This window comes from Bradyrhizobium sp. F1.4.3, assembly GCF_040548375.1.
GTDB lineage: Bacteria > Pseudomonadota > Alphaproteobacteria > Rhizobiales > Xanthobacteraceae > Bradyrhizobium.
The window spans coordinates 56,131-98,913 of record NZ_JBEPRN010000023.1; the positions used below are offsets into that span (position 1 = coordinate 56,131).

At 63.7% G+C, this 42,783-nt stretch carries 40 protein-coding genes and 1 pseudogene (1 of these 41 only partly in view); 14 read left to right on the forward strand and 27 right to left on the reverse strand.

Annotation, left to right across the window (positions count from 1 at the left end; all coding sequences use genetic code 11):
- The 3 genes from ABIB73_RS34435 to ABIB73_RS34445 all read right to left on the reverse strand — a co-directional run.
- Positions 1–744, reverse strand: partial view of an efflux RND transporter permease subunit gene (locus ABIB73_RS34435; protein WP_354231566.1) — the 5' end (the start) only. The gene continues 2,394 nt to the left of window position 1, outside the view; the window shows 744 of its 3,138 coding nt (coding positions 1–744); the start codon lies at positions 742–744; its stop codon lies beyond the left edge, outside the window.
- 180 nt (positions 745–924) lie between these two features.
- Positions 925–2,031, reverse strand: a complete 1,107-nt coding sequence (locus ABIB73_RS34440; protein ID WP_354231568.1) for an efflux RND transporter periplasmic adaptor subunit — start codon at positions 2,029–2,031, stop codon at positions 925–927.
- Positions 2,032–2,296: 265 nt separating this feature from the next.
- A complete protein-coding gene (locus ABIB73_RS34445; RefSeq protein WP_354231570.1) occupies positions 2,297–3,628 on the reverse strand; it encodes an MFS transporter in 1,332 nt (443 codons plus the stop codon).
- A gap of 78 nt (positions 3,629–3,706) precedes the next feature.
- On the opposite strand from ABIB73_RS34445, the pseudogene ABIB73_RS34450 reads away from it, so the two are divergent.
- Positions 3,707–4,191, forward strand: a pseudogene (locus ABIB73_RS34450) (ribosomal maturation YjgA family protein).
- Here the strand turns inward: ABIB73_RS34450 and ABIB73_RS34455 are convergent.
- The gene (locus ABIB73_RS34455; protein ID WP_354231572.1) at positions 4,157–5,146 is read right to left on the reverse strand and encodes a LacI family DNA-binding transcriptional regulator; all 990 of its coding nucleotides are present in this window, start codon (positions 5,144–5,146) and stop codon (positions 4,157–4,159) included. The pseudogene ABIB73_RS34450 and the gene ABIB73_RS34455 overlap by 35 nt on opposite strands.
- A gap of 257 nt (positions 5,147–5,403) precedes the next feature.
- Here ABIB73_RS34455 and ABIB73_RS34460 point away from each other — a divergent pair, with 257 nt between their 5' ends.
- Positions 5,404–6,345 (forward strand): NAD(P)-dependent oxidoreductase, encoded by a 942-nt coding sequence (locus ABIB73_RS34460; protein ID WP_354231574.1) that lies wholly within the window; start codon positions 5,404–5,406, stop codon positions 6,343–6,345.
- A gap of 16 nt (positions 6,346–6,361) precedes the next feature.
- Here the strand turns inward: ABIB73_RS34460 and ABIB73_RS34465 are convergent, their stop codons facing one another.
- The 4 genes from ABIB73_RS34465 to ABIB73_RS34480 all read right to left on the reverse strand — a co-directional run bounded on the left by ABIB73_RS34465 (position 6,362) and on the right by ABIB73_RS34480 (position 9,902).
- Complete coding sequence (locus ABIB73_RS34465) at positions 6,362–7,522, reverse strand: winged helix-turn-helix domain-containing protein (RefSeq protein ID WP_354231576.1); 1,161 nt, start codon at positions 7,520–7,522, stop codon at positions 6,362–6,364.
- Between the two features lie 117 nt (positions 7,523–7,639).
- Positions 7,640–7,888, reverse strand: a complete 249-nt coding sequence (locus tag ABIB73_RS34470; protein WP_354231578.1) for a hypothetical protein — start codon at positions 7,886–7,888, stop codon at positions 7,640–7,642.
- A gap of 120 nt (positions 7,889–8,008) precedes the next feature.
- Positions 8,009–8,254 carry a hypothetical protein gene (locus tag ABIB73_RS34475; protein WP_354231579.1) on the reverse strand — a complete coding sequence of 82 codons (246 nt, stop codon included), beginning with the start codon at positions 8,252–8,254 and terminating at the stop codon, positions 8,009–8,011.
- A 256-nt stretch (positions 8,255–8,510) separates the two neighbouring features.
- Entirely contained in the window at positions 8,511–9,902 is a 1,392-nt protein-coding gene (locus tag ABIB73_RS34480; RefSeq protein ID WP_354231581.1) for a caspase family protein, read from the reverse strand.
- 322 nt (positions 9,903–10,224) lie between these two features.
- Between ABIB73_RS34480 and ABIB73_RS34485 the strand changes: the two genes are divergently transcribed.
- A complete protein-coding gene (locus tag ABIB73_RS34485; RefSeq protein ID WP_354231583.1) occupies positions 10,225–10,866 on the forward strand; it encodes an OmpA family protein in 642 nt (213 codons plus the stop codon).
- Positions 10,867–10,931: 65 nt separating this feature from the next.
- On the opposite strand, the gene ABIB73_RS34490 is transcribed toward ABIB73_RS34485, so the two are convergent.
- The 5 genes from ABIB73_RS34490 to ABIB73_RS34510 all read right to left on the reverse strand — a co-directional run bounded on the left by ABIB73_RS34490 (position 10,932) and on the right by ABIB73_RS34510 (position 14,450).
- Positions 10,932–12,212 (reverse strand): phospholipid carrier-dependent glycosyltransferase, encoded by a 1,281-nt coding sequence (locus tag ABIB73_RS34490; RefSeq protein ID WP_354231585.1) that lies wholly within the window; start codon positions 12,210–12,212, stop codon positions 10,932–10,934.
- A 43-nt stretch (positions 12,213–12,255) separates the two neighbouring features.
- A complete protein-coding gene (locus ABIB73_RS34495) occupies positions 12,256–12,522 on the reverse strand; it encodes a hypothetical protein (protein ID WP_354231587.1) in 267 nt (88 codons plus the stop codon).
- Between the two features lie 322 nt (positions 12,523–12,844).
- Positions 12,845–13,333 carry a VOC family protein gene (locus tag ABIB73_RS34500; protein ID WP_354231588.1) on the reverse strand — a complete coding sequence of 163 codons (489 nt, stop codon included), beginning with the start codon at positions 13,331–13,333 and terminating at the stop codon, positions 12,845–12,847.
- Positions 13,334–13,376: 43 nt separating this feature from the next.
- Complete coding sequence (locus tag ABIB73_RS34505; protein WP_354231590.1) at positions 13,377–13,805, reverse strand: VOC family protein; 429 nt, start codon at positions 13,803–13,805, stop codon at positions 13,377–13,379.
- Between the two features lie 132 nt (positions 13,806–13,937).
- Entirely contained in the window at positions 13,938–14,450 is a 513-nt protein-coding gene (locus ABIB73_RS34510) for a cupin domain-containing protein (protein WP_354231592.1), read from the reverse strand.
- A gap of 128 nt (positions 14,451–14,578) precedes the next feature.
- Between ABIB73_RS34510 and ABIB73_RS34515 the strand changes: the two genes are divergently transcribed.
- Entirely contained in the window at positions 14,579–14,797 is a 219-nt protein-coding gene (locus ABIB73_RS34515; protein WP_354231594.1) for a CsbD family protein, read from the forward strand.
- A 75-nt stretch (positions 14,798–14,872) separates the two neighbouring features.
- Here ABIB73_RS34515 and ABIB73_RS34520 read toward each other — a convergent pair whose 3' ends face one another.
- Together ABIB73_RS34520 and ggt are read right to left on the reverse strand one after the other, a co-directional pair.
- Positions 14,873–15,337, reverse strand: coding sequence for an FKBP-type peptidyl-prolyl cis-trans isomerase (locus ABIB73_RS34520; RefSeq protein WP_354231596.1), 465 nt, complete (start codon positions 15,335–15,337; stop codon positions 14,873–14,875).
- A 71-nt stretch (positions 15,338–15,408) separates the two neighbouring features.
- Entirely contained in the window at positions 15,409–16,995 is a 1,587-nt protein-coding gene (gene ggt, locus ABIB73_RS34525; RefSeq protein WP_354231598.1) for a gamma-glutamyltransferase, read from the reverse strand.
- 227 nt (positions 16,996–17,222) lie between these two features.
- On the opposite strand from ggt, the gene trhO reads away from it, so the two are divergent.
- Both trhO and ABIB73_RS34535 read left to right on the forward strand, forming a co-directional pair.
- Positions 17,223–17,990 carry an oxygen-dependent tRNA uridine(34) hydroxylase TrhO gene (gene trhO / locus ABIB73_RS34530; protein WP_354231643.1) on the forward strand — a complete coding sequence of 256 codons (768 nt, stop codon included), beginning with the start codon at positions 17,223–17,225 and terminating at the stop codon, positions 17,988–17,990.
- A complete protein-coding gene (locus tag ABIB73_RS34535) occupies positions 17,980–18,198 on the forward strand; it encodes a SlyX family protein (RefSeq protein ID WP_354231600.1) in 219 nt (72 codons plus the stop codon). The genes trhO and ABIB73_RS34535 overlap by 11 nt, the downstream gene beginning before the upstream one ends.
- A 157-nt stretch (positions 18,199–18,355) precedes the next feature.
- Here ABIB73_RS34535 and ABIB73_RS34540 read toward each other — a convergent pair whose 3' ends face one another.
- Together ABIB73_RS34540 and ABIB73_RS34545 are read right to left on the reverse strand one after the other, a co-directional pair.
- Positions 18,356–20,260 carry a diguanylate cyclase gene (locus ABIB73_RS34540; protein WP_354231601.1) on the reverse strand — a complete coding sequence of 635 codons (1,905 nt, stop codon included), beginning with the start codon at positions 20,258–20,260 and terminating at the stop codon, positions 18,356–18,358.
- A 174-nt stretch (positions 20,261–20,434) separates the two neighbouring features.
- Complete coding sequence (locus ABIB73_RS34545) at positions 20,435–20,650, reverse strand: hypothetical protein (protein WP_354231603.1); 216 nt, start codon at positions 20,648–20,650, stop codon at positions 20,435–20,437.
- Positions 20,651–20,759: 109 nt separating this feature from the next.
- Between ABIB73_RS34545 and hemE the strand changes: the two genes are divergently transcribed.
- Entirely contained in the window at positions 20,760–21,794 is a 1,035-nt protein-coding gene (gene hemE / locus ABIB73_RS34550) for a uroporphyrinogen decarboxylase (protein ID WP_354231605.1), read from the forward strand.
- Between the two features lie 175 nt (positions 21,795–21,969).
- Here hemE and hemC read toward each other — a convergent pair whose 3' ends face one another.
- From hemC to ABIB73_RS34565, 3 genes are all read right to left on the reverse strand, one after another.
- The gene (gene hemC, locus ABIB73_RS34555) at positions 21,970–22,950 is read right to left on the reverse strand and encodes a hydroxymethylbilane synthase (protein ID WP_354231607.1); all 981 of its coding nucleotides are present in this window, start codon (positions 22,948–22,950) and stop codon (positions 21,970–21,972) included.
- A gap of 25 nt (positions 22,951–22,975) precedes the next feature.
- Positions 22,976–24,601, reverse strand: coding sequence for a GMC family oxidoreductase (locus ABIB73_RS34560; RefSeq protein ID WP_354231609.1), 1,626 nt, complete (start codon positions 24,599–24,601; stop codon positions 22,976–22,978).
- 152 nt (positions 24,602–24,753) lie between these two features.
- Positions 24,754–25,344 carry a TetR/AcrR family transcriptional regulator gene (locus tag ABIB73_RS34565; protein ID WP_354231611.1) on the reverse strand — a complete coding sequence of 197 codons (591 nt, stop codon included), beginning with the start codon at positions 25,342–25,344 and terminating at the stop codon, positions 24,754–24,756.
- A gap of 100 nt (positions 25,345–25,444) precedes the next feature.
- On the opposite strand from ABIB73_RS34565, the gene ABIB73_RS34570 reads away from it, so the two are divergent.
- Entirely contained in the window at positions 25,445–25,810 is a 366-nt protein-coding gene (locus tag ABIB73_RS34570; protein ID WP_354231612.1) for a nuclear transport factor 2 family protein, read from the forward strand.
- A gap of 68 nt (positions 25,811–25,878) precedes the next feature.
- Here the strand turns inward: ABIB73_RS34570 and ABIB73_RS34575 are convergent, their stop codons facing one another.
- Positions 25,879–26,580, reverse strand: coding sequence for a TetR/AcrR family transcriptional regulator (locus tag ABIB73_RS34575; protein WP_354231614.1), 702 nt, complete (start codon positions 26,578–26,580; stop codon positions 25,879–25,881).
- 91 nt (positions 26,581–26,671) lie between these two features.
- On the opposite strand from ABIB73_RS34575, the gene ABIB73_RS34580 reads away from it, so the two are divergent.
- The 4 genes from ABIB73_RS34580 (at position 26,672) to ABIB73_RS34595 (ending at position 32,870) form a co-directional block, all read left to right on the forward strand.
- Positions 26,672–27,772 (forward strand): FAD-dependent monooxygenase, encoded by a 1,101-nt coding sequence (locus ABIB73_RS34580; RefSeq protein WP_354231616.1) that lies wholly within the window; start codon positions 26,672–26,674, stop codon positions 27,770–27,772.
- 293 nt (positions 27,773–28,065) lie between these two features.
- Positions 28,066–30,027: a putative bifunctional diguanylate cyclase/phosphodiesterase gene (locus ABIB73_RS34585; protein WP_354231618.1), complete on the forward strand. Its 1,962-nt coding sequence runs from the start codon at positions 28,066–28,068 to the stop codon at positions 30,025–30,027.
- A gap of 326 nt (positions 30,028–30,353) precedes the next feature.
- Entirely contained in the window at positions 30,354–31,511 is a 1,158-nt protein-coding gene (locus ABIB73_RS34590; protein ID WP_354231620.1) for a helix-turn-helix transcriptional regulator, read from the forward strand.
- Between the two features lie 84 nt (positions 31,512–31,595).
- Entirely contained in the window at positions 31,596–32,870 is a 1,275-nt protein-coding gene (locus ABIB73_RS34595; protein ID WP_354231622.1) for a vanadium-dependent haloperoxidase, read from the forward strand.
- 223 nt (positions 32,871–33,093) lie between these two features.
- On the opposite strand, the gene ABIB73_RS34600 is transcribed toward ABIB73_RS34595, so the two are convergent.
- The 4 genes from ABIB73_RS34600 to pgm form a co-directional block, all read right to left on the reverse strand.
- Complete coding sequence (locus ABIB73_RS34600) at positions 33,094–34,074, reverse strand: PDR/VanB family oxidoreductase (protein ID WP_354231624.1); 981 nt, start codon at positions 34,072–34,074, stop codon at positions 33,094–33,096.
- An 11-nt stretch (positions 34,075–34,085) separates the two neighbouring features.
- Entirely contained in the window at positions 34,086–34,838 is a 753-nt protein-coding gene (locus ABIB73_RS34605; protein WP_354231626.1) for a GntR family transcriptional regulator, read from the reverse strand.
- 5 nt (positions 34,839–34,843) lie between these two features.
- A complete protein-coding gene (locus tag ABIB73_RS34610) occupies positions 34,844–35,893 on the reverse strand; it encodes an aromatic ring-hydroxylating dioxygenase subunit alpha (protein WP_354231628.1) in 1,050 nt (349 codons plus the stop codon).
- Between the two features lie 292 nt (positions 35,894–36,185).
- On the reverse strand, positions 36,186–37,832 hold the full coding sequence (gene pgm / locus ABIB73_RS34615) for a phosphoglucomutase (alpha-D-glucose-1,6-bisphosphate-dependent) (protein ID WP_354231630.1): 1,647 nt from the start codon (positions 37,830–37,832) through the stop codon (positions 36,186–36,188).
- A 320-nt stretch (positions 37,833–38,152) separates the two neighbouring features.
- Between pgm and ABIB73_RS34620 the strand changes: the two genes are divergently transcribed.
- A complete protein-coding gene (locus tag ABIB73_RS34620) occupies positions 38,153–39,292 on the forward strand; it encodes an alpha/beta hydrolase family protein (RefSeq protein WP_354231632.1) in 1,140 nt (379 codons plus the stop codon).
- Positions 39,293–39,338: 46 nt separating this feature from the next.
- On the opposite strand, the gene ABIB73_RS34625 is transcribed toward ABIB73_RS34620, so the two are convergent.
- The gene (locus ABIB73_RS34625; RefSeq protein ID WP_354231634.1) at positions 39,339–40,154 is read right to left on the reverse strand and encodes a response regulator; all 816 of its coding nucleotides are present in this window, start codon (positions 40,152–40,154) and stop codon (positions 39,339–39,341) included.
- Between the two features lie 291 nt (positions 40,155–40,445).
- Between ABIB73_RS34625 and ABIB73_RS34630 the strand changes: the two genes are divergently transcribed.
- A complete protein-coding gene (locus tag ABIB73_RS34630; RefSeq protein ID WP_354231636.1) occupies positions 40,446–41,624 on the forward strand; it encodes an acyltransferase family protein in 1,179 nt (392 codons plus the stop codon).
- 6 nt (positions 41,625–41,630) lie between these two features.
- Here the strand turns inward: ABIB73_RS34630 and ABIB73_RS34635 are convergent, their stop codons facing one another.
- Entirely contained in the window at positions 41,631–42,521 is an 891-nt protein-coding gene (locus ABIB73_RS34635; RefSeq protein ID WP_354231638.1) for an aldose 1-epimerase family protein, read from the reverse strand.
- Positions 42,522–42,783 lie beyond the last annotated feature (262 nt).

The following is a 42,783-nucleotide window of genomic DNA, read 5'->3' on the forward strand; positions in this document are numbered from 1 at the left end:
TGGCGTCTCGGCGACGGCCTTGGCACCATCAAGCGCACCGGTGACGCGCAGCGGCACGCGCTGCGACGAGGTCTCGACCGTGCCGGCCGGCGTCACGTTGTTCTGCTTGGCGAGCGAGTCGAACAGCGCCTGCGGCGTGATGCCGAGGGTGGCGAGCTTCGCATGCGAAAACTCGACGAAGATGCGCTCGTCCTGATTGCCATAGACGTCGACCTTGGTCACGCCGGGCACTTTCAGCAAGCGCTGGCGGAAGCCCTCGGAGACCTTCTTGAGCTGGGCATAGTCGGCGCCGTCGCCGGTCATCATGTAGAGGATCGAATCGACGTCGGAGAACTCGTCGTTGACGACCGGTCCCAGAATGCCCGCGGGCAACTGCCCCTGCACGTCGACCAGCTTCTTGCGCAGGAGATAGAAGAGATAGGGCACGTCCTTCGGCGGCGTGGAGTCGCGGAAGGTCACCTGGAGCGCGGTGAAGGCCGGCTTGGAGTAGGTCTGCACCTTCTCGAAATAGGGCAGCTCCTGGAGCTTCTTCTCGATGGGATCGGCGACCTGCGCCTGCATCTCCTGGGCGGTCGCGCCCGGCCAGATCACGGAGACGTTGACCACCTTCACCGTGAAGAACGGATCCTCGGCCCGCCCGAGCTTCTGATAGGAGAAGAAGCCGGCGACGCCGAGCACCAGCATCAGGAACAGCACCAGCGTCGGATGGCTGACGGCCCAGGCTGAAAGGTTGAAGCGCTTCATCGCTCTCTCCGAAAAGACGATCCAATTGCCAAAACGACAGCCGCTCTGTTCAACCCGTCGTCGCGAGGCAGCGAAGCAATCCAGGGGGCTGGGCAGGTTCTGGATCGCTTCGCCGCTTCAGCCTTCGCATTTGCGCTCAGGCCGAAACTCACCTCACACGACGGAACTCGAGAAAAAGTCTTAGAAGGACAGTGACGAGACGATCCGAACCTTCTGGCTCGGATCGAGCTTCTGCACGCCGAGCGCAACGATCTTGGCACCCTCTTCGACGCCGCTGGTGATGACGACGTCGTTGCTCTCGTAAGCCTTCACCGCGACCGGCTTCAGCGTGACCGCGCCGTTGTCGTCGACGACGTAGAAGGAGGGCTTGCCGCCCTCGTTGAACAGCGCCGACAGCGGCAGCCGCGCAACGCGCTCGGTGGCGGCATCCGACAGCGTCAGCGTCGCGGTCATGCCGAGCGAAACCTTGTCGTCGGCCTCGGGCAGCGAGAATTTTGCGAGATAGGTGCGCGTCGCGGAATCCGCGGTTGGCGCAATCTCGCGCAGCTTGGCCGTATATTTCTTGCCCGGCTCCGACCAAAGAGTGACGCTGGCGGCGCCCGACTTGGCACGTCCGACCAGCGTCTCAGGGATCGCGACGACCGCTTCCTTCTCGGCAAAGCGGGCGACGCGGATCGAAGTCTGGCCTGCGGCAACCACCTGGCCGGGCTCGATCAGCGTTGCGGTGACGACGCCACGGGCGTCGGCGTTGAGCGTCGCGTAGGAAAGGGAATTGTTGGTCAGCTCGACCGAGCGCTCGGCCCGGTTCAGGCGCGCACGGGCCTCGTCGGCGGCGGCGCGGCTCGAATCCATCGCCGCATCCGTGGTCCAGCCCTTGGCCTTCAGATCCTTGGCGCGCTGCTCGGCGGCGGCGGCCTGCGCCAGCACGCCGGTCGCAGCGGTCTGCTCGGCAACGGCCTGCTCGGCCTGAAGCTTCAGGTCGATCTCATCGAGGGTGGCGAGCGGCTGGCCGATTTCGACGGTCTGGCCGACCTCGACCAGGCGCTTGGCAACCTTGCCGGCGACGCGGAAGCCGAGATCGCTCTCGATCCGGGGGCGAACGGTGCCGACGAAGCTGCGCTCCGGGGTCTCGGCATCATAATGAGCAGTCGCGACCAGAACCGGCCGCGGTGGCTCGGCCTTCTGGGCGACGGTGTCATTGCATCCGGCCAGGGAGGCTGCCATCAGGGCCAGCGACACACCTGCCAAGAGTCTGGAATAGCTCGATAAAACTGACCGGACGAACATCGGAGGGCACTCCTGCGGCTGCAATGAGAGGAATGTCGACTAATCACTGATGAAAGTCAATAATCGTCAGTCATCAGGAAAGCGTGATCGTTAAGAGGCGGTAGGGATCAGGGATAGCCGCAGCTCGGAAGGTGCCATTATAGGGTGGGCAAAGCGAAACGTGCCCACCACCTCAGGCTCGGGGCGAGATGGTGGGCACGGCGCGCGAAGTACGCGCCTTTGCCCACCCTACGAAGTTGGCCTTCGCCAGGCCGACGTCTGGAGGCTACCGCCCCTGCTCGGCGAACTCGTGCTTGCTCTCGTGGCCGCCGATGAAGACGAGGATGCCGGCGATCAAAGGCAACACAGCGAGCACCAGCAGACCCGTCGATGTCTCGCCGGTTGCTTCCTTGACCCAGCCAATCAGATACGGCCCGCCGAAGCCGGCGAGATTGCCGATCGAGTTGATCAGCGCGATGGCGCCGGCGGCCGCCGTGCCGGACAGCCAGGCGGTCGGCAAGGTCCAGAACACGCCGAAGCAGCAGAACACGCCGATCGCGGCGACCGTCAGCACCACCATCGTCATGGTGGGATCGGTGAGGTAGCTGGAGACGGCGAGCGCGACGGCGGTGAGCAGCAAGGGCGCACCGACATGCATCACGCGCTCGCGATTCGCATCCGAATGCCGCGCCCACAGGATCATTGCAACGGTGCCGAACAAATACGGGATCGCGGTGACGAAACCGGTCTGCGCGTTGGTGAGGCCGAACGCCTTGATGATCTGCGGCAGCCAGAACTGCATGCCATAGAGCGCGCCGACGAAGCCGAAATAGACCAGGCTCAGCATGATCACCTTCGGCGAGGACAGGGCTTCACCGAGCGACAAATGCTTCACCGCCTGCTTGGCGGCGATCTCGGAATCGAGCCTCGCCTTCAGCCAGGCCTTCTGCTCGGCCGAGAGCCAGTCGGCCTTCTCCGGCCGGTCGGTAAGATAGAACCAGGTGACGATGCCGAGCAGCACCGAGGGGATGCCTTCGAGAACGAACAGCCACTGCCAGCCCTTCAGGCCCATCGCGCCGTCGAGCCCGAGCAACATGCCCGAGACCGGCGCGCCGATCACGGTGGAGACCGGGACGGCGATGGCGAAGGCCGCCAGGAAGCGCGCGCGATACTCGGCCGGATACCAATAGGTGAGATAGAGAATGATGCCGGGGAAGAACCCGGCCTCGGCCACGCCCAGCAGGAAGCGCAGGACGTAGAAGCTGGTCACGCCGTTCACCAGCGCCATCAGTGCCGAGATGATGCCCCAGGTGACCATGATGCGGGCGATCCAGCGGCTGGCGCCGAACTTTTCCAGCGCCAGATTGCTCGGCACCTCGAAGATGAAATAGCCGATGAAGAAGATGCCGGCGCCCCAGGAGAAGATCAGCGGCGTGAACTTCAGCTCGGCATTCATGGTCAGCGCGGCGAAGCCGAGATTGACGCGGTCGAGATAGGAGAAGAAGTAGGCCAGCACCAGGAACGGAATCAGGCGCCAGGAGATGGCGCGGATGGTCGAGGTCTCGATTTCCGTCTTGGCACCGCCGGCGGAACCGGCATAGGTCGTGGTCTGGCTCATGGCTTCCCCCGAATTGTTGCTTTTGTGAGCTGATCCGGGGTTTTCAGCATCGCGGACCAAGAGTCAATGGAGCAAGCAATACACGGGGCGCAGCCGGATAAACCCATTGCGTCGCGACAGAGGCCGCTGATCCGTGCCGCCCTGGCGCTGGTCGTGATCGTCTGCGGGCTGTCCTTGCGCTGGTACGGCTTTCCGCTCGGGCTTCCCGCTTTCGTGGTGAAGTATGGCGGCTCGCTGTTGTGGGCGACCATGATGTTCCTGCTGGTCGGGGCTTGCTGCCGCGGCTGACTCGGACGCAGATCGCGGCCATCGCGGCAGCGATTGCTGTCGTCGTCGAATTCTCCCGACTGGTGCATGCGCCGTGGCTCGACGCGTTCCGGCTGACGACCGCAGGCGCACTGCTGTTGGGCCGAATCTTTTCGCTGTGGAATTTGGTCGCCCACCTCATCGGTATCGTGGCCGGCGTCTGGCTCGACGGCCGTGTCGCGAGCTTCGCCCAGGACCGGATCCTGCCTCGACGCAGCAGGCTCAATTCGCAAGAGGCTGGCTCGACCCGCGAATGATCAACTGCGTCGGCACGGTGAGACCGCGGCCGCGCTCGATCTCGTCGCCGCGCATCCGCTCCAGCAGCATGGTCGCGGCGTGGCGGCCCATGGCCGCAAGATCCCACTCGATCGCCGTGATCGGCGGCGTGTGCAATTCGGCCAGGTCGGAGTCGCTGCCGGCCACCACCGAAATCCCGTCCCCGACGGCAATGTTCATCGTCCGCAGCGCTCTCAGGCAGCCGCCGAGCATGTCCATCGCCGCGACGAAGAGCGCCGTCGGGGGATTCGCGAGACTCATGAGCGACGCCGTCGCCCGATAGGCGTCTTCGCTCGAGAGCACATTCTCTCGCAACAATCTCGGATCCGGCGTGATGCCCGCCGCCGAACACGCCGCGCGAAATCCCTCCATGCGGCTTCGCGACGGAAAGGCCTTGATGTCGCCGACGAGCATGGCAATCCGCCGATGCCCAAGGCCGAGCAGATGGCTCGTCGCAAGCCGCGCGCCCTGGCGATGATCGGCCGTGACGCGATCGAGCGCCTCGATGCGATCGCGGTCGATGAGCAGGATCGGCATCGGCGCCTCCGACAGCGCTTCGCGCACGTCGCGGTGCTCCTCGTCGCTCAGCGTCATCATCACGCCATCCACCCGGCGCCTGCGGAAGGCGCCCAATAGAGAGATCTCAACGGCGGGGCGGTTGGTCGTGCTCGCCAGAAGCAAGGTGTATCCAGCCTCGCGCAGGACAGCTTCCGCCTCCTTGATGAACAACGCGAAGCGCGGGATGTCGAAATCGCGAATCGCGCAGGCGACGAGCCGCGACCGTCCTGCGCGCATGCTCTGGGCCGTGACATCGACTTCATAGCCGAGATGCGCCATGGCCCCTTTGACGCGCTCGCGCAGCTCTCTGGTCACCGCGGGATGGTCATTGAGCACACGGGATACAGTGCCGACCGCAACACCGGCCTCTCGGGCCACGTCCCTGACTTTTACAGTTTGCGATCGGCGCGACCGTGATGGCATGCCTGCTATATGAACCGGTTCATCATCTCGAGCAAGCTTTTGCGGCCAGCGATGCCGAAAAGTTCGGCATCGGTGCAAATTGCTCCTCAATAATTGGACTTTTGATGAACCGGTTCATTGACTCCGGCACCGGACTCAGCACAATGACGGCAACGCTGAAAGCCGCACGAGGAGACCTCGTCCTCCCGGTCGGACGATTCCGGAGAAGAGCCATGCCGCAGCCAAAGGTCGCCTTTGTTGGATTTGGCGAGGCCGCGCAATGCTTTGCAAAGCATCTCGCGGCGCAGACCGGTGCGCCGATGGTCGCGTTCTGTCGGGGCAAGACCAATGCACCGCCCTACTCGCAGGCCTTTCGCGCGGTGGCGGCCAATTGTGGCGTCACGCTTGTCGAGCGGCTTGACGATCTCTCGGACGCGGACGTGATCTTTTCCGCCGTCGTCGTTGCGGTCGCAGCCGAGACCGGTGAAGCGATTTCCAGCATTATGCGTCCCGGCTGCCTCGTGGTGGACATCAACGCCGCGAGCCCACGAACCAAAAGGCGTGTCGCCGAAGCCGTGGAGGCGCGCGGCGGCGTGTTCGCGGATACGAATCTGATGGGTTCGGTCGACCTCTATGGCGCCGCGGTGCCGCTCTATACCTCCGGCAGCGGCGCCGAGCGCTTCGCAGACATTTTCCGGCCACTCGGTTTCCGCATCGAGGTCGCCGGTCCGGAAGCCGGAACGGCAGCGGCGGTGAAGATGCTGCGGAGCGTGGTGACGAAGGGTATGGAGGCACTGCTGGTCGAGGCCCTGACCGCCGCAACGCTCGCCGGCGTGCGCGAGGAAACCATGCGCGGACTTTGCGCGTCGATGGATGCCACCACATTCAGCAAGTTCCTGGACATGTGCGTCCGCTCCGACGTGCTGCATGCCGAGCGCCGCGCCGTGGAAATGGACGGCGTGGCTGCGGGCCTGCGGGAATTGGGCTTCGATCCCCTGATGACGGCCGCAACGGCGGAACGATTGAAAGTCTCCGCGCGGCTGGGCTTGCGGGAGGAATTTGCGCGACGCCCGGGCTATTCGGCCGACGACGTGCTGGACCGTTATGCGCATGTGGTGTCCGCCCATGGAGGCGAACCACGAGGCTCGCGCGGCGAGCTCAAGCAGGGGCCGTAAAGTGCGGGCCTGACTTTCACTCCGCGAGCTGAAACCGCTCGAAGCGGTCGAGCTCGTCCTCGATCTTCTGCTTCAGTTCCTTTCGCCCCGCCGTCTTCTTCCCCTCCCCGAGCCAGGTCCATTTCTGCATCAGCAGCTTCTTCGCCTGCCGGTCGGTCTTGAGGTCGAGCGCGGCGACGATCTCGTCGCCGACCAGCACGGGCAGTGCGAAATAGCCGAGCTTGCGCTTGGCCTTCGGCACATAGGCTTCGAACAGATGGTTGTAGCCGAAGATGAGATTGGTGCGCTTGCGCTGGATGATCAGGGGATCGAACGGCGAGAGGATGTGGACGAGATCCGGCGACACCTCGCTTGGCTCCAGCGCGGACGGCTGCGCCCAATGCTCCTGCTTGCCGCCGCCGTCGATGGCGACCGGGACGAGCTCGCCGCGACGGACGCGCGAGGCGATCAGGGCTGCGACCGCCTTCTTGCTCGGCGCGTCGAGATGGCAGATCGAATCCAGGCTCACGACGCCCTGCGACCGCAATGCGCGATCGAGCAGATAGGCCGTGATCTCTTTCACTGATGCCGGCTTCGGCAGTCTGTCCCAGCCGAAATGCCGCGTCATCAGCTCATAGGTCTTGAGCATGCCCTGGCGTTCGCTGACGGTCACGACGCCGGTGTAGAAGGCGAGCTGCAACGCCCGCTTCGAGGGCTTTCTGCTCTGCCAGAGGTGCTCCTTCTCGGTGAGCACGTCGTCCTCGATGTCGCGGATCGTCAGCGGGCCGGCGCGCACCAGCCGCATCACCTTGCGCGTGTCGGCCGGCGTCACCGAGGCGTACCATTTGTGCCCTTCGCGGCGGTGCTCGCGCATCGCCGGCAGGAAGAAGCGAAAATCGTTCGCCGGAATGTAGGACAGCGCATGGGTCCAGTATTCGAACACGCTTTTGTCCAGGCTCTGGGCGTCGCGCAGATCGGCGCGGCGGTAGGACGGAATGCGGCTGAACAGGATGTGGTGGTGACAGCGCTCGATCACGTTGATGGTGTCGATCTGCACATAGCCGAGATGAGCGACCGCCTCCGCCACGGCTTGCGCGCCCTCCCCGAACGGCGCGCGCACGTCCAGGCGCTGGGCACGCAGCCAGACCCGCCGGGCCTGTGTCGTCGAGAGCGGAAGGGGTTTTGGTGCGCGGGGCATTGCGAGGTGCAATGTAGCGGGATTCGCGCCAAGAGAAAGAACAGGGCAGAGAGGCAGGCCCAAGAAAAAGCCGCGCTGCCATCTGCTGACAGCGCGACCGGATGATGCGGCCGAGGCCTACTTCATCATCATCGCCTTCTGCGACTTCATATAGTGCATGCAGGCGCTCTTCATCTTGCCATTGCTCATGTCAGTGTTGACCATGGCCATTTCCTTGTTCGCGGCCGTCTTGGCCGGCGTGTCGGCGGGGCCGGTCATCATGGCGGTCGATTTCATCATGTTATCGCCGGTGCACGCCATCATGGCGGCGGAAGCGGGGGAAAGGGCGAATGCGAGAAAAGCCGCGGCGGTGAGCAAGGTTTTCATCGAAAAGTCTCCTCCGTAAAACGAAACCGGCGTCGTGCCGGCCTTCGCAATTACGTATCCTCTCGCGACAATGTTTCGCGGAGAAGAAAATTTTCTTGCTGCAATGCGAAGCGAAACGACTCAGCGGCCGCCCGTCGGCGCCTTGGACCGGTCGCTCAGGCTGCCGGTGGCGATGTCCGGTTCGCACGAGGCCTTGCCGCGCTCCTCCGCCTGGCAGCGATAGACGCTGCCAGTGAGACGGTCGACCAGCCACATATTCTCGTCGGTCGGACCTTCGAGGCCGGTATAGCGGCTGGTGAGCCCCGTGATCAGCGTCGAGAGCAGGATCGCCACCGCGATCATCGCCGCGCCGATATAGATGGGCATGGAGCTCAGGGGCACGGTCCGATCCGGCGGGCCATTGCGATAAAACTGGTAGTCACTTGGCCTCGGCACTGGATGAAACTCGGCCCCTCTTCGCTTGCGGTTGTCAGCTGAAAGGTCTGCTAGGCGTGCATCTGGCCGATTTCTTGTTCGCGAGCAGGCCATGCGGCGACGGCTTTGCGACGATCGGCGTGCACGGGCTTCCAACGCAAGAGCGGCCCGGATCGGGGGCCGCTTGCGCGTAGTGTGGCTCGTCACATCAGCGGTGGAACAGACCGCCCATCATGTGGCCGAACAAAGCGCCGGGGCCGCCCATGCCGCCGCCTCCGCCACTGTGAGCGCGACGGCCGCCACCACCGGAGGCGCGATGACGCGCCGGCTCGTCATCGGAGTCGTCGGACGAGGCAACGCGGGTGGAGACGATCTCGGACTGCATCGCCTTGTGCTGGAACTTGTTGAGATAGCCGGTGGTGGGATAACCGCGCGCGGCCTGCCAGCGCTTAATCACGGACCGGGTCTCCTCGTCGAACTTGGCGGTCGCCTTGACGTCGAAGCCGAGGCCGGTCAGGCGGCGCTGCACGTCGCGTCGCTGGTTCTTGTCGAGGCCGATCTGGTCTTCGGAGATCTGGTCGGCTTGTTCGGTGAAGGTCGACGGATCAACGCCGGCGGTGAGGTTGCGCGTCGTCGTGGAGGGACCGTCCTGGATCGCGGCGATGCGGGCCAGCGCGAGCGACTTGAAGGTGCCGTTCGGATAATTGGTCAGGTAAGCGTTGAGCTCCTCGACCTTGTTGGTGTCCTTGATCGAGCGCCAGAACTCGAGCTCGACTTCGCCGGCCTGGGCGACGAACGCCGGAGCGACATCGACGATGGCGGCGGGCGTTGCGGTCGGATTGAGGTAAACCGTGCCGGTGAGATTGGTGTGGCCCCAGGGCAGCTGCGCCTTGTTGGTCTCGTCATTGACCTGGGCACGCACCTTGGTCATCGCCTGCTGGATCTCGACGCCGGGGGAAGCGATGTTGGCGATGAGCGCGCGGGTGAAGGGACTGTTGGTGCCGGCTTCGCCGTCGAGCGCGGTCTGGCCGGGGCCGGTCGCGAAGGCGATCAGCGTGCCTTCGCCGAATTTCATCTCGGCAAGGCCGCTGTCCACGGTCACCGAGCGCGTCGCCTTGGCGGAGCGGATCTTTGCGGCGAAGGGATTGTCGCGGCAGGCGTCGAGGAACACCAGCTTCACCTTGGCGTCCGCCATGGTCTGCTCCAGCGTCGTATCAACATTGATCGCCGCGCCGAGCTTGACGTCCATCTCGGATTTGAGGTCGGCGTCGATCGGCAGCAAATAGTTGGTGCCGTTCACCGCGATGCCGTGGCCGGCATAGAAGAACAGCGCGACATCGGCGCCTTCGCTTTTCTTGCCGAATTCGAGCAGCTTTGCCGTCATGGCGTCGCGGCTGAGGTTGCTGCCCTCGACCACCTCGAAGCCGACATTGCGCAGCACCCGTGCCATCGACTTGGCGTCGATCGCCGGGTTCGGAAGCTGCGGAACGTTCTTGTAGGCCGAGTTGCCAACGACGAAGGCGACGCGCTTGTCCGCGAGCGCCGCGTTGCCAGAGAAGACGAGAGCTGCGAGGGACATTGCCGCGATCAGGAAGCGCATGGTCTTTTCCTCAGATCCAGAACCACCGATGCACCGACTGTGATCTCTTCCAGGAAGCCTGAATGTGATCTGGATCACGCACAGGTCGACGCAGTTCGAACCCGCCCCGAAAAACGCGCAACGACTGCTGTTCACGCGATCGCGCCGGCGCTTCGTTTGCAGGCATGGCAGTCGGCGGGACACCCGAAACGCCGAGGAATGCGCTAAAATGAGATTAGAGCCGGCCGTTTTCCAACGTGACAAAGATCACATCGAAGCGTTTGAACCCACCTTATGCTCGCAGCATCAAATTGCCATCAGACGTAACAGCGAGGATACGACAATGACCCATTTCAATAAGTTCTTTGGACTGAAGGCGATTGCGCTCACCGCCGCGCTGTCGCTGACGGCGGGCCTGGCTTTCGCCGGCGACAACAACGTCTCATCCAGCCAGATCCTGGATGCACTGAAGCCGAAGCCGGTGACCCGCGGCCTGTCCGTCGGTCCGCAGGCCGATCCGACGGCGCAGGCCAAGGAAGCGACCTTCCTCAGCACCGTGCGCAACCGGCAGACCCGCTCGCTGTCGATGGGCGAGCGTGATCAGATCGCCGAACTCGCGGCGACCAAGCCGAACATCGATCTGGAAATTCAGTTCGACTACAACTCGGCCGACATCGCCAAGACCTCGGTGCCGTCGGTGCAGGCACTCGGCAAGGCGCTGTCCGATCCGTCGCTGAAGGGCTCGACCTTCGTGGTCGCCGGCCATACCGACGCGATCGGCACCGAAGAATACAATCAAGGACTCTCCGAACGCCGCGCCGATACCATCAAGAAGTACCTGGTGCAGAACTACGGCCTCAACGGCACCGATCTCGTCACCGTCGGCTACGGCAAGACCAAGCTGAAGGACACCGCCAACGGCGCCGACCCGATCAACCGCCGCGTCCAGGTGGTGAACATGGACACCAAGACTGCGTCAAAGTGATTTGAGAAGCGATCGCCACAATCGACAAGCCGCCTGCCGCGCGAACGGCAGGCGGCTCTCCGTTGTCAGATCCAGCTCTGAAACAGCATCAACCGGTTGAACATCTGCATCGACGTGCCGATGAAGGCGGCCGAGATCGGCAGCATCACGGCAAAGCCAATAGCGGCGACGCCGACATAGGCCCACAGCAGCCAGCGCGGCAGGCCGTCTCTGCGCAAGACATAGACGAGCGCGAGCGAGGCCGCAGTCGCGGCCGGCAGATAATAATAGATGAAGCCGAGCGTACGCGGCAGCAGCGCCCAGGCGAGCCATGGGCCGAAATAGAAAGATGCGATCAGGAACGCATCCCACCGGCGCGCGACGATGAGATCGCGCAGCACCACGGCAAGCGCGAGCAGTGCCGGCCACAGCACCAGCGGATTGCCGAGGAAGACGATCGCCGACACGCTGTCTTCCGCTGTCTTGTCGAACAGGAACCACACCGGGCGCGCGAGCAACGGCCACGACGGCCACGCGCTCATATAGGTGTGGCCGGTGATCGCGGTGGTGGTGTTGTCGGCAAAGATCCTGCGCTGCGCCTCGATCAGATCCGACGGCGACAGACCGTAGAGTGGAACGAAGGCGGCAAGATAAGTCACCGCCGGCAGCACCGCGAAGCAGAGCACGGCATGATGTAGCCCGAAGGCGGGCCACAGATCAGGCCGATACCAGTCGCTCGGCTTCGCGTCGGCAAACAGCGCGTGCCAGCTCTGCATCAGCCGGACGAGTGCGACAATGGCGATGCAGACGCCGAGCGGAAACAACCCGCTCCATTTGCAGGCGGCTGCAAGTCCGAACAGCGCGCCCGCGAGCGCGAACAGCGCCTGCGGCCGCTCGCGTCGAAAACCGTGCATGAAGGCGGCGGTCGCGAGCAGGCCGAAACCAAGCGCAAAGATGTCGAGCATCGCGATGCGGGCCTGCACGTACAGCATCTGATTGAAGGCCGCGATCAGCGCGGCCGCGATCGCAGGCCCCTGCGATCCGAATAGCGCGAGGCCGCAGAGATAGATCGCGACGATCGCAAGCGCGCCGAACAGCGTCGCCGGATAGCGCCAGCCGAACGCATTGTCGCCGAACGCCGCGATCGATGCTGCGATCAACTCTTTCGCCAGCGGCGGATGCATCGGATTGAGCATCGGCTGCGCCATCGAGGAGCCGAGCATCTGCCGCGCCGCCGGCACATAATGCACCTCGTCGAAGACAAATTTTTCCGGCGTCACCAGCCCGATCAGCAGCGCGAGATGCGCGGCTAGGAAAATCGCGACAGCGATCACTGCGCTCCTCGACACCTTCGGAACCGCAGGCAATTCAAGCGGAGGCCGTGGGGCTATTTTGCGCGGCAAATCTGCATCACCGTGGAGAAAAAATAACTCGCTCGCTGCATTGAACGCATTCTGCCGCAACTGTCACTAAGCCTAGGCGCGTCGTGCGCCGCTTGTGATAATTTGGCCACAACACAAGTGCGCGCGACCCGGTGCGATCAGGAACATATCGATTGGTTGCGAAATGAATTTGCGTTTTCTGCTTTTCCCCACACTGCTGTCTGCCGTCGAGCGCCACGTCGAGCTTGCGTTTGCCGGTATCGATCCCGGCACAGATCGTGATACGCTTGGCCATCTTCCTCGACCCTCCCTTGTGAATGCGAACCTGAAGTTCGTTCAACCATGCGGGTCCCGATGAAGTGCCGACCGCGATCTTGCTACAAAACGCTGCCCTCAAGGCTTCGGTGGGCATCGATCCGATCGATCGGCGGCCGAGCTCGGGCGGCCACCCGGGCTGGGCCGTTCCTCACGGAACGAGGCCATTCTAGTCCGGCGCGCTAATACAAGGGTGGGCAAAGCGAAGCGTGCCCACCATTGCTGCAGCGAATGCGGACGCATGGTGGGCACGGCGCGCGAGGAGCACGCCTTTGCCCACCCTACGGCGTCCGCCCCAGCCTTCACGCCGCCGACTTGCCCTCGAACGCACGGCGCAGCACTTCGACATCCAGCTTCACCATCTTCATCATCGCCTGCATCGCGCGAGCCGCCGCAGCCCTGTCCGGGCTCGAGAGGAACTCGAACATCACCTTCGGCACCACCTGCCATGACACGCCGTAGCGGTCATTGAGCCAGCCGCACTGCTGTTCCTTGCCACCATGGGCCAGGAACGCATTCCACACGCTGTCGACCTGGGCCTGGTCGTCGCAATGAATCATCAGCGACAGCGCGTGGGTGTATTCCACCTTCATTCCGCCATTGAGCGCGACCAGGGGCTGTCCGGCCACCGTGAACTCGACGACGAGCACGGAGCCCTCCTTGCCGGACGGGTTGTCCGAGACGTTGCGCTGAACGTGCGCGATCTCCGAATTCGGCACGAGTGAGACATAGAACTTTGCGGCTTCCTCGGCATCGCCGTTGAACCACATGCAGGGCACGACCTTGGACATCGTGGAGGCTCCTCTCTAGCGTTTCGATTTGCTTGAGTTTCGATCAGGCGTTCGCCATGTCCGGCTGGGTGGTGGCCGCCGCGAGGTCCAGCCAGTTCACACCCCACATATGGCCATCCGGATCCTCGAAGCTGCGGCCGTACATGAAGCTGAACTCCTCCTTCGGGCTGGGATCGGCCGTGCCGCCAGCAGCTTCAGCCTTGCCGACGATATCGTCGACGTCGTTGCGGCTGTCCGCGGACAGGCAGAGCAACACCTGGTTCGAGGTCTTGGCATCCGCAATCGGCTTCGGCGTGAACTGCCGGAACTTGTCGTGGGTCATCAGCATCGCGAAAATGGTCTCGGAGAAGACCATGCAGGACGCCGTCTCGTCGCTGAATTGCGGATTCGTGACCGCGCCGATGGCCTCATAGAAGGCCGTGGCGCGCTTGAGGTCGATCACCGGCAGGCTGACGAAGATCATCTTGGGCATCGGAAGCTCCTTGCGAGGGGGTCTGCCCAAGGACGGATGGCCGGGCGGCCATCCGACGTTGCTTCCGGATTTTTTCTGACCGGGTCCTGCGTGGTTCTGCCGCAGCGGAACCAGCTAGGCCCGCAACCGATCCTACTTCTTCTCGTTCGGATCCCGGTGCACCGGGTCGATCCACAGCACGGTCTCCGGCTTCTCGATCGGTTCAATATCAAGGTTGATCGCGACCGCCTCGCCGTCGCTGCGCACCAGCACGCATTCCAGCACCTCGTCTGGGCTGGCATTGATTTCCTGGTGCGGCACGTAAGGCGGCACGAAAATGAAATCGCCGGGGCCGGCCTCCGCGGTGAATTGCAGACTCTCACCCCAGCGCATCCGCGCCTTGCCCTTCACCACATAGATAATGCTTTCGAGATGGCCGTGATGATGCGCGCCCGTCTTGGCATCGGGCTTGATGCTGACCGTGCCGGCCCACAATTTCTGCGCGCCGACGCGGGCGAAATTGATCGCGGCCTTGCGGTCCATCCCCGCTGTCGACGGCACGTTCGGATCGAGCTGGTTGCCCGGGATGACGCGCACGCCGTCATGTTTCCAGCGATCGTCATGATCGTGTGCATGGTGGGGATGCGTGTGGTCATGGCCGGTCATAGGTCTTGCTTCCTGTTGGTTCCGTGCGGGCGAAACTAACCCAAAGCCGCATCCGCAAGCCATACCAAAATCGGAACTCTCATAGCCATCAGCCGTTGGTATTCCGAGCAAAGCGGAAGGAGAGTTTCATGGGTAGCACGAGCGACAAGATCAAGGGCACCGCCAACGAGGCGATCGGCAAGGCCAAACAGGGCGTCGGTGAAGCCACCGGTTCCGACCGCCTGAAGGGCGAAGGCGCGGTCCAGGAAGTGAAGGGCAAGGGCCAGCAGGCCATGGGCGATGCCAAGGACGCCGCGAAGGAAGCGATCGATCGCGCCGCTGCGGCGGCCCGTCGCGCGGCGGAGTAACGCGCGCAAGACTGAAACAGACAAGACTGAAAGCGAAAAGACCGGCCGCGAGGCCGGTCTTTTGGTTTTGTGCGGTCACTTCACCGCGAGCAATTCCACGTCGAACATCAGCGTCGCATTCGGCGGAATCACGCCACCGGCGCCGCGGGCGCCGTAGCCGAGCTGCGGCGGAATGATCAGCGTGCGCTTGCCGCCGACCTTCATCGAGGCAACGCCCTCGTCCCAGCCGGCGATAACGCGGCCCTTGCCGATCGGAAACTCGAAGGGCTCGTTGCGATCGACGGACGAGTCGAATTTCTTGCCCTTCTGGCCATTCTCATACAGCCAGCCGGTGTAGTGCATTACGCAAATCTGGCCGGGCTTCGGCGAAGCGCCGGTGCCGACGACGCTGTCGATAACTTGCAAGCCTGAAGCTGTGGTCATGGTTTTCCCTGCAGTCTGGGCCGAGGCCGTGGTGGAAACGAAATCGGACACGCCGCCGATCACGGTGATCGCGAGTGCCGACATCATGGCGAGGAGCGCGCGCTGGAAACGCTGCATAAGACACCTTCCGTTTGAGGCGGGAGGTGTCTAGCGCAACGAGGGTGTGGTTTCCAGCCCCGGGGTCTCGATCAATAGCCGAGCGCGCAGCCGTCCTTGCGCGGGTCGGAACCGCCGGTGAGCGTACCCTTGTCCCAGTCGATCCAGATCGCCTGGGCGCCGCCGAGCGGGCCGACTACGCTGGTGGTCTTGTGGCCGAGCTTCTTCAGGCCATCCACGATATCAGCCGGCACGCTGTCCTCGAGCTGATACTGGCCCTCGTAGTGCAGGCCGCGCGGCATGTCGATCGCCTCCTGCACGTCGCAGCCATAGTCCAGGATGTTGGTCACCACATGGGTCTGGCCGACCGGCTGATACTGGCCGCCCATCACCGCGAACGGCATCACGGACCGGCCGCCCCTGGTGAGGAGGCCCGGCATGATCGTGTGCAGCGGGCGCTTGCCGCCCTCGATGCAGTTGGGATGGCCCGGCTGGATGCGGAAGCCGCCGGCGCGGTTCTGCAACAGCACACCGGTCTTGTTCGACACGATCGCCGAGCCGAAGGAATGCGCGATCGAGTTGATGAACGAGCAGACGTTGCGGTCCTTGTCGACGACCGTGATGTAGATGGTCGAGGGATTCATCGGCGGCGCGACGTTCGGCAGGTCGAGCATGCCGTCCATGCGGATCTTGCTGATGTACTCGTCGGCAAAGCCCTTCGCGAGCATCTCGGCGACGTCGATCTTCATATGCTCGGGAGAGGCGACGTGCATCTCGCGATTCATATAGGCGATGCGCGCGGCTTCCGCCTCGAGATGGAAACGTTCGACGCTGAGCGGAGCGTACTTCGTCAGGTCGAAGCGCGACAGGATGTTGAGCATCAACAGCGCGGTGACGCCGGGGCCGTTCGGCGGGCACTGCCAGACGTCATAGCCCTTGTACATGGTGCCGATCGGCGTGGTCGTCTCGGTAGTGTGCGCGGCGAAATCGTCGAGCGTATGGAGGCCACCGATCCCACGCAGCGTCTCAACCATATCCTCCGCGATCGGCCCCTTGTAGAAGGCGTCGCGGCCGTCCTTGGCGATCGCGCGCAGCGTCTTGCCGAGCTCGGCCTGGCGGATGACGTCGCCGGCGACCGGCGGCTTGCCGCCCGGCAACAGGTAACGCACGGTGTTGGTCCCGTTCTTCAGCTTCTCGAACTGGTTCTTCCAGTCGAAGGCGATGCGGGGCGCAACGACATAGCCTTCCTCGGCCGCCTTGATCGCGGGCTGGAGCAGCCGGTCGAAGCCGAACTTGCCGTGGTCGCGCAAAACGGTCGCAAAGGCGTCGATCACGCCGGGGATCGAAACTGCGTGCGCCGATGTCAGCGGCACGGACGTAATCTTGCGCTCGAGATACCAGTCGGCGTTGGCGGCCTTGGGCGCCCGGCCGGAGCCGTTATAGGCTGTGATCTTGCCTTCGCCGCGCGGCTGGATCAGCGCAAAGCAGTCGCCGCCGATGCCGGTCGATTGCGGCTCGATCACGCCGAGCACGGCCGAACCCGCGACCGCCGCGTCCACCGCCGTGCCGCCGTCGCGCAACACCTCGATCGCGGCCAGCGAGGCCTGCGGATGCGAGGTCGCGACCATCGCGTTGGTGGCGTGGACCGTGGACCTGCCGGGAAAATGGAAGTTTCTCATGCGAATTCTTGCTCTCTTGGCGTCTCAGCTAAGTCCTGGGGCGCGCGTGTCGCGCCATCTCGGAAAAACCGGGCCTTCATGACACATTCCGGCCCGCCGGGGCAATGCTGGCATACCACGGAAATGGCTGCCATCCGCTGGGCGTATAGGCTTTTCGCGGCCATCCGCCATGCGGGTTTTCTGGGCGCCGGCCGCCTGCTAAACGAGCCGCCATGACTTTAAACAACTTGGTCTCCAAGGTCTGCGCCTTCTACCAATTCGCCGCCCTGCCCGATTACCGCGAGCTGCGCGAGCCGCTGCGCGCGCTCTGCACGCGCCTGGCGCTGAAGGGCAGCGTGCTGCTGGCGCAGGAGGGCATCAACGGCACCATCGCGGGCGCGCCCGAGGCGATCAACGCCTTCGCACATGAGCTCGCGCACGGCGACATGTTCGGCGGCAGGCTCGACAATCTCGAATTGAAGTTCTCGACCGCCCAGGCGATGCCGTTCGGCCGGCTCAAGGTGCGGCTGAAGAAGGAGATCGTCACGCTCGGTGACGAAGCCGCCGACCCGACGCGGCCGGTCGGCACTTACGTCGACGCCGCCGAATGGAATGCGCTGATCGCGGCGCCCGACACGCTGGTGCTCGACACCCGCAACGCTTTCGAGGTGGCGATGGGGACGTTCGAGGGGGCGGTCGATCCTGAAATCAAGAGCTTTGGCCAGTTCAAGGATTTTGCGGCACAACAGCTCGATCCGGCAAAGCACCGCAAGATCGCGATGTTCTGCACCGGCGGCATCCGCTGCGAGAAGGCGAGTGCGCATCTGCTCGCGCGCGGCTTTGCCGAGGTCTACCATCTCAAAGGCGGTATCCTCAGATATCTGGAAGAGGTGCCGGAGGCGCAAAGCCGCTGGCGCGGGGAATGCTTCGTGTTCGACGAGCGCATCGCGCTCGGCCACAACTTGCGGGAATCTGGCTTGCGCGAACGGGACAAGGACGCGGCACGTGACGAATGAGATCAAGACGCTGACCGAGCGCATCGACACGCTGGAGACGCGCCTGGCCTATCAGGACCACACCATCGAGACCCTGAACCAGACCATCACTGCGCAATGGAAGCAGATCGACGCGCTGACGCGGCAGCTCGCGCAGCTCAGCGAGCGGCTGCAAGAGGCCGAGGCGAATGCGCCGGGCCCCACCAGCGAACGCCCGCCGCATTATTGAGCTCTCGTGCCCCGGTCGCAGCGCAGCGCCCTTCGCGATGCGCTGCTGAACCGAGACCCATCACCGTGGCGAAGAAAGAACTGGGTCCCGGCTCAGCGTCGCATCGTTTCACGCTGCGCCGCGTCCGGGACACGATGGCTCTCACACCGGATGGCTTTTACTGACCAGACGCCCTGGGCAGCAGGTTCATGACTTCGCCGGACATCATCAGGCGGTCGCGGCCGGCATCCTTGGCGGCGTAGAGCGCCCGGTCGGCGGCCTCCACCAGCGATCCGGCTCCTGCGGTGCGCTCGAACGCCGGCCGGCATGCCGCGCCGCCGACCGAGACGGTGACGCATGCCGCCGCCGGACTGGAGGCATGAACGAGGCCTGCATCGTGGACGGCACTGCGGATCCGCTCGCCGATCCGGGCGCAGCCGGCGGCATCGGTGTTCGGCAGCAGCATGGCGAATTCCTCGCCGCCGTAGCGCGCCGCGAGATCGCCGACTCGCTGCATCTCGGCGGCAATGATCTTGGCGACCACGCGCAAACAGGCGTCACCTGCGGGATGGCCATATTCGTCGTTGTAGGCCTTGAAGTGATCGACGTCGATCATCAAGAGGCCGAGGTTGGAACGGTCGCGATAGGCGCGCGCCCATTCCTCGTTCAGCCGCTCGTCGAAGTGGCGGCGGTTGGCAAGCCCGGTAAGGCTGTCCTCGATTGCGAGCGTCTCGAGCCTGGTCTCCAGCTCCTTCTGCTCGGTGATGTCGCGTGAGATCGCGACCACGCCATCGACATTGCCATTGTCCTTGCGCGTCACCCGCATGGTCGATTCCAGCCAGACCTCGGATTTCTGTCGGTGCACGTTGCGGTAGGTGACGCGCGCTTCGTCCTTGTCGCCTCGCTTCATGGCGTCGACGATGGCCTGGACCTGCGGCAGGTCCTCTGGATGGATGCCCGCGAGCGCAGGCGTGCCGATCAGTTGATTGGCGCGCCAGCCGACGACGCGGTTCGACGACGGCGAGACGTAGCGCAGCCGCTCGTCGAGCCCGATGCGGGTGACCATGTCGCTGGAGCCTTCCGCGAGCAGGCGGAAATGGGCTTCCTTCTCGACCAGGGCGGCGGCCATGCGCTGGCCGCGCTGCAACTGCCGCACCAGCACGGCGCCGATGACAGCGATCAGCATCACCAGCGCGAGCACATAGAGCATGCGGGAGATGGCCGCCGCGCGCCAGGGCGCGAGCAGCTCCTCCTTGTCGACGGTGGCGAGCAGGACGAGCGGATACCGGCTGCTGCGCTTGAAGAAGCTGACGCGCTCTGCGCCGTCCAGCGGCGACTTGAAATGATAGGCGCCGCTCGGCCGTTGCAGGCCGGCGTCGCGGAACAGTGGAGTGTCGCCGACGTTGCGGCCGACGAATTTCTCGTTGCTCGGATTGCGCGCGATGATCATGCCGTCGCCGTACATCAGCGCCACGGAGCTGTTGCGGCCGATCTCGAACTGCTCGTAAAAATGCGAAAGGTATCTGGAGCTGATGGCCGCGAGCACGACGCCGCCAAAGCTGCCGTCCTGCTTGTTGAAGCGGCGCGACAGGGTGACGACCCATTCGCCATCCAGCAGGCTCTTCACGGGATGGCCGATAAAGGCCTCGCGTTTGGGCGAGAGCTGGTGATAACGGAAGAACGCGTCGTCGCTCAGCGTCGAGGCGATCGTGCCGGGCGAGGTCAGCCAGTTGCCCTGGTCGTCGATGATGGCGAGGCTGTGGACGCGCTCGATCGCCTTGCGGCGCGCCTCCAGCAGGCTGCGCAGCTTCGTGATCGTGGCGGGGTCGGTGCCATCCATCTCGAGCCGGCTGACGACGCCGACGACACCGGAATCCAGGAGATCGAGGCTGTCCTCGGCATGCTGCGTCAGCGAACGGGCGACGTTCGCCATCTCCGTCTCGGCGCCCTTGAGCACGGCGTCACGTGCAGCCCATTCGCGCCAGCCGCCAACGCCGAGAATGGTCGCGCAAGTGAGCAAGACAAACGCGGCCGCGCGCAGCGGCAGGCGGCTCCATCCAGCTCTCTGTGAGGCAACGTTCATGCGGCAGAAATCTCCGATCGCCGGAACTTCCGCCGCTTCTGTTATTGAACCCTGAAGCGCTTGGTGACATTCGCGAGCATATGCGGGGTTTCCCGTACTCCTACGGACGCAAGCATCCGCGGATCGCTAACAAGGCGTTATCAAGCCTATCGGAAACCGGCGACCCGCCGCGCCTTAACTGAAGATCGACTTAACCTTGTCCCAGAGTGACTGGCTGTCCGCCTCCGCGTCGGCTTTCGACGGCGTCGGCTGGGCGGCGCTGACGGGATCGGACGCAGGGAAACTGTCCTCCAGCCCGGCATCGAGCTTGGCATGGCGATCGGCGGCGAGCGCCTTGTGCAGATCATCCGCATGCTTGTCATGCGGTGCGGGATTGAATGTCTCAGCCATGGATTCCTCCTCCATTGCCTGATCAACGCGGCGCATTTGCGCTGGTTCCCCTGTTCCGCTCGGGCCTTGGGCAGTGTATCAGGAACCTCAATCTGCATCAGGACAGTTCGTGCCCCAATCTGCGACAAAACCGTTCATCGACGTGCTCTCTGGCCAGCGCCAGGCCATCCCGCCGGTCTGGATGATGCGGCAGGCCGGCCGCTATCTGCCGGAATATCGCGAGGTGCGGGCGAAGGCCGGCGGCTTCCTCGATCTCTGCTTCAATCCGGAGCTTGCCGCTGAAGTCACGCTGCAACCGATCCGCCGGTTCGGCTTCGATGCGGCGATCATTTTCTCCGACATCCTCGTGATCCCCTATGCGCTTGGCCGTTCCGTGCGCTTTGAGGTCGGCGAAGGCCCGCGGCTCGAGCCGCTGGATGATCCCGGCAAGGTCGCGACGCTCGCCCCGCACGCCGACCTCGGCAAGCTCGCGCCGGTGTTCGAGGCGCTGCGCATCGTGCGCGGCACACTCGATCCGAAGATTGCGCTGATCGGCTTCTGCGGCGCGCCGTGGACGGTCGCCACCTACATGGTCGCGGGCCACGGCACGCCGGACCAGGCGCCGGCGCGGATGATGGCCTACCGGCATCCGGAAGCGTTCTCAAAAATCATCGACGTGCTGGTCGAGAGTTCGATCGACTATTTGCTCGCACAACTCGCCGCCGGCGCCGATGCGTTGCAGATCTTCGACACCTGGGCGGGCGTATTGCCGCCGGCCGAGTTCGCGCGCTGGTCGGTCGAGCCGACACGGCGCATCGTCGAAGGCGTACGCGCCAAGGTGCCGGGGGCAAAAATCATCGGCTTCCCCCGCGGCGCCGGCGCGCAATTGCCTGCTTACGTCGAGGCGACCGGCGTCAACGGCGTCAGCATCGACTGGACCGCTGAGCCCTCGTTCATCCGCGAGCGCGTGCAAAGCAAAGTCGCGGTGCAGGGCAATCTCGATCCGCTGGTGCTGATCACCGGCGGCGCCGCGCTCGACCGCGCGGTCGACAACGTGCTGGCGAACTTTGGGCAGGGGCGGCTGATCTTCAATCTCGGCCACGGCATCCAGCCGGAAACACCGATCGCCCATGTCGAGCAGATGCTGAAGCGGGTGCGCGGCTAACTTGACCGGCCCCGAGAGGCAGGATCAAAAAAACGCGAAAACAACCCCATGCAAAGTAGAAATCATTGAAGGATTTCGTCCGGCATGGCCTTCAGTCCTGCCGCGAAGACGTTTGACTCGTCGGGCAAAACAGGCGCACGCTTGCATGATCGCGCCGATGTGCCCTCGCGGCTGGCTACCGTGGCCGGCTGCGCTCGATGATCTCGGCAGCGCCCTTGGCCAATAGCTCGAGTCCCACCGCACGGCCGAGTTCGCGCGGACGGTTGGCGGGGCCGGCGTGCGAGGCTTCGATGATGGTGTTGCCGGAGAGATCGAGCACGGATGCGGCGAGCGACATCTGATCGCCGTCAATCGTCGAGAACCCCGCCACGGGCGAATTGCAGTGGCCGTTGAGCACCCACAGCACCTCGCGCTCGGCATCGGCACAGGCATGTGCAGCGGGATCGTCGATCGATGCGAGGATACGCCGCGTCTGCCAGTCCTGCGCGGCGCATTCCACCGCGACGATGCCCTGCCCCGCCGCAGGCAGCATCTCCGCCGCAGAGAATTCGTAGCCGATGCGGCCGGAAAGCCCGACGCGATCGAGCCCCGAGCGCGCCATGATCAGCGCATCGGCAGGGCCCACCGCACCGCCATCCGGCAGGCGTTGCTTCTCGCCATTGTCGAGTTTTCGCACGCGGGTGTCGGCGGCGCCGCGGAAATGGATGACCTCGATATCCGGAAACAGCCTTCGCACATAGGCCGCCCGGCGCACGGCGTTGGTGCCAACTTTAAAGCCCTTGCCACGCGACTGGCGCAGCGCCTCCAGCGTCACGCCGTCGCGGAGCACCAGTGCATCGCTGGCCGGATCGCGCGACAGCGTGGCGCCGATGACGAGGCCCGGCGTGTCCTCATTGCCCGGCATGTCCTTCAGCGAATGCATCGCCGCATGTAGCTCGCCCGAAAGCACGGCAGCGCGAATCTGCGCCACGAAGGCGCCGCCCTTGCCGCCATGCGGCAGTAGCTTGCTGGTCTGGTCGAGATCGCCTGACGTGTCGAACTTGACGATCTCGACATCGATGTCGGGCATGGCGGCGGTCAGGCGGCGCGCGATCTCTTCCGTCTGTGCCAGCGCCATCGCGCTCTTGCGTGTGCCGATCTTTAGTCGCGTAGCCAAGCCGTCTGCTCCTTCTCGCGCGGGTCTACCGCGCATCCTCCAATATCATATCCGAGGCCTTTTCGGCGATCATGATGATCGGCGCATTGGTATTCCCCGACACGAGATCGGGCATGATCGAGCCGTCGACGACGCGAAGACCTTCGAGCCCCCTCACCTTCAGCCGCTGGTCGACCACCGAAAGCGCATCATTGCCCATACGACAGGTCGAGGTCGGATGGTAGATGGTGCTGCCGCGCTCGCGGCAGTAATCCAGCAGTTCCGAATCCGTGGATATCTTCGCCCCAGGATCATACTCGTTGATCACGAACGGCTTCAGCGCCGGCGCATGCAATATCTTGCGAAGGATCTTCAGACCTTCGACGTTGGTGGTGCGGTCGGTCTCGGTCGACATATAGTTGATGCGGATTTCCGGCGGCACGGTCGGGTCCGCACTCCTGATGTGCAAGGAGCCGCGGCTTTCGGGCCGAAGCTGGCACACCGAAGCCGTGAAGCCGGAGAAATCATGCAGCTTCTCGCCCATCTTGTCGGTCGAGAACGGCAGGAAGTGGACCTGGATATCGGGCGAAGCCAACCGGGGACTGGTCTTGAAGAAGGCGCCCGCGGTGCCCGCCGCGATCGTCAGCCAGCCTTTCCGGAACAGCGCGTAGCGCGCGCCGGCGAGCGTGCGGCGAAGCGGATGGTTGACGGTGTCGTTGAGCGTGATCTTCTGCGAGCAGCGCATCACGATTCGGACCTGCATGTGGTCCTGCAGATCATGACCGACGCCTTTCGCATCCAGCACCACATCGATGCCGTGCTGGCGCAGGAGATCGGCGGGGCCGACCCCGGAGAGCTGGAGCAGCTGCGGCGAGTTGTAGGCGCCGCTCGACAGCACGATCTCTTTTCGCGCACGGGCGCGACGGACGGTGACGCCCTGCCGATACTCGACTCCGACCGCGCGGCGCCCCTCGAACAGCACGCGCTGACCGAGCGCTGATGTTTCGATCTTGAGATTGCCGCGCGCCTTCGCGGGGCCGAGATAAGCCACCGACGTCGACGCGCGGCGGCCGTTGCGCGTCGTGGTCTGGAACAGGCCGACGCCTTCCTGCGTGGCGCCATTGAAATCAGGGTTGTAGGGCAAGCCGTTTTCGACGGCGGCATCGATAAAAGCCTTCGACAGCGGATCGGTCACGACCATGTTGGACACCGGCAGCGGCCCGCCAGTGCCGTGATATTGATCGGCGCCGCGCGACTGGTTCTCCGCCTTCTTGAAATAGGGCAGCACGTCGTCATAGCCCCAGCCGGTGTTGCCGAGCTGGCGCCAGCGATCATAGTCCTCGTGCTGGCCGCGGACATAGAGCAGTCCGTTGATCGAGCTCGAACCGCCCAACGTCTTGCCGCGCGGCTGGAACACCTGACGTCCTTTCAGCTCGGGCTCCGGCTCGGTCTGGTACATCCAGTTGACGGTCTTCTCCTTGAACAGTTTTCCGTAGCCGAGCGGCACGTGGATCCAGATGTTGGAATCCTTCGGGCCGGCCTCGAGCAGCAGCACGCTGTGCTTGCCGTTCGCCGAGAGCCGGTTGGCGAGCACGCAACCGGCGGAGCCGGCGCCGACGATGATGTAGTCGAATTCGGGATCGATTGGTGCGAGGGAGGAATTTGCGTTCATGCGCTACTATTCTTGTTGTTGGTGTTGGCGTTTCCAGTGTCGTCACTAGAGCACCGTTCCGATAGAATCGGAACAGTGCTCTAGATTCTTGTTTTGACGCGTTTTCTTTACGCGAACCGGTACCTACTTCGCTCGAAAACGCTTTCGCACGATCATGCGCGCAGACGCAGCGCCTCGACTAGCGACTTGAACGCACGGGCATATTCCGCGCCCGCCCTTGCGATATCCGCGCGTCCGGCGCAGGCGACCGCGGCCTCCGTCACCGCGCCGAGCAGCAGCCGCGCCAGCGGCTCGACCGGCTGCCGTGCGATCAGGCCGGCCTCCATGGCAGCGGTGATCGCGCGCGGCAGCTTACCGCCGAAATGCTGCGCATCGATCTCGCGCCAGCGCTCCCAGCCGAGCACGGCCGGCCCGTCGCGCAGGATGATCTGGCCGGTCGGGCCTTTGGCTGTCGCCGCAAAATAATGCTGCGTGCCGGCGACCATCGCGGCGAGCACGTCCTTCTCGGCCCGCGCAGTGCTGTCGATCTCCGCGACGAGGTCGCGCGAGACCAGATCGAACACGGCTTCGAACACCGCCTCCTTGGTCTTGAAGTGATGATAGACCGCGCCCTTGGCGACACGGGCGGCCTCCGCGATCTCGTCCATCGTGGTGGCGGCAAAGCCTTGCGTCCCGAACAGGCGCCGCGCCGCCGTCAGAATCGCCTCCGATGTCGCGGCCCGCCGCTCTGCCTGTTTTGCCATCGCTCTCGTCTAGTCCAATTCGCCTGACCCGGCCAGTTGACTTTTAGACCGCCGGTCGGTATTTACCGACCATAAGTCGGTTTTTATTGTGAGGTGCGCCATGCCGAGCCGTGACATCGTGGAAGCCTTTGCGCAGCGGTTAGAGAATGGGAATTTCGTCGGCGCGATCGAGCAGTTCTACGCGCCCGATGCGGCGACCTATGAGAACAACGCCGCCCCGACGGTCGGGCGCGACAAGCTCGTCGCCAAGGAGCGCGGCGTGCTGGCCGCAAGCAAGGAGGTCAAGGCCGTGCGCGTCGGGCCGAGCCTGATCGAGGGCGACAACGTCGCGACGCGCTGGATGTTCAGCTTCACCAATGCCGAAGGGATCATCCGAACGCTGGATGAGATCGCCTGGCAGACCTGGCGAGGCGACGAACTGATCGAAGAGCGGTTCTATTACGATCCGAAGCAGCTGGGGCGGTGACCAGAACGCGGGCATAAAGGCGAGGACGTCAGTTCCGGCGCCTAGACGCGGAATCAAGAATACATACCCTAGCGTGAGTTCTTCTCCCGTTTTTTCGGAACGCGGTTCGGCGCAGCCGTCTTTTGAATCGTTGCCTGGGCGTAGGGGGTGCCTGCCATGGCGGCTTCGAGACCGCTGCTTCCCCGCTCGATCAGTGCAAGAAAAACGGATTTCGCTTTCCCGGGGTCACGGCTTTCCCGATAGGTGCGGTGGGCCCGGACGAAAGCCACGGTCCATGTTGCCAGAAGCAGGTTGGCCGCTAATTGAGCGTCGGGATCGGTCACTTCTTGTCCTACGCTTTCGGCGAGTGCCACCATCACGACCTGTGCGAGTTCATCGCGGATCCCTCTGGCCCGAGCGATGAGAGCCGGGCTCTTCTCGATCGTTTCTACAAAGCCCTGGGTTTCAGATGAGAAATGGATGTAGAGAGGGTCTTCCGAAGCGGCCCGGCGCGCGAGCAGACGCAACGCCTCGATCGGGGCCACACTTGCATCGCGGTACCGGAGGGCATTGCGAAGCGTTTCGCGCCCCTCCTCGTCGCGATCGAAGAACATGTCTTCCTTACGCGGGAAATGATTGAAGACCGTCATCCGGCCGACGTCGGCGGCCTCTGCGATCTCGTCCACCGTCACGTTGTCGAAACCGCGCTCGATGAAGAGGCGCGTCGCAGCGTCGGAGATCCCCTGTCGCGTGGCAAGGCGCTTACGGGTCCGGCGATCGGGCGGCAGCATTGACAAAATCTCCAAAGACGCAGATTTATATACTTAGTACATAATTGGTGTGAGTCCACGCATGTCGAGCGTACATAATTGGATGAAATACATGAAAAATCAACACGATGGCTCTGCGCCGAGGGAAAACGTGCTCATTTCCGGGGCGAGCTTCGCAGGATTGACCACAGCGTATTGGATGAACCAACTCGGCTACGCGGTGACGGTCGTCGAAGTCTCGAAAGGCCTCAAGAAAGGCGGGACGCCGGTGAACATCGGCGACGACGTTGCTGACATCTTGAAGCGCATGGGCCTGATCGAGCAGATCCGAGCAGCCCGCTTGAACATGGAAGCGGCAGAGCGCAAAAACGCCGACGATGGCGCGGCCGGACCGCTGCAGATGCCGCCCGGGACCATCCAATCCCAAATCGATTGGGAAATCGAGCGCGATACACTTCTGGATTTCATGTTTGACGTCGTGAAAGACGACGTGGAGTTCGCTTTCGGAAACAGTATCGAAGAAATGGTCGAAACGGAAAACGATGTCAGAGTCTCCTTCGAGGATGGCTCGCAGCGATCGTTCGCCTTGATATTCGGGTGCGACGGCATCCATTCGCGCGTCCGAAAACTGCGGTTCGGAGACGAAGCCCAATACGCGCATTTCCTTGGGCAATATTTTTCCATCACGATCGTCGACGAACTGCTGATCAGGGAAAATACGACACAAGTGTTCAACGAACACGGCAGGTTCGTGATGCTGAACGCCTACAACAACAAGACGGATATCGTTCTCTGTTTCTCTTCCGAGAACGAGATTTCCTACAACTATCGGGACGAAGCGCAGCAGCGAAGGATCATCACAGAACAATTCGCCGGACAAGGTTGGAAGATCCCGGAACTGTTGGAAAACGTAGCGAATTCGACGTCGTTCTACTTCGACAAGATTTGTCAGATAAAAATGCCGTCTTGGACGAAAGGCAGAGTGGCGCTCGTCGGCGATGCGGCCTACTGCGCCTCCCCGGCTGCGGGCATGGGCGGGTCGCTGCCGATCATCGGCGCGACGGCGCTGGCGAATGCATTTCAAACAAACAATGGGGACTTCCAACTGGCATTTCGGGACTACGATGAAAGCTTCCATCCCTACATCGAACGGGTGCAAGCCGACGCCGTACGCAATCTGGACGCGCTGAATCCGGGACCTAAAGACGTTTGAGCGCTCTCTTGAGAGCCTTCACAGGTGCTGCGGCGTAACGCGCGGCTGGAAGCGACCGATTATCCGGCGCCGTCCGAAAACGGATAACGCGCGAGGTCCTATGCGGTAAGCCTACCGCTACGATGATGACGTCCGCGGCACACATTTGTATCGATTTGTTATCGATACGGTGGTTTCAACACGCAGAAGTGGTCCCGGGCGTGCCGGCCGGCCGGGATAATTCATAGTTCGTCAAAGGTTTGCAGCGAATTCTCAAGCCGAGCCGGACAACGGCCCATCCTGCAGGCTCTGGAATGCGGACTCAACTGACCAGCTATTTCGCGCGGCTGTTCGCCGGCGATCTGTCCGTCTTTGGCGGACCCGCAACCGACGAAGCCGTCGCCGGCCATATCCGCGCTGAACAGATGTCGCTGGTGCTCGGCTATTCAGTCGGCATCATGCTGGCCAATGCCTGCAATGCCACGGTGCTCGCCATCGCGCTGTGGCAGTCGCCTGATTGGAAGCTTGCCTTGATCTGGGCGACTGCCGTTGCGAGCGGCGCGATCGTGTTCGGCCTGCAATCCCACGCTTCGCGCCGGATCACCAAACCACAATTCGTGTCGCGCCGCGCCATGCACCGGCTGGTACGCAACGCTGTCGTCCTCGGCACCGCCTGGGGCATCGTCCCGGTCGCGTTCTTCGCGAATGCGTCGACCGGCGGCCAGCTTGTCATCACCTGCCTCTGTTCGGGAATGCTGGCGGGCGGTGCGCTTGCCTTCGCCACAATCCCGATCGCGGCCATCGCGTTCACGGCCCCCATCTTCGTCGGCATCGCGATCTGCCTCGGCAGAAACGGCGACCTGGCCTTTCTGCTGATTGCCTTCCTGGTGGTGGTCTACGGCAGCGTGCTGCTGCGGGGTGTGTTCGTCAATTCGTTCGCATTCGCGCGGCGCGTGATCCGGCAGATCGAAGCGGAGCGCACGGTCCGGCAGGATGCTCTGACCCAGCTGCCCAACCGCGTCGCCTTCAACGAGACGCTCGATGCCGCGCTCAAGCGCCTCGCCTTGTCCGGCGAGGAGTTCGCGGTGCTGCTGCTCGACCTCGACCGCTTCAAGGAGGTCAACGACAAGTTCGGCCATCCCGCCGGCGACGAATTCCTGGTCCAGGCCGCAAGCCGCCTGCAACGCTGCACCCGCGCGGCCGAGCATGTCGCGCGTATCGGCGGCGACGAATTTGCGCTGGTGATGGCCAATCTGGCGCGGCCGGAAGATGCGCTGGAAATCGCCGAGCGCTTCGTCGCAGCCTTCACTGAACCGTTCCTGATCGAGGGCTGCGAGATCGTCGGTGCAACCAGCGTCGGCATCGTGCTGGCGCCGCGCGACTGCAACACGCCGCTCGACATCATGAAGAACGCCGACACGGCGCTCTATCGCGCCAAGAAGGCCGGACCGGGGGCGGTGTGCTTCTTCGAGGAAGCCGACGACAAGGCGTCGCGCGATCGCAAGGCGCTGCAAACGGACCTGGAAGGCGCGATCGCCAGGGACGAGCTGTTCCTGATGTTCCAGCCGTTCCTCGATCTCGACGACAACCGCATCACCGGGTTCGAAGCGCTGCTGCGCTGGCAGCATCCCTCGCGCGGACTGGTGCCGCCGAGCGAATTCATTGGGATCGCCGAGGAGACCGGGCTGATCCACGAGATCGGCGAATGGGTGATCCGGCGCGCTTGCGCGACGCTAGCAGACTGGCCGGAGGACATCCGCGTCGCCGTGAATTTCTCCGCGGCGCAGTTTCACAACAACGGCATCCTCCAGATCGTCGTGCAGGCGCTGGCCGATGCCAGGATCGCACCACACCGGCTCGAGATCGAGATCACGGAATCGATGCTGCTGTCGAAATACGGCTCGGCCGCATCGGTCCTCAATGCGCTGCTGCAGCTCGGAGTCACGGTGGCGCTCGACGATTTTGGAACGGGCTTCTCCTCGCTCACTTACCTGCGCAAGCTGCCGTTCAGCCGCATCAAGATCGACCAGTCCTTCATCCGCGACATGCTGGTGCAACCGGACTGCGCCGCGATCGTGAAATCAGTGATTGGGCTGGCGCGCGACTTGCGCATCGGCGTTGTCGCCGAAGGCGTCGAGACCGCCGGCCAGCTCGAATATCTGCGCCAGATCCAATGCGACGAAGTGCAGGGCTATCTGATCGGGCGCCCGGTGTCGGCCGAGCAGGTTCTTTCGATGGTCGGCCCGAGAAAGCATCGGGCGACCTACGCCGCGTAGGCGTATATTCGCAAGTATGGGGGTCTGCTTCTAAAGGTGAAGCAGACCTACGCAGGCCCCCCTTTTGACCCGTAATCTCGTCGGCAATGAAAGCGGCCTTCAACGACTTTCGCTTATCGGCGCCTTCGCAACGTCGAAGTTGATGGCAGGCCCTCACTTTGCGTTCACGAAATCAAAGAGCCCTCCATTGCTGAGAGTGGCGCCAAGGAGCCAGGAGACGACTGACATTTCAGTTCGATGGGAGCATTACTGTATTGACCGGGGCCTTAAACTCGGCCGTCGGCTCGCTTTACGTAAGCAACTGGGACCTAAATCGAGGTAGGCCTGTGCGCGAGACCGAGCGCCTGTCAGCTTTAATAGGTGACATCTATGATGCCGCCCTCGACCCAGTATTGTGGATCGGCGTGCTTGAGAAAGCAGCAAAGTTTGTCGGCGGTCCAGCCGCCTCGATTTATTCAAGGGATGCCGTCAGCAGGGCAGCGTCCGCTGCTTATCAATTTGGTCTCGAACCTCGTTACGTGCGCCTTTACCTTGAAAACTACGCAAAGCTTGATCCAACCTTACCAGGTTACTTCTTCGCCAAAGTCGGGGAACCGACCCACGTTCCCGATGTCATGGCCTACGACGAATTTCTCCAGACGCGCTTTTACAAGGAGTGGTCGCGGCCACAGGGGATCGTCGATTCGCTAAATGCGGTGCTCGACAGATCAGCGACGACGGCCGCCATGTTCGTGGTATTCCGCCACGAACGCGATGGCCTGGTTGACGAGGAGGCGCGCCAACGGATGCGACTGATCGTGCCGCATATTCGCCGTGCGGTACTCATTAGCAATGTTATCAGGCTTAAAAAGGCGGAAGCCGCGAGTTTTGCTGACGCACTTGATGGCATCCGCGACGGCATGTTCCTCATTGATGCTCAGGGGCGCATCGTCCATGCCAATGCCAGTGGCCACGCTCTGCTGGCCGACGGGGCACTGCTGCATGCGGTTGGGCAGAAGCTGGGTGCCCATGACGCCAGCGCTGAGCAAGCATTGCACGACGTATTTCTTGCGGCGGGCACTGGAGATGCGGCGGTTGGTATCAAGGCCATCGCGCTACCGCTCACGGCGCGCGATGGCGAGCATTACGTCGCGAACGTGCTACCACTCACATCGGGAGCGCGCCGTCGCACAGGAACAAACTATCGGGCTGTTGCTGCACTGTTCGTGCACAAGGCAGCATTGGAGGCTCCCTCTCCGCCTGAGGTGATAGCCAAGAGCTACAAGTTAACAGCAGCAGAATTGCGGGTGCTACTGGCCATCGTCGAGGTAGGCGGCGTCCCCGAGGTCGCCGAGGCCCTCGGCATCGCGGAGACAACGATTAAGACGCACCTCGGTCGCATTTTCCAGAAGACCGGCACCGGCCGCCAGGCTGATCTCGTCAAGCTCGTGGCGGGTTTTGCAAGTCCGCTCCGGGGCTCAACCACCTCGGTCGCAGAACCGTGATCGGCATCCTCCGATCGGAGGACGCAACCGCCAGCCATCGCGCGCAAGACCCGCAAGGCACAGTGCCTGTGATGGAGGATAAACATGGTCAGTTCACTAGCCTACATGATGAGGCGCTGGGCCTCAGCCGCGGCGATTGGAGCCTGCCTTGGACTCTGTGTGGCCGCCCCGGCGATGGCCAACGTTATCACCGATTGGGACGAGAAAGCCGTCGTCGTCGTTGCGCCGATGGCAAGCCTTGGTAACACCACGCCATACATGGCGGAGCGATTCATGGCCATGGTCCACGCTGCGATGTTCGACGCGGTCAATTCGATCGAACGACGTTATCGCCCGTATTTGGTGCAGTTGCCTGCCGACCCTGCAACGTCGAAGGAAGCGGCGGCCGCGGCTGCAGCTGCCGCGGTCCTGGGTACCATCGATGGAAAAACGGCGAGCGAAATGAAAGCCGCCCTCGCGACTTACCTCACGACGATTCCCGACGGTTCTTCAAAATTGGCAGGCGTCAGGCTCGGCGAGGCAGTCGCTGCAAAGGTCATCGAGGCGCGGACGGACGATGGCTGTGATGCACCCGATGCTTATCGGCCGCGCACCTCTCCCGGCGTCTATGTTCCAACGGCGATCACCATCAACTCGATGTGGCCCGACATGAAGCCGTTCGCCATAGCCAAGGCATCCCAGTTCAGGCCAAAGCCACCGATCGCGCTGGACAGCAATGAATGGGCAACTGACTATAACGAGATCAAAGACTATGGCGGGCAACACAGCGCGAAACGGACGGCCCGGCAGACCGAGACCGCCCGGTTCTGGCTTATCGGTGCACCGGTCGCCTACCATCCCTTCGTACGCCAGCTCGTGACTGCAAAGCAGATGAGTGTCATCGACAGCGCGCGCTTTATGGCGTTCGTGGCGCTTGGGCTCAACGACGCCTTCATCGCCGTATTAGACGCCAAGTACAATTACAACTTCTGGCGCCCCATCACGGCAATTCGCAACGGCGATATCGATGGAAACACCGCAACCGATGGTGAGGCAACCTGGCAGCCGATCGCCAGCACACCGATGCATCCCGAATATCCGTGCGCGCATTGCATACTGAGCGGGACCGTCGCAGGTGTGATCAAGGCGGCACTCGGAAGCACTCTGATCCCCGAAATCGCGATGACAAGCCCGACAGCACCCGGCGTTACCCACCGCTTCACTGACATGACGGCTTACACCGAAGAAGTCGCCAATGCGCGTATTTGGGCCGGCTTCCATTATCGCTTCTCGACCCGGGCGGGGACGGAGATGGGATACCAGATTGGCGACTACGTTGTGAAAAATGTGATGCAGCCAGTTGGGACAAATTCACAATGATTGTTGCCGCGCCGGATACGAGCCTTGGTGCCGCTGACGTCAATGTCGTAGACGCCCCGGCGTCGTTTCTCGCGCGCAGACGAGGTGATCGAATAGAACTTGTCACTTCCGCCGTTGGCGCCTAGCCGACCCGCTAAAGTGAACTGAACCCGTCCGCTCCCGAGGCAGAGCGGACAGGGCATGCCTTCGCCGGCTGACGTGTGAGCACACGCCATGAACCCCGTCAGACCGCATCCGCCCGGAGCAGCGTGTCCACGGTGATGGTGCCGCGGGCGCGGGAGACGCAGGCGCAGATCTTCTGGTTGCTTCTCTTCTGATGGTCGCTGAAGAAGACGTCGCGATGGTCGATCTCGCCGTCGACATCGACGACGTCGATGGCGCAGAGGCCGCATTCGCCGCGCTTGCAATCGTACATCACGTCATGGCCGCTCGCATTGAGCACGTCCAGCATCGAGCGCTCGCGCGGAATTTCGAGCTCGACATTGGAGCCCTTCAGGCGCACGCGAAAGGTCTCGGTCGGCAGCGTGCCGCTGGAGCCAAAGGTCTCGTAGCGGAGATCGGGGAGCGGATGACCGGCGCCGATCCAGCCGTGGCGCGCGGCATCGAGCATCCGCATCGGGCCGCAGAACAGCGCCAGCGCATCCCTGGGCATCGACGCGAACAGGGCATCGAGATCGAGCCGCCGGCCTTCGTCGCTCGCATGGACGACCAGGCGGTCGCCGAGCACAGCAGCGAGATCGTCGAGATAGGCAGCATCTGCGCGCGAACGAACGGCATAGTGCAGCGTGACGTTTGCGCCACGCCGCGCCAGTGCCTGCGCGGCGCCAAGGATCGGGGTGATGCCGATACCACCGGCGATCAGGTAATAATTTTCACGCGTCCAGTCGACCGCAAGCAGCGACGACGGCCGCGTGATGTCGAGCCGCGCGCCCGGCGTCAGCTGCCACATGTAGCGCGAGCCGCCACGCGAATCCTCGGCGCGGCGCACCGCGATCCTTAAACCCCGCGACGAGGCCTCGCCGACCAGCGAATAGGACCGCGTCTCGGGCAAGCCGTCGATGGTCACGCTGACATTGATGTGGCTGCCGACCGGATAGGCGGCACCGTCGAACTGATCCGGCAGGATCAGGAATTCGCGGATGCCGGGCGCGAGGTCGCGCGTCGAGACGAGTGTCGCCGGAATCCAGGTTTCGATGAAGCGCATGGTGACTGCCCTCAATCGGTTGCGGTCTTGATCAGCGCGAGCGCCGGCAGGAGGTCGAGATGGGTCCGGTTGCGCAGCGCGAGCCGCAGATTGCGCACGGCGAGCCGCGCATGCTCGCGCATCACGGCCTCGGCGCGCGCGCCCTCGCGGTTCTCGATCGCGTCGATCACGACGCGATGATGCTCCTGCCCGATGATCAAGATTTGTTGGGCCTCGGGCAGCGCCGACTGCGCCATCACAAAGCCGCTGGGCGAGGCGAACGGCAGCGCGGAGGCGCGGTCGATCTGCCGGATCAGTGGCGGGCTGCGCGACAACTCGGTGAGCAGCGCGTGGAAGCGCGCGTTCAGCGCAACATAGGACGAGAACGCATCGACCGAGATCGGCACCTGGCGCAGCAATTCGTCGATCGCCGCGAGACATTCCTTCAGCGGCTCAAGCTCGCGCGCGGAGACGCCGCGCTCGGCTGCGAAACGCGCGGCCAGCCCTTCCAGCGTGCCGCGCAGCTCGATGGAATCGGAAATGTCGCGCTCGGATAACGCCTTGACCATGAAGCCGCCGGAGGGGATCGCCTCCAAGAGCCCCTCCTCTTCCAGCCGCACCAGCGCCATGCGCACCGGGGTGCGCGAGGCACCGGTGGTTTCCACCGCCTGAAGCTCGGAGATGCGCTCGCCGGGCCGCAACGCGCCCGACAGGATCTGGTCGCGCAACGCAAGCTGCGCCTTCACCGTCTGCGAAACGGAGCGGTCGACCTCGCGCTCGGCCATATCAGCTACTCCGCGGCCTGAAGGTGCTGCGGCGGGTTTTCCTTCGCCACCATCTTGTCGATCAGCTTGCGCGTCCACATCGCGCCGGCGTCGATATTGAGGTTGTAGAAGATGCGATCGGGATTCTCGTCCATCGCGCGCTGCTGCGCTTCCAGGATCAGCTCGTCCTCGTGGAAGATGCCCGAGACGCCGTCGCGGATCTCGGTGGTGATGCGCTGCTCGCCGAGCTGATAGTTGCGGACGAAGGCCCAGAAATAATGGCAGGTCTTGTCGGTCTCCGGCGTGATGGTGTTGAGCACAAAGCCGTTGACGCCCTGCGAGCGGTCGCCTTCCGGCGCGCCGGTGCCGGTCGGCGCCACGCCGACGTCGATCGCGATGGTGCAGGGAGCCTCGAAGCGGATGATCTGCCAGCGGTCGACAAGGCCGGACTTGCCGAGTTGTTTCGCCCAGAACGGCGGCGCCTCGATGCCGCGCATCCAGCGCGTCACCGTCACCGTCTTCTCGCCATGGGTGACGTCGAACGGCGCTTCGGCGACCGCATCGTTACCGATGGAGGAGCCGTGCACGAAGGTCTCGTGGGTGAGATCCATGAGGTTGTCGAGCACGAGGCGGTAGTCGCAGTTGACGCGGATGGTCTTGCCGTCGCCGGCCCAGGCCGGATCGTGATTCCAATGCATGTCGGGTACGAGCGCGGGATCGGCCAGCGCGGGATCGCCCATCCAGAGCCAGATGTAGCGGTGACGCTCGACCACGGGATAGGCGCGGACGCAGGCCGACGGGTTGATGGTCTCCTGCGAGGGCATGAAGGTGCAGCGCCCCTGCGCATTGTATTTCAGGCCGTGATAGCCGCAGACGACGGTGTCGCCTTCGAGCCGGCCCTTCGACAGCGGCACCAGGCGATGCCAGCAGGCGTCTTCCAGCGCGGTCACCGAGCCGTCGGCCTTGCGGTACATCACCACGTGCTTGCCGCAGATCGTCCGCGGCATCAGCGCCGGCTTCACCTCGGCGTCCCAAGCGGCGGCGTACCAGGCGTTCATGGGGAAGGGCTTTGTCACCGGGCGATCTCCCAAGGCTTATGAATACGTTATGTATACAATAGTGGGGGAACGGAATCGTTCAAGGCCAAGTTTTGCTTACTAAAATACCTTCTTCTGGTTTGATGTATACATCGTATCGCAACTTAACCTCCCCTGGAGGGGGAGGGTCGGCGCGAAGCGCCGGGGTGGGGTGATCTCTCCACTCGGGCAGCGTTCGTTGGGGAGAGATCGTCACCCCACCCCGCTGCGCATTCCGCTTCGGTGCATGCGCAGCGACCCGGGGGAGGGTCAGAGGCGCCGGAGCCCGCCGTTACGCCCCAAACACCTTCTTCAACCCAGCCTGTGCTTCTTCCTGAATTCGCTTCAGGTGCTCGGTGCTGCGAAAGCTCTCCGCGTAGATCTTGTAGACGTCCTCGGTGCCTGAGGGGCGCGCCGCGAACCAGCCGAAATCGGTCTCGACCTTGATGCCGCCGAAGGGCTGCCCATTGCCGGGCGCCTTGCTCAGCGTGGCGCGGACGGGATCGCCGGCGAGGTCCTTCAGGCCGAGTTGTTCGGGCGTGACGGATTTCAGGATGTTCTTCTGCGGCGTGGTCGCCGCGACGTCGATGCGGGCATAATGGGGCACGCCGAGCTCGGTGGTGAGATCGTTGAAGAGCTGGCTCGGATCGCGGCCGGTCTTGGCCATGATCTCGGCGGCGAGCAGGCCGAGGATGATGCCGTCCTTGTCGGTGGTCCACACCGTGCCGTCGCGGCGCAGGAACGAGGCCCCCGCACTCTCCTCGCCGCCGAAGCCGAAGCTGCCGCTGACGAGTCCATCGACGAACCATTTGAAGCCGACCGGCGTTTCGACCAGCTTGCGGCCGAGCTTCTTGGCGACACGGTCGATGATCGAGCTCGACACCACGGTCTTGCCGATCGCGGCATCCTTGCCCCAGTTCGGCCGGTGCGCGAACAGATAGGCGATCGCGGTCGCCAGATAATGGTTCGGATTCATCAGACCATTGGTGCGCGTCACGATGCCATGGCGGTCGGCGTCGGTGTCGTTGGCGAATGCGACGTCGAAGCGGTCGCGCATCGCGATCAGGCTCGCCATCGCGTAAGGCGACGAGCAGTCCATGCGGATCTTGCCGTCCCAGTCCACCGTCATGAAGCGGAAGGTCGGGTCGATCGCCTCGTTCACGACCGTGGCCTTCAGGCCGTAACGCTCGATGATCGGATGCCAGTAATGCACGGCCGCGCCGCCGAGCGGATCGATGCCGATATTGATGCCGGCGGATTTGACCAGATCGAGATCGACGACGTTGCCGAGATCGGCAACGTAGGGCGTGATGAAGTCGTAGGCGTGGACGTTCGCGGATTTCTTCGCCTTGGCATAGTCCATGCGCGCGACGCCCTTGAGGCCATCGGCGAGATAGGCGTTGGCGCGCTTCTCGATCACGGAGGTCGCGTCGGTATCGGCCGGCCCGCCATGCGGCGGGTTATACTTATAGCCGCCATCCTCCGGCGGATTGTGCGAGGGCGTGACGACGACGCCATCGGCGAGGCCCGAGGTGCGGCCCTTGTTGTAGGTCAGAATGGCGTGCGAGATCACCGGCGTCGGCGTGTAGCCGCCGTCCTTGTCGATCATGACATCGACGCCGTTGGCCGCGAACACCTCGACAGCGCTGACGAGCGCGGGCTCGGCCAGTGCATGGGTGTCGATGCCGATGAAGAGCGGCCCGGTCAGCCCCTTTTCTCGTCTGTAGTCACAAATTGCCTGCGTGGTCGCAAGGATGTGACCTTCGTTGAAGGAATTCTTCAGCGAGGTGCCGCGATGGCCCGACGTGCCGAACGCCACCCGCTCCGCCGGGTCCGCCGCGTCCAGCTTGCCCGCGAAATAGGCCGTCACCAGCCGCGGAATGTTGGCGAGCGCGTCCGGCGAGACCAATTTGCCCGCCGCGGGATTGACATCAGCCACTGGGAATATCCTCGTCCTGTCGTACAGAGATTGCGGGATACCATAGCATCGGCCGGGCTCCCGCCAAGAGCACAACACGCGCGACGGGGCGGCTGTTCCTTGGGCGATGACGCGGTCGCGCGGTGCCACATACTCAGGTGTCGTCCCGGCGAAGGCCCGGACCCATAGCCCCAGGAAGCAGTTTGGCGAAGACTCGATAACCTGCATCGCGTGTCACAACACAAGCCTGTGGTTATGGGTCCCGGCCTTTGCCGGGACGACGCTAGAGGTTGTCGCGCGCGTGCTATGGTTCGCGCCATCGAGGTTATACGAATCGGCTCATGGCTCTTTCGCGCAGGCTCCTGCTTCTGCTGATCGCTGGCCTCATCATGGCCGGCGCATCCCATGCCATGGCCGCCGAATTCTACACCGAGGATCTGCGCATTCCGATGGCGGAGGCCGGGCCGCAGGGGCTGGAGGCGTTCCTGGTCCGTCCGGCCGGGACGAAGCGCTATCCGCTCGCGCTGCTCAGCCACGGCTCGCCGCGCGACTTTGACGACCGCGCGACGATGTCGGCCCACAAATATTACGGCATCGCGCTCGAATACGCCCGGCGCGGCTTTGCCGCGCTGATCGTGATGCGGCGCGGCTATGGCTGCTCGCCCGGCGGACGCGTCGACAGCGTCGGCGGTTGCGCCAACGCCGCCTATTTGCCGGCGGCAGCCGTTGCGGTCGCAGACCTTCGCGCCGCGATCGATGCGATGGCACGCCGGGCCGACGTCACCACATCAGGCATGATCGCGGCCGGCCATTCCGCCGGCGGGCTCGCCACCGTTGCGCTGACCGCGCAGGCACCGGCGGGCCTCGTCGCCGCGATCAGCTTTGCCGGCGGCCGCGGCTCGCGCGACGATGACGACGTCTGTAATCCCGATGGGCTGGCGCGGGCCTTCGCCAGTTTCGGCAAGACCTCGCGCGTGCCGATGCTGTGGGTCTATGCCACCAACGATATGTTCTTCGGCCCCGATCTGGCGCGCCGCCTCTATGACGGGTTTCGCGGCAGCGGCGGCAACGCAAAGTTCATCGCGGCGCCGCCTTACGGCGACGACGGCCATTATCTCTATTCGGTGGTGGGCCGCCCGCAATGGACGCCGTTCGTCGACGCCTTCCTGCGCGAGCGCTCCCTCGGCCACGACATCCTGAGCCCGCCCGATCCGCTGCCGCCGCCGAGCCTGTTCAACGAGGCAGCGCGCGCCGAATTCACGCGCTATCTCGCGAGCACCATGCCGCACAAGGCCTTTGCAGTGTCGTCCAATGGCGGTTACGGCTGGCGTTCGGGGCGCAATACGACCGATGACGCGCAACGCGATTCGCTCGCGGCCTGCATGAAATGGTCGCCCACCTGCACGCTCTATGCGGTCGACGACCGGCTGGCCGGCGCGGCGCGACAGACGTCCACGGATCAGAGCACGCGCGCGCGATAGGTACGAACGCGGCGCGCGATGTCGCGCCGGCAGGTTGGACTTTGGATTAAAGGCGCTCGCTGGGTGCGAGCTTGTAGCCGACGCCGGTAACGGTCGCGATGACAGGCGTGCCGCTGCCGACGAGCGTGCGGCGCAACCGCGCCACCAGCGCATCGACCGTGCGGATGTCGACCTCGGCCTGGCGGTTGCTGACGACCTCTATCAGATAGTCGCGGCTGAGCGGGCGGCCGTCGGCACCGACGAGCGCCGCGAGCAGGTCGAATTCGGCGCGCGTCAATGCCACCGGCCTGCCGTCGCTGCCGAGCAGTTCGCGCCGCGTCAGGTCGATGATCCAGTCGCCGAAGGCGATCGAATTGTGGCTGCGCGCCGCCTTGCGATCGATCGAGCGCCGCCGCAGCACGCTGCGCGCACGCGCGAGCAGGTCGCGCAGGTTGATCGGCTTGGTGACATAGTGGTCGCCGGCGATCTCGAGGCCGAGGATGCGCTCGACGTCGGTGTCGCGGCGGGTTACGAAGATGATGCCCGCATTGCTGGTGGCCTGGATCTCCTTGGCGAGCTCGAAACCGTCGCCGTCGGGCAATTGCAGGTCGAGAAAGACCAGATCGGCACGCCCGCGCAGCGCCCGGCGGCATTCCGCGCAGGAGCCGGCGCCGACCACGTCAAAATTGTTCTCGCTGAAATAGCCGACCAGCATCGTCCGCGTCACCGGATCGTCCTCGACGACAATCAGCCGCTCGCGCCCGGCCGGACGCAATTCCCGAAGTGCGGAATCAGCCACGATGTTGGATGTCCTGTGTGCCTGCGATCCGACCTGGAAATTCAGGTCGCCGCGCAATGCGCTGCCCTGTGAACGAACATTCACGGCTAATTCGAGCCCCCGAAATTGCCTGCTGGGAATAATGGGCTTGTTATGCTGCCCAAACAATATTGGTCATGGTCTTGAAACATTAAGTATGAATTGCCCCACATTTCTCACTGGGCGCGTCATTATATGGGGTGCATTGCTCGCCCGGGCGCCCTCGCACCGCCAATCCCGTTTGTCCGGTTCCGGATTCAACCGCTGGTTAACGTAAAGAAAGGCTTCGGCTTCGGTTTGGCCGGCCGCGCCTCTATGCTTCCCACATCGCAAACGCGAGACCACGGAGCAGGCGTGATGCAGGGGCAGGCCCGGTTGGCTGCCGGTCGGACCAACGAAGGCGCAACGCCCTTCGGCCGTTCGCACACGCTCGATTTCCTGCGCGGCCTCGCCATCGCCGGCGTGATGGCGATCCACGTCTCACAATCTTTCCCATCAAATATCCATGCCGTCGATTTCACGTTCGTCTGCGGCTGGGTCGGCGTCAACGTGTTCTACTTCGTCAGCGCCATGACGATGTGCCTGATGTGGACGCAGCGCACATCGGAAGCGAACCCGATCCGCAAGTTCTACATCCGCCGCTTCCTGCGCATCGCGCCGCTGTTCTGGCTGGCGATCCCGCTCTACCTCGTCGTCAACGGCACCGGGCCGAGTACCAACGCACCTGATGGCATCGGGCCGCTTCAAGTGATCTTGACCGCGACGTTCCTGCACGGCTTCTGGCCGGACAGCGTCAACAGCGTGGTGCCGGGCGACTGGTCGATCGCCGCGGAGATGATTTTCTATCTCGTCTTCCCGTTCGTGATCACGGCGTTCGGATCGCGCCGCCATCTCTATCTCGCGCTGGCGATCGTGCTGCATCTCGTCAATGTCTGCCTGTTCAAGCCGTGGGCCGTCGCGCTGTTCTCGGCCTATTACGGGCCCGGCAACGAAGCCTTCGTCTGGAACGCGCTGCACATCAGCTTCCTGAACCAGCTGCCGATCTTCCTGGTCGGCTGCGCGCTGTTCTTTTCGCTGCGTGACGGCTTTGCGAAGTCGGACGCCACGATCTTCGCCGGCTTCATCGCGCTGTCCTTCGTTGCCGACCGCGCGACCGGCTCGCATGAATTCCACTATCTCGTGATCAACCTCGTCCTCGGCGCGGGTGTCGCCGGTTGCATCCGACTTGCGATCCGCTGGTGGCCGCTCGAGGCGCTCGGCCGCAACTCCTATTCGATGTATCTGTCGCACTTCGCGGTGATCTATGGCCTGCGGCAGATCTGGCCGCTAACGGACGGACTGGTCTCGCTGCTCATCGCTTATGTCGTCACCGCGGCGCTGAGCTATCTCGTCGCACGCGCGACCTGGCATCTGGTCGAGCGGCGCGCGCAGGATCTCGCGCACCGCCTGACCGCCTCGACGGCCAAATCCGCGTCCCGCGCGGAGACCGTGGCGACGGCGAACATTGCTCTGAACGGCCGCAGCGCCGGCGCTTGAACGGCCTCAGGACGACCCGACCTCGATCCGGTACGACAACTCTTCTTCCGCGCCGACTGCGATATGCATCAGGCCCGGCTTGTCGCTGAATTCACCGGCAAAGCCGGCGGGGCTGGCATAGCCGCGCCAGGGCTCGATGCAGAGGAACGGCGCGCCCGACGGTTTTGACCAGACGCCCAGCTCGCGAAAACCGCGCCAGGACATCTTCAGCCAAGGGCCGGTGGAAGCACCCTGCCCCGCCGCGTAACGGACTGAATTGCTATTGATGCGATCGAAGATGACGGCGTCGTCGCTGAACAGGGATTCGGACAAAGGAAGCACCGTGCCTTTGACGGGGCTCGGCTCCGTGGCAGCACGCAATAGCCCGCCGTCGAGACGACGAACCGGAAATGATTCCTCGTTCGCAAAGCTCAGCGCATGGCCCTCCTTCGACGCTCCGGCCTGAAGCGGCCAGTTGAAGGCGGGATGGCCACCGAGCGACGCCGGCAAGGTCTCCTCGCCGGTGTTGACGATCGTCAGGACCACGTCGAGCCCGGCTTCGTCGAGCATGTAGGTCACAACCAGCCGGAACGCGAACGGGTAGAGCGCGCGCGTTGCCTCACTGTCCTCGAGCGCCAGCGCGCAGCTGTGCTCTCCGCGCTCTGTCCACGCAAAGCGGCTGTCGCGCGCAAAGCCGTGCTGGGTCATCCGGTACGTCTTGCCCCGGTGCCGCAATTCGTCATCGGCGAGACGGCCGACGATCGGAAACAGCAGCGGCGCGTGGCGCGGCCAGGCCGGCCCCGCCTGCCAGATGAATTCGACGCCGGCAGCATCCTTCAGCGAGCACAGTTCGGCCCCGTGCGCCTTGATCGTCGCGGTGAGCTCGCCCGTCCGGATCGTGTGGGTGTCGTCGGTCATGACCGTCTCCATAGCGGCAGCGGGGCTGACAGGCCAAAGCGCGAGCCGCCTCATGCGATCGGATCATATCGCATCGGAGATCATTTCGCCCGCCTCGGGATCAGGCGGACGACAAGGCCGTGAAAGTTCAGCTCTCCGTTGCTGCCGTGTAGGCCTGAGACGACCGGCCGACGCTCTCATAGACGAAGCCGGCGGCGGCCATTTCTTCGGGACGGTAGATATTGCGGAGGTCGACAATGACGGGCTGGGCCATGGTCGCCTT

Bases quoted from the DNA above. Each gene is read 5' to 3' on its own strand.
- ABIB73_RS34440 (WP_354231568.1), bottom strand. From the start codon at position 2,031: ATGTTCGTCCGGTCAGTTTTATCGAGCTATTCCAGACTCTTGGCAGGT.
- ABIB73_RS34445 (WP_354231570.1), bottom strand. From the start codon at position 3,628: ATGAGCCAGACCACGACCTATGCCGGTTCCGCCGGCGGTGCCAAGACG.
- ABIB73_RS34460 (WP_354231574.1), top strand. From the start codon at position 5,404: ATGCCGCAGCCAAAGGTCGCCTTTGTTGGATTTGGCGAGGCCGCGCAA.
- ABIB73_RS34465 (WP_354231576.1), bottom strand. From the start codon at position 7,522: ATGCCCCGCGCACCAAAACCCCTTCCGCTCTCGACGACACAGGCCCGG.
- ABIB73_RS34470 (WP_354231578.1), bottom strand. From the start codon at position 7,888: ATGAAAACCTTGCTCACCGCCGCGGCTTTTCTCGCATTCGCCCTTTCC.
- ABIB73_RS34475 (WP_354231579.1), bottom strand. From the start codon at position 8,254: ATGCCCATCTATATCGGCGCGGCGATGATCGCGGTGGCGATCCTGCTC.
- ABIB73_RS34480 (WP_354231581.1), bottom strand. From the start codon at position 9,902: ATGCGCTTCCTGATCGCGGCAATGTCCCTCGCAGCTCTCGTCTTCTCT.
- ABIB73_RS34485 (WP_354231583.1), top strand. From the start codon at position 10,225: ATGACCCATTTCAATAAGTTCTTTGGACTGAAGGCGATTGCGCTCACC.
- ABIB73_RS34495 (WP_354231587.1), bottom strand. From the start codon at position 12,522: ATGGCCAAGCGTATCACGATCTGTGCCGGGATCGATACCGGCAAACGC.
- ABIB73_RS34500 (WP_354231588.1), bottom strand. From the start codon at position 13,333: ATGTCCAAGGTCGTGCCCTGCATGTGGTTCAACGGCGATGCCGAGGAA.
- ABIB73_RS34505 (WP_354231590.1), bottom strand. From the start codon at position 13,805: ATGCCCAAGATGATCTTCGTCAGCCTGCCGGTGATCGACCTCAAGCGC.
- ABIB73_RS34510 (WP_354231592.1), bottom strand. From the start codon at position 14,450: ATGACCGGCCATGACCACACGCATCCCCACCATGCACACGATCATGAC.
- ABIB73_RS34515 (WP_354231594.1), top strand. From the start codon at position 14,579: ATGGGTAGCACGAGCGACAAGATCAAGGGCACCGCCAACGAGGCGATC.
- ABIB73_RS34520 (WP_354231596.1), bottom strand. From the start codon at position 15,337: ATGCAGCGTTTCCAGCGCGCGCTCCTCGCCATGATGTCGGCACTCGCG.
- ggt (WP_354231598.1), bottom strand. From the start codon at position 16,995: ATGAGAAACTTCCATTTTCCCGGCAGGTCCACGGTCCACGCCACCAAC.
- ABIB73_RS34540 (WP_354231601.1), bottom strand. From the start codon at position 20,260: ATGAACGTTGCCTCACAGAGAGCTGGATGGAGCCGCCTGCCGCTGCGC.
- ABIB73_RS34545 (WP_354231603.1), bottom strand. From the start codon at position 20,650: ATGGCTGAGACATTCAATCCCGCACCGCATGACAAGCATGCGGATGAT.
- ABIB73_RS34560 (WP_354231609.1), bottom strand. From the start codon at position 24,601: ATGAACGCAAATTCCTCCCTCGCACCAATCGATCCCGAATTCGACTAC.
- ABIB73_RS34565 (WP_354231611.1), bottom strand. From the start codon at position 25,344: ATGGCAAAACAGGCAGAGCGGCGGGCCGCGACATCGGAGGCGATTCTG.
- ABIB73_RS34570 (WP_354231612.1), top strand. From the start codon at position 25,445: ATGCCGAGCCGTGACATCGTGGAAGCCTTTGCGCAGCGGTTAGAGAAT.
- ABIB73_RS34575 (WP_354231614.1), bottom strand. From the start codon at position 26,580: ATGCTGCCGCCCGATCGCCGGACCCGTAAGCGCCTTGCCACGCGACAG.
- ABIB73_RS34580 (WP_354231616.1), top strand. From the start codon at position 26,672: ATGAAAAATCAACACGATGGCTCTGCGCCGAGGGAAAACGTGCTCATT.
- ABIB73_RS34585 (WP_354231618.1), top strand. From the start codon at position 28,066: ATGCGGACTCAACTGACCAGCTATTTCGCGCGGCTGTTCGCCGGCGAT.
- ABIB73_RS34595 (WP_354231622.1), top strand. From the start codon at position 31,596: ATGGTCAGTTCACTAGCCTACATGATGAGGCGCTGGGCCTCAGCCGCG.
- ABIB73_RS34600 (WP_354231624.1), bottom strand. From the start codon at position 34,074: ATGCGCTTCATCGAAACCTGGATTCCGGCGACACTCGTCTCGACGCGC.
- ABIB73_RS34605 (WP_354231626.1), bottom strand. From the start codon at position 34,838: ATGGCCGAGCGCGAGGTCGACCGCTCCGTTTCGCAGACGGTGAAGGCG.
- ABIB73_RS34620 (WP_354231632.1), top strand. From the start codon at position 38,153: ATGGCTCTTTCGCGCAGGCTCCTGCTTCTGCTGATCGCTGGCCTCATC.
- ABIB73_RS34630 (WP_354231636.1), top strand. From the start codon at position 40,446: ATGCAGGGGCAGGCCCGGTTGGCTGCCGGTCGGACCAACGAAGGCGCA.
- ABIB73_RS34635 (WP_354231638.1), bottom strand. From the start codon at position 42,521: ATGACCGACGACACCCACACGATCCGGACGGGCGAGCTCACCGCGACG.